Origin of the sequence: Rhodococcus sp. NPDC060084 (assembly GCF_042730335.1) — a bacterium.
Lineage (GTDB): Bacteria > Actinomycetota > Actinomycetes > Mycobacteriales > Mycobacteriaceae > Rhodococcus.
In genome coordinates this window covers 1-56,014 of the sequence record NZ_JBHWWX010000025.1, presented here as the reverse complement: position 1 = coordinate 56,014, position 56,014 = coordinate 1, and the positions used below count along the sequence as shown (strand labels likewise).

At 68.2% G+C, this 56,014-nt stretch carries 58 protein-coding genes and 1 pseudogene (1 of these 59 cut by a window edge); 15 read left to right on the top strand and 44 right to left on the bottom strand.

Annotated features, from left to right (window positions below):
• Window positions 1-29, top strand: partial view of a hypothetical protein gene (locus tag ACFWBU_RS14215; protein ID WP_296549454.1) — the 3' portion only. The gene continues 181 nt to the left of window position 1, outside the view; the window shows 29 of its 210 coding nt (coding positions 182-210); its start codon lies beyond the left edge, outside the window; it ends in the stop codon at window positions 27-29.
• An 88-nt stretch (window positions 30-117) separates the two neighbouring features.
• On the opposite strand, the gene ACFWBU_RS14210 is transcribed toward ACFWBU_RS14215, so the two are convergent.
• From ACFWBU_RS14210 to hemL, 7 genes are all read right to left on the bottom strand, one after another.
• Window positions 118-1,164: a MinD/ParA family protein gene (locus ACFWBU_RS14210; protein WP_378528550.1), complete on the bottom strand. Its 1,047-nt coding sequence runs from the start codon at window positions 1,162-1,164 to the stop codon at window positions 118-120.
• Between the two features lie 49 nt (window positions 1,165-1,213).
• Window positions 1,214-2,185 carry a c-type cytochrome biogenesis protein CcsB gene (gene ccsB / locus ACFWBU_RS14205; RefSeq protein ID WP_169651269.1) on the bottom strand — a complete coding sequence of 324 codons (972 nt, stop codon included), beginning with the start codon at window positions 2,183-2,185 and terminating at the stop codon, window positions 1,214-1,216.
• On the bottom strand, window positions 2,182-3,873 hold the full coding sequence (locus ACFWBU_RS14200) for a cytochrome c biogenesis protein ResB (RefSeq protein WP_378528549.1): 1,692 nt from the start codon (window positions 3,871-3,873) through the stop codon (window positions 2,182-2,184). Before ACFWBU_RS14200 ends, ccsB begins: the two co-directional genes overlap by 4 nt.
• The gene (locus tag ACFWBU_RS14195) at window positions 3,870-4,706 is read right to left on the bottom strand and encodes a cytochrome c biogenesis CcdA family protein (protein WP_378528551.1); all 837 of its coding nucleotides are present in this window, start codon (window positions 4,704-4,706) and stop codon (window positions 3,870-3,872) included. The genes ACFWBU_RS14200 and ACFWBU_RS14195 overlap by 4 nt, the downstream gene beginning before the upstream one ends.
• A gap of 33 nt (window positions 4,707-4,739) precedes the next feature.
• Window positions 4,740-5,342, bottom strand: a complete 603-nt coding sequence (locus tag ACFWBU_RS14190; RefSeq protein ID WP_169651270.1) for a TlpA disulfide reductase family protein — start codon at window positions 5,340-5,342, stop codon at window positions 4,740-4,742.
• Window positions 5,339-5,989: a histidine phosphatase family protein gene (locus ACFWBU_RS14185; protein WP_169619435.1), complete on the bottom strand. Its 651-nt coding sequence runs from the start codon at window positions 5,987-5,989 to the stop codon at window positions 5,339-5,341. The genes ACFWBU_RS14190 and ACFWBU_RS14185 overlap by 4 nt, the downstream gene beginning before the upstream one ends.
• A 67-nt stretch (window positions 5,990-6,056) precedes the next feature.
• Entirely contained in the window at window positions 6,057-7,382 is a 1,326-nt protein-coding gene (gene hemL, locus ACFWBU_RS14180) for a glutamate-1-semialdehyde 2,1-aminomutase (protein ID WP_169619433.1), read from the bottom strand.
• Between the two features lie 125 nt (window positions 7,383-7,507).
• Between hemL and ACFWBU_RS14175 the strand changes: the two genes are divergently transcribed.
• Entirely contained in the window at window positions 7,508-9,454 is a 1,947-nt protein-coding gene (locus ACFWBU_RS14175; RefSeq protein ID WP_378528548.1) for an acyl-CoA dehydrogenase, read from the top strand.
• Here the strand turns inward: ACFWBU_RS14175 and ACFWBU_RS14170 are convergent.
• The 9 genes from ACFWBU_RS14170 to ACFWBU_RS14130 all read right to left on the bottom strand — a co-directional run bounded on the left by ACFWBU_RS14170 (window position 9,436) and on the right by ACFWBU_RS14130 (window position 17,292).
• A complete protein-coding gene (locus ACFWBU_RS14170) occupies window positions 9,436-9,639 on the bottom strand; it encodes a cation transporter (protein ID WP_169619430.1) in 204 nt (67 codons plus the stop codon). The two genes, ACFWBU_RS14175 and ACFWBU_RS14170, sit on opposite strands and share 19 nt — an antisense overlap.
• Window positions 9,640-9,682: 43 nt before the next feature.
• The gene (locus ACFWBU_RS14165; protein ID WP_206036433.1) at window positions 9,683-10,174 is read right to left on the bottom strand and encodes a hypothetical protein; all 492 of its coding nucleotides are present in this window, start codon (window positions 10,172-10,174) and stop codon (window positions 9,683-9,685) included.
• 213 nt (window positions 10,175-10,387) lie between these two features.
• Window positions 10,388-10,921: a hypothetical protein gene (locus ACFWBU_RS14160; RefSeq protein WP_346765035.1), complete on the bottom strand. Its 534-nt coding sequence runs from the start codon at window positions 10,919-10,921 to the stop codon at window positions 10,388-10,390.
• The gene (hemB, locus tag ACFWBU_RS14155; RefSeq protein WP_169619428.1) at window positions 10,918-11,895 is read right to left on the bottom strand and encodes a porphobilinogen synthase; all 978 of its coding nucleotides are present in this window, start codon (window positions 11,893-11,895) and stop codon (window positions 10,918-10,920) included. Before hemB ends, ACFWBU_RS14160 begins: the two co-directional genes overlap by 4 nt.
• A 45-nt stretch (window positions 11,896-11,940) precedes the next feature.
• Window positions 11,941-13,506, bottom strand: a complete 1,566-nt coding sequence (locus ACFWBU_RS14150; protein ID WP_378528546.1) for a uroporphyrinogen-III synthase — start codon at window positions 13,504-13,506, stop codon at window positions 11,941-11,943.
• Between the two features lie 63 nt (window positions 13,507-13,569).
• A complete protein-coding gene (gene hemC / locus ACFWBU_RS14145; protein WP_169619424.1) occupies window positions 13,570-14,580 on the bottom strand; it encodes a hydroxymethylbilane synthase in 1,011 nt (336 codons plus the stop codon).
• Window positions 14,577-16,001 carry a glutamyl-tRNA reductase gene (locus ACFWBU_RS14140; protein ID WP_169619422.1) on the bottom strand — a complete coding sequence of 475 codons (1,425 nt, stop codon included), beginning with the start codon at window positions 15,999-16,001 and terminating at the stop codon, window positions 14,577-14,579. The genes hemC and ACFWBU_RS14140 overlap by 4 nt, the downstream gene beginning before the upstream one ends.
• Entirely contained in the window at window positions 15,998-16,843 is an 846-nt protein-coding gene (locus ACFWBU_RS14135) for a redox-sensing transcriptional repressor Rex (RefSeq protein ID WP_169651273.1), read from the bottom strand. Before ACFWBU_RS14135 ends, ACFWBU_RS14140 begins: the two co-directional genes overlap by 4 nt.
• A 158-nt stretch (window positions 16,844-17,001) precedes the next feature.
• Complete coding sequence (locus ACFWBU_RS14130) at window positions 17,002-17,292, bottom strand: glutaredoxin family protein (protein ID WP_169619418.1); 291 nt, start codon at window positions 17,290-17,292, stop codon at window positions 17,002-17,004.
• 207 nt (window positions 17,293-17,499) lie between these two features.
• On the opposite strand from ACFWBU_RS14130, the gene ACFWBU_RS14125 reads away from it, so the two are divergent.
• The gene (locus ACFWBU_RS14125) at window positions 17,500-18,453 is read left to right on the top strand and encodes an HAD family phosphatase (RefSeq protein ID WP_169619614.1); all 954 of its coding nucleotides are present in this window, start codon (window positions 17,500-17,502) and stop codon (window positions 18,451-18,453) included.
• Between the two features lie 33 nt (window positions 18,454-18,486).
• Here ACFWBU_RS14125 and ACFWBU_RS14120 read toward each other — a convergent pair whose 3' ends face one another.
• The 10 genes from ACFWBU_RS14120 to ACFWBU_RS14075 form a co-directional block, all read right to left on the bottom strand.
• Window positions 18,487-19,479 (bottom strand): lysophospholipid acyltransferase family protein, encoded by a 993-nt coding sequence (locus ACFWBU_RS14120; RefSeq protein ID WP_169619416.1) that lies wholly within the window; start codon window positions 19,477-19,479, stop codon window positions 18,487-18,489.
• Entirely contained in the window at window positions 19,476-20,549 is a 1,074-nt protein-coding gene (locus ACFWBU_RS14115; RefSeq protein ID WP_378528545.1) for an NAD-dependent epimerase/dehydratase family protein, read from the bottom strand. Before ACFWBU_RS14115 ends, ACFWBU_RS14120 begins: the two co-directional genes overlap by 4 nt.
• A gap of 193 nt (window positions 20,550-20,742) precedes the next feature.
• Window positions 20,743-20,844, bottom strand: coding sequence for a 30S ribosomal protein bS22 (locus ACFWBU_RS14110; RefSeq protein WP_003402602.1), 102 nt, complete (start codon window positions 20,842-20,844; stop codon window positions 20,743-20,745).
• A gap of 198 nt (window positions 20,845-21,042) precedes the next feature.
• Window positions 21,043-21,282, bottom strand: coding sequence for a helix-turn-helix domain-containing protein (locus tag ACFWBU_RS14105; protein WP_169619414.1), 240 nt, complete (start codon window positions 21,280-21,282; stop codon window positions 21,043-21,045).
• Between the two features lie 155 nt (window positions 21,283-21,437).
• Window positions 21,438-22,274, bottom strand: coding sequence for a pyrroline-5-carboxylate reductase (proC, locus tag ACFWBU_RS14100; protein WP_169619412.1), 837 nt, complete (start codon window positions 22,272-22,274; stop codon window positions 21,438-21,440).
• 79 nt (window positions 22,275-22,353) lie between these two features.
• Window positions 22,354-23,196, bottom strand: coding sequence for a thioesterase family protein (locus ACFWBU_RS14095; protein WP_378528544.1), 843 nt, complete (start codon window positions 23,194-23,196; stop codon window positions 22,354-22,356).
• Entirely contained in the window at window positions 23,193-23,885 is a 693-nt protein-coding gene (locus ACFWBU_RS14090; RefSeq protein ID WP_169619408.1) for a MerR family transcriptional regulator, read from the bottom strand. The genes ACFWBU_RS14095 and ACFWBU_RS14090 overlap by 4 nt, the downstream gene beginning before the upstream one ends.
• Window positions 23,886-23,977: 92 nt before the next feature.
• Window positions 23,978-24,934: a sugar phosphate isomerase/epimerase family protein gene (locus ACFWBU_RS14085; protein WP_378528543.1), complete on the bottom strand. Its 957-nt coding sequence runs from the start codon at window positions 24,932-24,934 to the stop codon at window positions 23,978-23,980.
• 7 nt (window positions 24,935-24,941) lie between these two features.
• Window positions 24,942-26,192, bottom strand: a complete 1,251-nt coding sequence (locus ACFWBU_RS14080) for a hypothetical protein (protein ID WP_169651276.1) — start codon at window positions 26,190-26,192, stop codon at window positions 24,942-24,944.
• A complete protein-coding gene (locus ACFWBU_RS14075) occupies window positions 26,189-27,142 on the bottom strand; it encodes a Ppx/GppA phosphatase family protein (RefSeq protein WP_169619402.1) in 954 nt (317 codons plus the stop codon). Before ACFWBU_RS14075 ends, ACFWBU_RS14080 begins: the two co-directional genes overlap by 4 nt.
• 45 nt (window positions 27,143-27,187) lie before the next feature.
• On the opposite strand from ACFWBU_RS14075, the gene ACFWBU_RS14070 reads away from it, so the two are divergent.
• Window positions 27,188-27,988 (top strand): hypothetical protein, encoded by an 801-nt coding sequence (locus ACFWBU_RS14070; RefSeq protein WP_169619612.1) that lies wholly within the window; start codon window positions 27,188-27,190, stop codon window positions 27,986-27,988.
• Between the two features lie 18 nt (window positions 27,989-28,006).
• On the opposite strand, the gene ACFWBU_RS14065 is transcribed toward ACFWBU_RS14070, so the two are convergent.
• From ACFWBU_RS14065 to ACFWBU_RS14055, 3 genes are all read right to left on the bottom strand, one after another.
• The gene (locus ACFWBU_RS14065; RefSeq protein WP_169619400.1) at window positions 28,007-28,696 is read right to left on the bottom strand and encodes a response regulator transcription factor; all 690 of its coding nucleotides are present in this window, start codon (window positions 28,694-28,696) and stop codon (window positions 28,007-28,009) included.
• A 58-nt stretch (window positions 28,697-28,754) separates the two neighbouring features.
• Window positions 28,755-29,933, bottom strand: coding sequence for a cell wall metabolism sensor histidine kinase WalK (locus ACFWBU_RS14060; RefSeq protein ID WP_296549448.1), 1,179 nt, complete (start codon window positions 29,931-29,933; stop codon window positions 28,755-28,757).
• Window positions 29,934-30,086: 153 nt separating this feature from the next.
• Window positions 30,087-30,836, bottom strand: coding sequence for a phosphoglyceromutase (locus ACFWBU_RS14055; protein ID WP_169619396.1), 750 nt, complete (start codon window positions 30,834-30,836; stop codon window positions 30,087-30,089).
• Window positions 30,837-30,977: 141 nt separating this feature from the next.
• Here ACFWBU_RS14055 and ACFWBU_RS14050 point away from each other — a divergent pair, with 141 nt between their 5' ends.
• Window positions 30,978-32,783, top strand: a complete 1,806-nt coding sequence (locus ACFWBU_RS14050; protein WP_378528542.1) for an FAD-dependent oxidoreductase — start codon at window positions 30,978-30,980, stop codon at window positions 32,781-32,783.
• Between the two features lie 76 nt (window positions 32,784-32,859).
• Here ACFWBU_RS14050 and ACFWBU_RS14045 read toward each other — a convergent pair whose 3' ends face one another.
• The 6 genes and pseudogenes from ACFWBU_RS14045 to ACFWBU_RS14020 form a co-directional block, all read right to left on the bottom strand.
• A complete protein-coding gene (locus ACFWBU_RS14045) occupies window positions 32,860-34,446 on the bottom strand; it encodes a 4-coumarate--CoA ligase family protein (RefSeq protein WP_169619392.1) in 1,587 nt (528 codons plus the stop codon).
• A gap of 211 nt (window positions 34,447-34,657) precedes the next feature.
• A pseudogene (locus tag ACFWBU_RS14040) lies at window positions 34,658-34,984 on the bottom strand (transglycosylase family protein); the annotation flags it as partial.
• 395 nt (window positions 34,985-35,379) lie between these two features.
• Window positions 35,380-35,910: a YbjN domain-containing protein gene (locus ACFWBU_RS14035; RefSeq protein ID WP_169619388.1), complete on the bottom strand. Its 531-nt coding sequence runs from the start codon at window positions 35,908-35,910 to the stop codon at window positions 35,380-35,382.
• Complete coding sequence (gene mshA, locus ACFWBU_RS14030) at window positions 35,907-37,241, bottom strand: D-inositol-3-phosphate glycosyltransferase (RefSeq protein ID WP_169651279.1); 1,335 nt, start codon at window positions 37,239-37,241, stop codon at window positions 35,907-35,909. The genes ACFWBU_RS14035 and mshA overlap by 4 nt, the downstream gene beginning before the upstream one ends.
• Window positions 37,242-37,323: 82 nt before the next feature.
• A complete protein-coding gene (locus ACFWBU_RS14025) occupies window positions 37,324-38,154 on the bottom strand; it encodes an alpha/beta fold hydrolase (RefSeq protein ID WP_378528541.1) in 831 nt (276 codons plus the stop codon).
• Between the two features lie 5 nt (window positions 38,155-38,159).
• Entirely contained in the window at window positions 38,160-39,341 is a 1,182-nt protein-coding gene (locus ACFWBU_RS14020) for an MFS transporter (RefSeq protein ID WP_240954848.1), read from the bottom strand.
• A gap of 127 nt (window positions 39,342-39,468) precedes the next feature.
• Here ACFWBU_RS14020 and ACFWBU_RS14015 point away from each other — a divergent pair, with 127 nt between their 5' ends.
• Complete coding sequence (locus ACFWBU_RS14015) at window positions 39,469-40,242, top strand: PIG-L family deacetylase (protein ID WP_378528540.1); 774 nt, start codon at window positions 39,469-39,471, stop codon at window positions 40,240-40,242.
• Window positions 40,243-40,278: 36 nt separating this feature from the next.
• Window positions 40,279-41,349, top strand: coding sequence for a tocopherol cyclase family protein (locus ACFWBU_RS14010; protein WP_378528539.1), 1,071 nt, complete (start codon window positions 40,279-40,281; stop codon window positions 41,347-41,349).
• Window positions 41,350-41,375: 26 nt separating this feature from the next.
• On the opposite strand, the gene ACFWBU_RS14005 is transcribed toward ACFWBU_RS14010, so the two are convergent.
• From ACFWBU_RS14005 to ACFWBU_RS13995, 3 genes are all read right to left on the bottom strand, one after another.
• Entirely contained in the window at window positions 41,376-42,686 is a 1,311-nt protein-coding gene (locus ACFWBU_RS14005) for an ROK family protein (RefSeq protein ID WP_296549443.1), read from the bottom strand.
• Between the two features lie 305 nt (window positions 42,687-42,991).
• Entirely contained in the window at window positions 42,992-43,645 is a 654-nt protein-coding gene (locus ACFWBU_RS14000; RefSeq protein ID WP_378528537.1) for a TetR/AcrR family transcriptional regulator, read from the bottom strand.
• 11 nt (window positions 43,646-43,656) lie between these two features.
• Window positions 43,657-44,850, bottom strand: a complete 1,194-nt coding sequence (locus ACFWBU_RS13995) for an epoxide hydrolase family protein (protein WP_378528536.1) — start codon at window positions 44,848-44,850, stop codon at window positions 43,657-43,659.
• Between the two features lie 116 nt (window positions 44,851-44,966).
• Here ACFWBU_RS13995 and ACFWBU_RS13990 point away from each other — a divergent pair, with 116 nt between their 5' ends.
• A complete protein-coding gene (locus tag ACFWBU_RS13990) occupies window positions 44,967-45,716 on the top strand; it encodes an SDR family NAD(P)-dependent oxidoreductase (RefSeq protein WP_169619372.1) in 750 nt (249 codons plus the stop codon).
• Between the two features lie 20 nt (window positions 45,717-45,736).
• Here ACFWBU_RS13990 and ACFWBU_RS13985 read toward each other — a convergent pair whose 3' ends face one another.
• Window positions 45,737-46,783: a UDP-N-acetylmuramate dehydrogenase gene (locus ACFWBU_RS13985; protein WP_296549651.1), complete on the bottom strand. Its 1,047-nt coding sequence runs from the start codon at window positions 46,781-46,783 to the stop codon at window positions 45,737-45,739.
• A gap of 71 nt (window positions 46,784-46,854) precedes the next feature.
• Between ACFWBU_RS13985 and ACFWBU_RS13980 the strand changes: the two genes are divergently transcribed.
• The 3 genes from ACFWBU_RS13980 to ACFWBU_RS13970 are packed head-to-tail and all read left to right on the top strand — an operon-like array spanning window position 46,855 to window position 48,714.
• Complete coding sequence (locus ACFWBU_RS13980) at window positions 46,855-47,364, top strand: DUF2505 domain-containing protein (protein ID WP_169619370.1); 510 nt, start codon at window positions 46,855-46,857, stop codon at window positions 47,362-47,364.
• 53 nt (window positions 47,365-47,417) lie between these two features.
• On the top strand, window positions 47,418-47,918 hold the full coding sequence (locus tag ACFWBU_RS13975; protein ID WP_378528535.1) for a DUF2505 domain-containing protein: 501 nt from the start codon (window positions 47,418-47,420) through the stop codon (window positions 47,916-47,918).
• A gap of 7 nt (window positions 47,919-47,925) precedes the next feature.
• Entirely contained in the window at window positions 47,926-48,714 is a 789-nt protein-coding gene (locus tag ACFWBU_RS13970) for a class I SAM-dependent methyltransferase (RefSeq protein ID WP_169651285.1), read from the top strand.
• 16 nt (window positions 48,715-48,730) lie between these two features.
• On the opposite strand, the gene ACFWBU_RS13965 is transcribed toward ACFWBU_RS13970, so the two are convergent.
• Window positions 48,731-49,348 carry a type IV toxin-antitoxin system AbiEi family antitoxin gene (locus tag ACFWBU_RS13965; RefSeq protein ID WP_169619364.1) on the bottom strand — a complete coding sequence of 206 codons (618 nt, stop codon included), beginning with the start codon at window positions 49,346-49,348 and terminating at the stop codon, window positions 48,731-48,733.
• Between the two features lie 103 nt (window positions 49,349-49,451).
• On the opposite strand from ACFWBU_RS13965, the gene ACFWBU_RS13960 reads away from it, so the two are divergent.
• Entirely contained in the window at window positions 49,452-50,204 is a 753-nt protein-coding gene (locus tag ACFWBU_RS13960; protein ID WP_169619362.1) for a DUF2993 domain-containing protein, read from the top strand.
• 7 nt (window positions 50,205-50,211) lie between these two features.
• On the opposite strand, the gene deoC is transcribed toward ACFWBU_RS13960, so the two are convergent.
• Entirely contained in the window at window positions 50,212-50,877 is a 666-nt protein-coding gene (gene deoC / locus ACFWBU_RS13955) for a deoxyribose-phosphate aldolase (RefSeq protein WP_169619360.1), read from the bottom strand.
• A gap of 64 nt (window positions 50,878-50,941) precedes the next feature.
• Here deoC and ACFWBU_RS13950 point away from each other — a divergent pair, with 64 nt between their 5' ends.
• The 3 genes from ACFWBU_RS13950 to purU are packed head-to-tail and all read left to right on the top strand — an operon-like array spanning window position 50,942 to window position 53,319.
• Window positions 50,942-51,478, top strand: coding sequence for a GNAT family N-acetyltransferase (locus tag ACFWBU_RS13950; protein WP_169651570.1), 537 nt, complete (start codon window positions 50,942-50,944; stop codon window positions 51,476-51,478).
• The gene (locus ACFWBU_RS13945; RefSeq protein ID WP_378528534.1) at window positions 51,475-52,374 is read left to right on the top strand and encodes a class I SAM-dependent methyltransferase; all 900 of its coding nucleotides are present in this window, start codon (window positions 51,475-51,477) and stop codon (window positions 52,372-52,374) included. The genes ACFWBU_RS13950 and ACFWBU_RS13945 overlap by 4 nt, the downstream gene beginning before the upstream one ends.
• A gap of 57 nt (window positions 52,375-52,431) precedes the next feature.
• Window positions 52,432-53,319 (top strand): formyltetrahydrofolate deformylase, encoded by an 888-nt coding sequence (gene purU, locus ACFWBU_RS13940; RefSeq protein ID WP_169619356.1) that lies wholly within the window; start codon window positions 52,432-52,434, stop codon window positions 53,317-53,319.
• Between the two features lie 45 nt (window positions 53,320-53,364).
• Here the strand turns inward: purU and ACFWBU_RS13935 are convergent, their stop codons facing one another.
• The 3 genes from ACFWBU_RS13935 to ACFWBU_RS13925 form a co-directional block, all read right to left on the bottom strand.
• A complete protein-coding gene (locus tag ACFWBU_RS13935) occupies window positions 53,365-54,405 on the bottom strand; it encodes an alpha/beta fold hydrolase (protein WP_378528533.1) in 1,041 nt (346 codons plus the stop codon).
• Between the two features lie 108 nt (window positions 54,406-54,513).
• Complete coding sequence (locus ACFWBU_RS13930) at window positions 54,514-55,461, bottom strand: diiron oxygenase (protein ID WP_378528532.1); 948 nt, start codon at window positions 55,459-55,461, stop codon at window positions 54,514-54,516.
• A 111-nt stretch (window positions 55,462-55,572) separates the two neighbouring features.
• A complete protein-coding gene (locus ACFWBU_RS13925; protein WP_169619351.1) occupies window positions 55,573-55,863 on the bottom strand; it encodes a DUF2516 family protein in 291 nt (96 codons plus the stop codon).
• Window positions 55,864-56,014: the final 151 nt, after the last annotated feature.

Sequence of the window (56,014 nt, the reverse complement as noted above, 5' to 3'; positions counted from 1 at the left end):
ACCCGGACAGTGGCGATACCGGGAAGTGAGGTTCCCGGTCGCCGGAACACCGGACGCACCGACGATCCTGCGAGATAGACCCCACGTCACGAACAACGACGTCACGAAGACACGCATTCACGGCTTTCGGCTGCGGCCGGAACCCGTTCCCGACTCGGCGAAACCGGCCGCGACGTCCGCGGCCAGGCCCAGCAATGCCCGCCGCGTGCCTTCCTGCAACCGGCCGAGATCGATCTCCGCGCCCTCTTCCAGATGCGGATCGAACGGCAGGACGTGCACCGCGCGGCAACGCTGCGCGAAATGTCCCACGAGCCGGTCGAGATCGACCTTTCCCGAGCGCGGCCGTACCGCATTGACCACCGCGAGGGATTGCGAGACGAGATCCCGGTATCCGTGCGCCTCGAGCCAGTCGAGCGTCGCCGATGCGCTCTGCGCGCCGTCCACCGACCCCGAACTGATGACGATCAGCGTGTCCGCGTTTCCCAGGATCGAGCGCATCGCCGAATGCATGAGTCCGGTTCCGCAATCCGTGAGAACGATGCTGTAGAAACGCTCGAGCACGGCGAGAGTGCGCTCGTAATCCTCCCCGCTGAACGCTTCCGAGACCGCCGGGTCGGTGTCCGACGCGAGCACTTCGAGGCGATGCGAGTTCTGCGACATGTACTCCCGGACGTCCGCGTAGGTATCGAGCCGCTGCTCGTCACGCAGGAGAGTCCGGACCGTTGCGGTGGTCTCGGCGGCGATCTTCTGGCTGAGGGTTCCCCGGTCCGGGTTCGCGTCGACAGCGACGACCCGGTCACCGCGAAGCGCCGCGAAGGTCGACCCGAGAGTGACCGTCGTGGTCGTTTTGCCGACCCCGCCCTTGAGACTCAGCAGCGCGATCCGGGAGCACCCGTGCGACGGCGTGCGCACTCTGTCGACGAGGTCGCGACGGCGTTGCTCCCGTGCGCTGTCACCGATGGTCAGCAGGCCACCGCTCGCGTGGAACACCGCACGACGCCATCCCCGGCGCGGCGGCGAGGCCACCGGGCGAACCAGGAGCGACGCGTCGAGGTCTCGCGCGGTCGGCTGTCCGGCCCCCGGTAGCTGCGTTCCGTCCCCCTGCGTTCCGTCCCCCTGCGTTCCGTCCCCCTGCGTTCCGTCCCCCTGCGTTCCGTCCCCCATCGCCTACTCCCCCCGCTGTTCGCCTGCGACGGCGCGACGATAGCAGGGGTCAGTTCAGTCCGGCGTACGAGTGCAGGCCCGAGACGACCATGTTGATGATGAACAGGTTGAACAGCATCGCGACGAAGCCCGCGACGTTGATCCAGGCCGCGCGGGTGTTGCGCCAGCCCGACGTGGCGCGTGCGTGGAGGTACGCGGCGTAGATGACCCAGGTGATGAACGAGACGGTTTCCTTCGGGTCCCAGCCCCAGAACCGGCCCCACGCCGCTTCGGCCCAGATCGCGCCGAGAATGATGCCGGCGCCGAACAACGGGAAACCGATGATCGTGGTGCGGTACGCGAGCCGGTCGAGGATCTGGGCATCGGGAAGACGCTGTGCCATCGCAGCGAAGAACCCGCTCGACGCTTCGCCCTTGGGGTAACGGATGCGCAGCAGGAACAGCAGGCTCGCGACACCCGAGACGAGGAAGATGCCGCTGCCGACACTGATGATCGTGACGTGGATGGGGAGCCAGAACGACCGCAGCGCGGGCACGACGGGCGCGGCGTCTGCGTAGAGCACGGTGGCCGCGAGGAACATGAGGATGAGCACCGGAACCAGCACGTACACCCACATGATGCGGTAGGACGGCTTGCGGAGCATCACCAGGCCGAAGACGATCGCCGCGGCGCACGCCATCGCCACGAACTCGTACATGTTGCCGAGTGGGAACCGTTCCGTGGCGAATCCGCGCAACACGATGGACGCGATCTGGAGAGCGGCGACGACCACGACCAGCGCGCGCCCCATGTTGCCCAGGCGCTGCGACAGCGTCCGGCCGTTCGTCTCGGTGACCCGGCCCGGTCCGTCGGCCGGAACGCTGCTGCCCGACGCGACGAGCACCCGCTCGCGCTCGGCGACAGCGTCGGCGCGGTGCGTCGCATATTCGGCGACCAGCAGGATCAGTGCCAGTACCAGCACCGCGAACGCCGACTCGAAGGCCCAGTCGCTGTACTGCGCGAGGGTGTCGTTGAGTGTCATGCCTTTTTCTCCTGTGCCGCCGGGGCGGAGGCGATGTCGTCGTGTGAAGTGCCGACGTGCGTGGGGGAATGTCCGAGAAGTCGCTCGACCAGATGGTCGAACTCGTCGCCCCACCCGGCCTGATCGGTGCGCGCGAGCCCACCGACCTCTACTACGGTTCGTCGTTTACCGTCTGTCACTGTACCGGCCGGATACACCCGAACCCATACCCTGCGTCGTTTCACGACGAGGGAGACCAGCAGACCCGCCATCATCGTGATCGCCGCGACCAGCACCCACTGCTGTGCCGGGTCGTGCGAGACCTGCAGGTTCACGAAGTCGACGGCACCGTCGAAACGCACCTGCGTGCCGTCCGCCAGCGTCACGCTCTCCCCCGGCATGAGGTTCACGCGGTCCTGCTTGACGAGGCGGCCCTGGTTGATCAGTTCCTTGTTGAGCGAGAACAACGACTGGGGACTGCCCGTGTCGAGGCCGGCTTCACCCTTGTAGACGTCGATCGCCACCGCGGGGTCGAGCATCGCGGGAAACACCGACGACAACAGCGTCCCGTGGAAGGAGGCCGTCGGGGCGAACAGACCCTCGATCGCGATCTGGTTCTTCCGGCGCTCGTCCTGCTCGGTGAACATGTCGCCGGGCGGGTCGAATCGCATCGCGCCGCTGCTGAGGAAGGTCGTCGCGTCCTCGGGCGCCCACTGCAGCGTCTCGGTGCGGGTCTCGCCGTTCGGCCAGGTGACGGTGAACGTGGGCGCGTAACCGTGTCCCTGCAGGTACACGCGGTCGCTGCCGACGCGCAGTGGGTGGTTGACCTTCAGTTGGGCGTCGCGCCAGGTGTCGGTCGCGAGGTCGTCGCCGTACTGGTACTCGATGTTCGACGTGAACATCTCGGCCTGGCCGGTGTCGAGGTAGTCGGCCGAGAAATCGTTGACGCGCAGGCACATCGGGTTCAGGCCCGTGCCGTCGAGGTTCACGCCGGCGATGAACGAGTCGAACGCCGCGGGTGACGTCGTGCAGAATTCTTCGCCGTTCGCGACCACGATGCGCTGCCCCTCGTAACCGAGCAACTTGCCGATCGCGACGGCAGCGAGCAACGCGACGAGCGAGATGTGGAAGACCAGGTTTCCCACTTCCCGCAGGTAGCCCTTCTCCGCCGAGAGGGTCAGCTCGCCGTCGTGAGCGCGAGGTCCGCCCTCCCGACGCTCGACCTTCCACCCACGCAACTGCCCGCGTACCCGGTCGAGCACCGCGTCGGGCGCGTCGTCCACGGTGGTCTCGACGTGGTGCGGCAGGCGCGCGAAGTTTCGGGGCGCAGGTACCGGCGGGGTGCGCAGCGCGCGGTAGTGCGCGACGCAGCGCGGCAGAATGCAGCCGACGAGAGAGACGAACAGCAGGACGTAGATCGCGGTGAACCAGAAGCTGCCGAACACGTCGAAGAGTTCGAGCCTGTCCATGAGCGGACCGAGGGTCGGACGGGCGCTGATGTACTCGTCGACCTTGCCCGCATTGAGACTGCGCTGCGGCAGCAGGGCGCCCGGGATCGCGGCGAGCGCGAGCAGGAACAACAGCACCAGCGCCGTGCGCATGGAGGTCAGGCCACGCCAGGTGTTGCGTACGAGAGCGAACGCCCTCCCGGCGGGGGTCTGCCGCGGCGGTCGCTGCGGGGCAGGAGCGGGCGTGTCTGTGGCGGTCATACTGGCAAGATCACTTCCGAGATGAAGGCGTCCCGAACCCAGGACACGAACAGGTCCCATGCCCCGGTGACGAGAGCGATTCCGACGACCATGAGCAGGACGCCGCCGACGATTTGCACGGTACGCGCGTGCGTACGCAACCAGCCCACGCCGCGCAGCGCTTTGGCGGAGCCGAGCGCGAGCACGATGAACGGCAGGCCGAGTCCGAGGCAGTAGGCCACGATGAGGGTCACTCCGCGCGCAGCGGTGGTGCCTTCGGTGCCGGCCGCGAGCGAGATGACGCCGGCCAGCGTGGGGCCGAGGCACGGGGTCCAGCCGAGTGCGAAGACCGCGCCCAGCAGCGGAGCACCGGCCAGGCTCGAGATGCGCCGGGGCTCGGGACGCGTATCGCGTTGCAGGGCCGGAATGAGCCCGATGAACACCAGTCCCATGACGATCGTGACGACGCCGCCGATGCGCATGAGCAGTTCTCTGTTGACGGCGAGCGCCGAGATCGCCCCGAAGACCGACGCTGTCGCGAGCACGAAGACGACGGTGAATCCCGCGACGAACAGCGCGGCCGCACCGGCGACGCGCAGACGGCCGTCGTCACGGACCTTGGTGGTGCGCGCTCCGGCCTGATCCGCGGTGACGGCCGGTGCCTCGGCGCCGACGACGCCCGCGAGATACGACAGGTATCCGGGGACGAGGGGAACAACACACGGGGAGGCGAACGAGACGAGGCCCGCAAGCATGCACGCGCCGACGGCGAGCAGCAGCGGACCGGAGAGCGCCGTGTTCTGGAAGGTGTCGCCGACTCCGGAGGCAAGCACCGCCTCCGCAGTCCCCGACATCAGCATTCCCGCGCCCGCTGCCCCGCTCACGATCTACCCCTCGTCCGCTTCGGCTGCGACGCGTTCCACGACCGGTTGCAGGTCGCTTGCGAGCAGTTCGGTGAGGAAGACGGCGGCGACCCGGTGGTCGCGGTCGAGGACCACGGTGGTGGGCACGACCGACGTCGGATAGTTGCGTCCGAGCGCCAGGAGCGACCGCATCGACGGGTCGTAGATCGACGGGTAGCCGACCTGCTGCGACACGACGAAGTCCTGCGCCTTGTCGCGCTGGTTGTCGCGGACGTTGATGCCCAGGAACTCGACTCCCAGATCCTTGGTCTGCTCGTAGACCTCTTCGAGATCGTCGGCCTCGCTACGGCAGGGTGCACACCACTGGCCCCAGACGTTGAGCACGACGACCTGTCCCGCGAAGTCCTCGAGGGAAATCGTGGCGCCCTCGTTCATGAGGTCGTCACCGGTCAGCTCACCGAGGGTGCCGCGCTCGGAAGGCGGATCGTAGAAGATGCGGGTCTGCCCACCGGGCGACACGAAGTCGAACGTACCGCCGGTCGCGACGGCATCGTCTCCGGTCGCACACGAGGTGAGCAGCCCGGCACTCAGCAGTACCGCGCACACCACCCCGAACACTTTTCTCATGCGCCGTGCACGTTCGGGTCGGAGGCACCGGCCGGCTCGGAGTAGACGAGGTCGACCAGGGTGTCGCCTTCGTAGACGAGCGAGGTGAGCGATGCGAGGCTGCACTGACGGTGGCGCGGGTCGTGCCACAGCCGCTCGCCCTCGAGGAAGCGGCGCAGCGTCCACACCGGGAGCTGGTGGCTCACGCAGACGGCCTCGTGACCGGCTGCGGCGACGCGCGCGGCGTTGACCGCGGCGAGCATGCGGTGCGCGATCTGCAGGTACGGCTCGCCCCACGACGGGGTGAACGGGTCGCGGAGTTTCCACCAGTGCCGGGGCCGGCCCAGCGCACCGTCGCCCACCGACACCTTGAGGCCCTCGAAGTCGTTGGCGGCTTCGATCAGGTTCTCGTCTGTGCGGATGGTGAGGCCGTGCTTCTCCGCGATGGGCGCGGCGGTCTGCTGTGCACGCTCGAGCGGCGAGGCGACGACGTGCGCGATGTCGTGGTCGGCGAGGGAAGCCGCAACGGCCCGGGCTTGCGCTTCACCGGTCGCCGACAGCTGGAATCCGGGGAGGCGGCCGTACAGGATGCCGTCGGGATTGTGCACCTCACCGTGCCGGAGCACGTGCACGATGGTGCGGGTCTCGGACGGGGCGGCTTCGGTCACGTGAGTATTCCTCGGGGTGATGGGCGGAGCGAACGGATCAGGACGGGCAGGTCGTCTACGGGGCAGGTCAGGGCGCGGTCGCGGCGGCGGCTGCGCGGGCCGCGTGCGGAAGGGCATCGGCGATCCGCGAGAACGCGGCGTCGTCGAGGGCGGCGGACACGAACCAGGTCTCGAATGCACTCGGCGGCGCGTACACGCCATGGTCGAGCAACGCGTGGAAGAAGGCGGGGAAACGCCAGGTCTGGGCAGCCTTGGCCTGGTCGTAATTCGTGACCGGGTCCTCGGTGAAGAAGACGCTGAGCATGGTGCCGGCGTTCTGGATCCGGTGCGGCACGCCCTCGGCGCTCAGGGACTCGCCGAGAAGGCGGCCGAGCGTCGCGGCATTGCGGTCGAGCGCGGCGTAGACCTCGGCGTCGGCGGCGCGCAGGCTCGCGAGCCCGGCGGCGACGGCCACGGGGTTACCGGACAGGGTGCCGGCCTGGTACACCGCACCCGCGGGGGCGAGGTGCGCCATCACGTCGGCGCGACCGCCGAACGCGGCGGCGGGCAACCCGCCGCTCATCACCTTGCCGAACGTCATCAGGTCACCGGCGACCCCGTCGATGCCGTACCAGCCCGTGGCACTCGCACGGAATCCGGTCATGACCTCGTCCATGATCAGCAGCGCGCCGTGCTCACGGGTGAGCGCCTTCAGTCCCTCGTTGAATCCGGGCACCGGCGGCACCGTGCCCATGTTTCCGGCGGCAGCCTCGGTGATGACCGCGGCGATCTCGCCGGGATTCGCCTCGAACGCCGCGCGTACGGCGTCGAGGTCGTTGTAGGGCACCACCAGCGTGTCGCCCGCCTGCGCCCCGGTCACACCCGGGGAGGTGGGCAGCCCGAACGTGGCGAGCCCCGATCCGGCATCCGCGAGCAACGCGTCCACGTGACCGTGATAACAGCCGGAGAACTTCACAATCTTGGACCGTCCGGTGAATCCACGCGCAAGACGTACCGCGCTCATGGTCGCTTCGGTGCCGGAGTTGACGAGCCGTACCTGCTCGACGGGAGCAATTCGAGCGACGATTTCTTCGGCGAGTTCGACCTCGCCGTCCGTGGGCGCGCCGAACGACAGGCCCGACGTAGCGGCCGTGCGGACCGCGTCGACGACGGCGGGATGCGCGTGCCCCAGAATCATCGGACCCCAGGAACACACCAGGTCGACGTAGGTATTTCCGTCCACATCGGTGAGCGTGCATCCCGAGCCCGAAGCGATGAAGCGGGGCGTGCCGCCGACCGATCCGAACGCCCGGACCGGAGAGTTCACACCCCCGGGAGTGACCTTCGATGCCCGTCGGAAGAGTGCGGCGGATCGGGTGTCGCGGTCGGGCGCAGCATCGGGAGTCGCAGTCACGACTTCCAGTGTCCCAGTTTCGCCGGATTTGCCAAAAAAGCAGTGCGCCAAACCTGGTGTGTTTCTTCTCCCGGACGGTAGGGAAAGGCTGCCTTTTCCGGGGCGGATCACCTTATGGTCGAGCCATGCCGACCACAGCCGAACACCTCCGCACCGCACTCGACGGCGCGTGGCACGACGCCCGCCACCGCGCCCGCACCGATCTGGCCGACCCCGCGTTCGCGCCGCATTACACGCCGGAACTCGAGGAGGCCCGCGCGATCACCCTGAAGCAGATGAAGATCCTCGCGGAGCGCGGCTACGCGGCGTCCGGTTTCTCCGTCGAGTCGGGCGGGACCGGCGACCCCGGCGGGGCGGTGGCGTCGATCGAGATGCTCGCGATGTCTGATCTGTCGCTGATGGTCAAAGCCGGGGTGCAGTGGGGACTGTTCGGCGGGGCGATCGAGAACCTCGGGACCGAGCGTCACCACAAGGAGTACATCCGGCCGCTGATCGACCTCGATCTGCTCGGATGCTTCGCGATGACGGAAACCGGGCACGGCAGCGATGTCCAGGCGCTGGAGACCACCGCCACGTACGACCCCGCAACCCAGGAATTCGTCGTCCACTCCCCCACTCCGTCGTCCCGGAAGGACTACATCGGCGGGGCGGCGCAGCACGCAAAGGTCGCGGCGGTGTTCGCACAGTTGGTCACCGGCGGCGAGTCGCACGGCGTGCACTGCTTCGTCGTTCCCATCCGCGACGAGGACGGCAACGACCTGCCCGGGGTGACCACCTCGGACTGCGGTCACAAGGGCGGACTGCCCGGCGTCGACAACGGCCGGATCATGTTCGACTCGGTGCGGATCCCCCGCGAGAACCTGCTCAACAAGTACTCGGATGTCGAACCGGACGGCACGTACGTGTCCGACATCGACAATCCGAGCCGCCGGTTCTTCACGATGGTCGGCACGCTGGTGCGCGGCCGCATCACGGTCGGTGGGTCCGCGGGCGCCGCGGCGCGGGTCGCACTGACCATCGCCACGCAGTACGCGGAGAAGCGCCGGCAGTTCGACGCGCCGGGCCGCGAGGCGGAGGTGCCGATCATGGACTACCTCGTCCACCAGCGCCGTCTGCTCCCGCTCATCGCGCGGTCATATGCACTGGGATTCGCGCAGAACGAGTTGCTCAGCACCATGAACCGTCTCCAGTCCATGTCGCTGGAGGACCTCGATCCCCAGGAGCAGCGCGAACTCGAGGGTCGTGCCGCAGGCCTGAAGGTGGCCCACACCTGGCACGCGTCACGAGCGATCCAGGAGTGCCGGGAAGCGTGCGGCGGCGCGGGCTACATGGCGGAGAACCGGCTCACCGCTCTGCGCGCCGACGTGGACGTGTTCACGACGTTCGAGGGTGACAACCATGTGCTCACCCAGCTCGTGGCGAAGGAACTGCTCACCTCCTACGCCGACGAGGTGCAGGGCATGAGCCCGGTGGATTGGATGCGCTTCGCCGCGACGACGATCTCCGATGTCGTGAAGAAGCGGACCGCTGCGCAGCAGATCATCCAGACCTTCCTCGACACCCGGCAGGACAACGAGGAGGACGGCAGCCTCTTCAACCGCGGTACGCAGCTGACGATGTTCGAGGACCGCGAGCAGTATCTGATCTCGACGGCGGCGCGACGCCTCCAAGCGGCCATGAACCGCGAGGAGAACGCGTTCGACGCGTTCAACTTCGTGCAGGACCATGTGCTGCACGCCGCCGAAGCGCATATCGACCGCGTGGTGCTGGAAGCGTTCGTCGCGGCGATCGACGACTGCAAGGACGAAACGGCGTGCGGCCTGCTCTCGGAGCTGTGCGACCTCTACGCGCTCACCGTGATCGACGGCGACAAGGCCTGGTTCATGGAGCATCGGCAGCTGTCGGTGGAGCGCGCCAAGGCCGTGGGGCGCGGCATCAACGAGCGTTGCCGCACCCTGCGTCCGTATGCCCTGACGCTCGCCGAAGGTCTCGGCGTGCCGGAGTACCTGCTCGGCTCGGCGATGCTCGACCGGGAAGGCGCGGTCGCTCCGCTTCAGGGCGCGAGCGCGTAACCCGCTTCGTCGACGGCGGCGGCGACCGCAGCTCTATCCGGTTCGCTGCCGCTGTCGACGACGAGCTGTCCGGTCTCGAGGTCGGCCTTCGCGGCGGTCACTCCGTCGAGCGCGCCGACTTCTTCTTCCACGGCGGCGACGCAGTGCCCGCAGGTCATGCCCTCGACGCGGTACGTGGTCTGCATGGTGGTGTGTTCCTTTCTCGGGGGGACGCCCGCAAATATACCCCTAGGGGGTACCTGCGGCACGAACGAGTTCCTCGAGTCGCGCCCGCAGTCCGTCCGCGTCCTTCGCCCAGGCCCGGACAAGTGCGCCGCCGCGCAGGCGCAGCCCGACCGCGGTGCGGCCCCGGGGCACGCCCGAGAGTTCGCCGAGGGTCCGGGCCGATTCCCACCGATCCGGCTTCCACGGGTCGGCCGACGGCGGCAGCACCGCCTCGATGTCGTCCACCGGCAGTTCTTCGGTGCCCTGGCGCAGCACGCTCGGAGTGAGCTCGACACTCACGTGCCGCCGGGCAGCGACGACCATCGGATAGACGAATCCGGCAAGCAGGAGCGCGATCACCGGCAGCGCGATCCAGTGGACGACCGGCCCGGTCGCGATCTCGACGACGAGCCCCACCGCGCACAGCACCGGACCGTAGGCCACCGTGCGCCGGCGGCCACCCGGTTCGTGGAACAGCGGCACGGTGATATCGCCGGTGGGAGATGTGCCGCTCAAGCGGTGAGTGCTCCGGGTATCACGATCAGCAGCGTGGTCACCAGGCCGAGCACGGCGATAAGGGCGATCAGGACCAGTTCGCGACGACGCCCATAGGGCCTCGGTTCCACCTGCATGACGTCCTCGAGGTCGACGGGAACGGCCGTGTCCGGCCGCGGATGCCAGCGCTCACCGTACTATCCCCGCACGCGGATCTGAACCCGGTGACGCGCTCTAATCCTGTGGAAGCCGGAGGAAGTACCGGTTCGAGTCCTTCCGGTGCATCAGAACGATGGCACCCACCGTGAGCACCGCTTGCACGATGCCCACGAAACCGAGTATCCAGCCGAGGGTGCCGCCGCCGACCCCCACACCGAACACTGTCGGCAGGGTCGACAGGGACATGAACACCCCGAGCAGGGTCAGCAGCATTCGGGCCCAGTTCTTGCCACGCCGCAACTGCCTGACCACGAGGTACAGGACACCGATGAGTGCCAGACCGAGCGCGGCGGTGAGCCCGACCACCACCGGCACCGCGGACTCCAACTGCTCGCTCGTGACGCCCTCGAACGCCGGATCCTGGGCCATCTCGGTCATGAGATCGACCAGTTCGGTACGCCTGGCCACCATGTCGACCAGGCTCGCGACGAGCGTCACGACAGCGAGGCCGAGTACTCCACACCACAGTTGGTACGCCGTTGTGACATCCGCAGGTACGGGCCGCTCGGACGGCGCGGCGGACACCGGCGGGGGTACGGGAAAGCTCACGACAGCCGGCCCGCGACCTCTGCGGCCCAGTAGGTGAGCACGATGTCTGCACCCGCACGGCGGATGCCGATCAACGATTCGAGGATCGCGGCGTCGCGGTCGATCCAGCCGTTCGCGGCCGCGGCGGAGATCATCGAATACTCACCCGAGATCTGGTAGGCGGCCACCGGCACCGGCGACCGGTCCGCGACTTCCCGAAGCACGTCGAGGTACGACATCGCCGGCTTGACCATGACCATGTCGGCGCCTTCGGCGAGGTCGAGATCCACCTCGTGCAGCGACTCGCGACGATTCGCCGGGTCCTGCTGGTAGGTCCGGCGATCGCCGTCGAGGGACGAGCCGACGGCCTCGCGGAACGGGCCGTAGAACGCGGACGCGTACTTCGCGGCGTAGGCGAGCTGGCCCACGTCCGTGTAGCCCGCGTCGTCGAGCGCCGCGCGGATCGCCGCGACCTGGCCGTCCATCATCCCGCTCGGCCCGAGCAGATGAGCGCCCGACTCCGCCTGAATCACGGCCATGTCGGCGTACCGCTCGAGCGTCGCGTCGTTGTCGACGACGCCCGAGTCGGTGAGCACTCCGCAATGCCCGTGGTCGGTGAACTCGTCGAGGCACGTGTCGGCCATCAGCACCGTCGAGTCGCCGAGTTCGCTGCGCAGCGACCTGAGAGCGCGATTGAGGACGCCGTTCTCGTCGGTCGCACCCGACCCTCGGGCGTCCTTGTCTTCGGCGCGAGGCACGCCGAAGAGCATCAGCCCGCCGACACCCGCCTCGACCGCGGCGGACGCCGCAGCGATCAGCGACTCGCCGGTGTGCTGGTACACACCCGGCATCGACGTGATCTCGCGAGGCTCCGATATTCCGTCGGCAACGAACATCGGCAACACGAGATGCCGCGGCTCGAGGGAGGTTTCGGCAACCAGCCGACGCATCGCCGGCGTACTGCGCAACCGGCGCGGACGAATCTCGGGAAACATTCGGACTACATCACCTTCCAGGAGAGACACCACGCCGTACGGGGATCAGCGGCGGGCGCGGGACTTCTTCCGCGGCGGAGGCAGCGCACCTTCGGCGCGCAACCGGGCCGCGTGCTCGGCCAGGGCCTCGACGAGCGGTCCCACCTGAGCGGTCTCGGGCTGCACGTCCACGCGCAGGCCGAACTCGATCGCGGTCTCGGCCGTCTTCGGTCCGATGCACGCAACGATGGTGCGCGCGTGCGGCTTTCCGGCAATACCCACGAGGTTGCGGACCGTGGACGACGAGGTGAAGCACACCGCGTCGAACCCGCCGGTCTTGATCATCTCGCGGGTCGACGCCGGCGGCGGCGCCGCCCGGACGGTCCGGTAGGCCGTGACGTCGTCGATCTCCCAGCCACGTTCACGCAGACCCTCGGCGAGCGTCTCGGTCGCGATGTCGGCCCGGGGCAACAGAACCCGGTTGACGGGATCGAACACGTCGTCGTACGGCGCGAACTCCGCGAGCAGGCCTTCGCTGGACTGCTCTCCGCTCGGAACCAGTTCGGGGATGATGCCGAACGAGCGCACCTTGTCGGCGGTGGCCTGACCGACACATGCGATCTTCACGCCCGAGAACGCACGAGCGTCGAGACCGAACGCCTCGAACTTCTCCCACACGGCGCGCACCGCGTTGGTGGAGGTGAACACCACCCACTGGTAGCGGCCGTCGACGAGACCCTTGACCGCGCGTTCCATCTGCGCCGGGCTGCGCGGTGGCTCGACCGCGATCGTCGGCACCTCCATCGGAATGGCGCCGTGGGTGACGAGACGATCGCTCATCTCCCCGGCCTGTTCCTTGGTGCGGGGCACCAGCACGGTCCAGCCGTACAGGGCGCGCGACTCCCACCACGACATCTTGTTGCGCTGCGAGACCACCTTGCCGACGGTCACGACGAGCGAGCCGACGAGTTCGGAACCCGCGTCGTTGAGCGTCGCGAGGGTCGCTTCGACGGTGCGCTGCTGACGCGTGGTGCCGCGCACCGTGATCGCAGCGGGAGTCTGGGGCGCGAGTCCGTGCTCGACGAGTGCGCTCGCGGTCTCGGCCAGATGCCCCGACGTGGCGTGCAGGACGAGCGGGCCCGGAGCCGCGGCCAGCGCGGCCCAGTCGACCTCGCCGCGCACGTCGACCTCGGTGTGACACGAGCCGAGGGCCATGCCCGCGTAGCTCGGCACCGACGATCCGGCGGGCAGGCCCGGCAGAACCTCGAAGACGACCTGCGTGCGGGCGACGGCATTGACCTCGGCGATTACCGAGTCGGTCGTGAGCGGATCGCCTGCGACCAGGCGCACGACGTCGCGTCCGGTCTTGGCTTCCGCGACGAGCGTCTTCGCCACCTCGGCGGGCTCGCCCAGGGCGGGCCGGACCTCGGCGACGGGCTCCCCCGTCTCGGGGTCGGTGCCGTGATCGGTCCCGACGAGCGCAACGACGCCCTTGTCGACATCGGGGTCGGTGAAAGCGATGGTGGCACCCGTGAGCACGTCGTGCGCGCGCACGGTGAGCAGTGCCGGATCGCCCGGTCCAGATCCCACGAACAGGATCCGTCCGGGAGTGTTCTTACGGACTCGGCTCATCGGTCATTCTCCAGTGCGGTCAAATCTGCGGTAAGGGAAAAAAGGGGGAACAACTCGGCCACGTCAATCATCCGCCGTGGCCTGTTCGGGCAGTATGCCGTCGGCGGTCATCAGGCCCCGGGCACCGAGTTCGAGCAGTTCGCGGGCCACCGCACGGCCGAGTTCCTCGGCACGCTCGGGGGCGCCGACCGCGCTCGCGCGCAGCACGTCCGAACCGTCGAGCGCGGCGGCACAGCCTCGCACCGACAGCTCCTCGAAGACGCGCCCGTCCTCGTCGATCGACTCGACGACCTCGGCGAGCGCCCCGACGGGAGCCGTGCAGCCGGCTTCCAGTTCGGCGAGCAACGACCGCTCCGCGACCACAGCGGCGCGACTGGCGGCGTCGTCGAGAGGCGCGACCAGCGCGATCGTCTCGGCATCGTCGGAGCGGCACTCCACCGCGAGAGCCCCCTGCGACGGTGCGGGCAGCATCTGTACCGGTTCGAGCGCCTCGGTGACCCGGTCGAGCCGGCCGATGCGCGACAGTCCGGCGCGCGCGATCACGATCGCGTCGAGTTCGCCGGAGTCGACCTTGCCGATGCGGGTGTCGATGTTGCCGCGCAGCGGCTCGAGCTCGAGGCCCAGTCCCAGCGCGGCGAGCTGGGCGCGACGGCGGGGCGCGGAGGTCCCGACCTTCGAGCCCCACGGCAGCTCACCGAGCACGAGACCGTCGCGGGCGACGAGCGCGTCGCGCGGATCTTCCCGCGGCGGCACTGCCGCGACGACGAGTTTCGGGTCCTGGAAGGTGGGCAGGTCCTTGTACGAGTGGACTGCGATGTCGACCTCGCCGTTGAGCAGCGCCTCACGGAGTTCGGCGGTGAACACGCCGACGCCGATCCGCTGGACGGGGCCCGGCGTGACGTCACCCTTCGTCGTGATGATGACGAGTTCCGCGGGATGCCCGGCGGCTACCAGCGCGTCGCGCACCGTTCCGGCTTGGGTGGTGGCGAGCACACTGCCGCGGGTGCCGATCCGCAAGGTGCGGCGCTGCCCGGGTGCGTCGATCCGGGTTGCCGAAGCGGCTTCGGTGCTCATGCCTTGCCGTCCTTTCGTGGGGCCTGCAGCTCAGTGGTGACCGCAGGGTCGAGTGCGGCGGACAGGTCCGTCGCCATGGTCGGGTCGGTCAGCGACCCAAGTTCTTTGGTCGGGGTGGCGACCGCGTCGACCGCGCCCGGACGCAGCTCGAACAGCTCGCGCAGAGCTTCCGCGTACTGGTCGCCGCCGGGGGTCGAGGCGAGTTGCTTCACCCGCACGGTCGGCGCGTGCAGCAGTTTGTCCACCACTCGCCGGACGGTGCGTGCGACCTCGTCACGCTGCGTGTCCTCGAGATCGGGCAGGCGGGATTCCAGACGCATCAGTTCGCCCTCGACGACCTCGGCCGCGCGCTGACGCAGTGCCGTGACCGTGGGGGTGACCTCGGCGAGCCGCTGCGCCGTGAGGTACTGCGACAGTTCCGACGCGACGATCGCGCGCGCGGCCTCCGCGTCGGAGGACGCGGCACCGGCGGCAGGATCGCGTTGCAGCGACTCCATGTCGAACACCGTCACGCCGGGCAGACCGGCCACGGCCGGTTCCACGTCGCGCGGCAGACCGAGATCGCAGATCGCCAGGGGACGCTCGCCGCGTCCTGGCTGTGCGAGCGCACGGTGCGCGTCGGCGAGGGTGACCACCGTTCCGACTGCGCCGGTGCAGGTCACGGCGACATCGACGCGCGACAGTGCGGAGGCGAGATCGTCGAACGCAACGACGTCGGCCTCGACGCCGTTGGCACGGGCGGTCTCGGCAAGTCGCTCGGCGCGCTCACGCGTGCGGTTGGCCAGCACGATCGTGCCGACGCCGGAACGGGTGAGGTGCGCGACGGCGAGGCCGCCCATCGCACCGGCACCGATCACCGCGGCGGTGCGGCCGCGCAGCCCGTCACCTCCGAGGAATGCCGAGGCCTTGTCGAGAGCCACCGACACCACCGAGGCGCCGGCGGAATCGATCCCGGTCTCGGAGTGCACCCGCTTGCCGACACGCAGCGCCTGCTGCGCGAGTTCGTGCAGGGTCCGGCCGGCGGCCTGCTGGGCATCGGCCGACGCGTATGCCGTGCGGATCTGCCCGAGGATCTGCTGTTCGCCGACCACCATCGAGTCGAGTCCGCTGGCCACGGAGAACAGGTGCTCGGCTGCGGCTTCGCTGTACCGGACGTAGGCGTGCTTCTGGAGTTCGGCCAGGTCGAGCCCCGAATGTTCGGCGAGCAACTCACCGACCGTCGACAGGGCGCCGTGGAACGCATCGACGACCGTGTACACCTCGACCCTGTTGCAGGTCGAGACGATCATGGCCTCGGAGATGCGGCCGGACGCCATCATCTTGTCGGTGAGCTTGGGGCGGTCGGTATCTGCGACCGCCACCTTCTCGAGAATCGAGACCGGAGCACTCCGGTGCGAAATCCCGACGAGGAGAACACTCACGGCGCGATCACCGATCCGTTTCTGGTCACGGCCGGACCCAGTGGGCCCGCCTTACCTGTTTGGGTTCGCCGAGCGGAACTCTGCGTGGACACTCGCGCGAGACCGGACGCCCGGGCGCCGTCTGCGGTTCTGACGAGTTCGTCGTGGCGGGTGCTGTTGAACGACAGCACCTGCATCTCCACGGCGAGGTCGACCCGGCGCACCTCGACGTGGTCGGGCACATCCAGTTCGATCGGGGCGAAGCTCAGCACGCTCCGGACGCCCGACCGCACCAGCAGGTCGCACACGTGCTGGGCGACGTCTTCGGGAGTCGCGACGACTGCGATGGTGGCACCGAGTTCGCGGGCGTCCTCTTCGAGCGCGTCGACATGCCGGACGATCAGATCGCCGACGCGGGTTCCGACGACCGCGGGATCGGCGTCGAACAGGCCCGCCATGGTGAACCCGCGGCGATCGAACCCCGGGTACCGGGCGAGCGCACGGCCCAGGTTGCCCACTCCGACCAGCACGACGCGGTGTCCGCGGTCGAGGCCGAGAGCGTTTTCGATACGCGATTGCAGGCGCAGGACGTCGTATCCGACTCCCCGCACGCCGTTCGGTCCGAGGAACGACAGATCCTTGCGCAGTTTGGCCGAACCGACCCCGGCGGCGGACGCGAGTTCCTCGCTCGACACGATCAGAGTGCCCGCTTCGACGAGCGCTCCGAGGACCCGCAGATAGGTCGCGAGACGCGTCACAGTAGCCTGGGGGATATCCCTCACCGGGACAACGGGAGCGGCACCCCCGCCGGAGTCGGCGGTACCGCGGGCGTCCTCGCCCTGCGGTGGGTGCAACTGCGTCACGTTGTGGCTCCTCGTCCGGCCTGTGGACACACGTCTGGCCTCACGGTGATCCGGGGATTTCGTTCACCCCACGGTAACCGCTTGTGAAGCCATGCACAAAGTTGCTCGAAGGCCCCCGAATGTGCTTCTCACCTGCGTCACGGCCGACGAGGGTCCGCTCAGCGGGCCAGATCGGCACGCAGTCGCGCCTCGTCCACCTCCCAATAACTGTGCTCCCGCCCGTCCAGCAGGACGACGGGCAGACGGTCGCCGAATTCGGCACGCAATTCGGGATCCCTTGCGGCAGCTTCGTCCACATCGATGCAGGTGACCTGCAGCCCGAACTCTTCACAGAGCTGCTCGAGCTGCCGGTGCGCCGGCTCGCACGCGGCGCACCCGGCACGGACCAGAAGCGTGACGTCGTGACGGAGTGCGGACGCGTCGGGGGCGCGGAAACGATCATCGGTCATGCATCCACTCTGCGCCATCGTCCGTCGAGATGAAGGTCACACCCTCACGACCGCGTTGTTCCTCCTCGGGTGCGCATCCTCGGGTGCGCGTCGCGTACGGGCTACGCTGGGCGCGGGTCACCCGTGATCAGGGACGGGTGGGAGGGCCCGGCCGTCGCGACACCGGAGGTGCGAGTGCCAGCAGGTTCGTTTCCCTACGTGTGGGGCATGGGCGAAACATGGGCGCGGATCATCAGGCCCGGCCGGCGGCTGCTGTCCCGAAAGTTCGGCCCGAGCGAAGAAGAGGTGCGCGCCAACCTCGCGGGCGCGGCGAGTGCCGATGCCGCTCTCGCGATGCAGGAGTCACGGACCGAGCCCGAACCCGATCTCGACGCCGCACCACCGGCTCGCGATCTCACCGCGGCCGCGTTCTTCGACGTCGACAACACCATGGTGCAGGGCGCGTCGATCATCCACTTCGCGCGCGGACTGGTCGCGCGCGACTACTTCCGGAAGTCGGACCTGTTCGAGTTCGCGTGGCAGCAGGTGAAGTTCCGCGTCACCGGCAAGGAGAATGCCCACGACGTCGCCATCGGCCGCGACAAGGCGTTGTCGTTCGTGCAGGGCCGCTCCACCGAGGAACTTCGGCAACTCGGCGAAGAGATCTACGACGAGATCATCGCCGACAAGATCTGGGCCGGCACCCGCGCGCTCGCGCAGATGCACCTCGACGCAGGTCAGCAGGTCTGGCTGGTCACCGCGACACCGGTCCAGCTCGCGGATGTCATCGCGAAACGGCTCGGTCTGACCGGTGCGCTCGGCACCGTCGCGGAAGCCGAGGACGGCAGGTTCACCGGCCGGCTCGTCGGCGACATCCTGCACGGTCTCGGCAAGGCGCACGCCGTGCGTGCGCTCGCCATCGGTGAAGGCCTCAACCTCAAACGGTGCACCGCGTACTCCGACAGCCACAACGACCTGCCGATGCTGTCGGTGGTGGGTACCGCTGTGGCGATCAACCCCGACCCCGATCTCCGGCAGGTCGCGCGGACGCGGGGATGGGAGATCCGGGATTTCCGGACGGGCCGCAAAGCCGCGAAGGTCGGGGTGCCCACCGCGCTGGGCCTCGGAGCGGCCGGCGGTGCGGTCGCCGTGATGGTCGGGCGTCGCCGCGACCGCAACTGACACTCGCACGACCGCGACGGGCCGGAGGAAGCTCTAACCGAGGAAGACGTTGCGGCGGCGCGTGAGCAGTTTGTAGAGCGTCTGCTGGATGGTTTCCCGAACGTGGTCGGTGACCTCGAACAGCACCATCGGGTCGTCGGCTGCCACTTCGTCGTACACATCGGTGTTGATCGGTGTGCCGAATTCGATGTACCACTTGGACGGCAGCGGAATGATCCCGAGCGGGCCGAGCGCCGGGAACAGCGGCGTGACGGGAAAATACGGCAGGCCCAGCAACCGCGCGAGGGACGACAGGTCTGCCAGGTTCGGGTAGATCTCCTCCGAACCCACGATCGAGCACGGCACGATCGGGGCGTGGGTCTTGAGCGCCGCCGACACGAATCCGCCGCGGCCGAACCGTTGCAGCTTGTAGCGCTCCTTGAACGGTTTCCCGAGACCCTTGTAGCCCTCCGGGAACACCGCGACCACCTGGTCCTCGCGCAGCAGCCGTTCGGCGTCGGGGTGGCACGCGAGGGTGTGGCCGGCTTTGCGTGCGACCGTCCCGACCAACGGCATGTCGAACGCGAGATCGGCGGCGAGCATCCGCAGCGGCCGTCCCGCGCGTTCCCGCACCGCGACCGAGGTCATGAGCGCGTCGAGAGGCAACGTCCCGGCGTGGTTGGCGACGACGAGCGCGCGCCCGTCGGTGGGGATGTTCTCGGCACCGCGCACCTCGACCCGGAACCACTTCTCGAACAGCGGACGCAGGACGGGCTGGACCACGTTGTCGGCGAAATGCGGGTCGAAGCCGAAATCGTCGACCTCGTAATCGCCGGTCATGCGCCGCCGCACGAATTCGGCCGTGCCGATGACCTGGGCGATGAGGGCATCGCGGAAGTCGTCGAGCAGTCCACCGGTATCGACGGACTGCTTCGCCTCGCTCTCCTTCCGCTCGGGAGGACCCGGCGTCACGGTGCGGTGCGTGCCTCCGCCCGCCGGACGACGCGAACCGGCGTGCAGCGGGATCACCTTGGCAACCTGTGTCATCGAACCTCCGTTCGCTCTCCCAGGGCGGACAGCACCATCGACTCGGCTTTGTCCACCCATTCGGTCTTCATCACCCGGGTGAGGCCGATGCCCCGCGCGAAGTCGTCGAGCGCGTCCCGCGTCGTCCATCGCGGCTCGAAGCCCAGTTCGGTACGCATGCGCGTGGTGTCGAGGCCACAACCGAAGTGGAAATAGTCGAGTTCTTCCTTCGTGAACGACTTCATCACCGAACCCATGAGCGCGTGCCCCGCGGTGCGGAACAGCGCGTAGGGCATCGGCACCGTCACGCCACCCGCCCGGCGGACGGCCTGCGACATCATGACGATGCCGTCGCCGGCGATGTTGTAGGTTCCGGACGGCCCCCTGCCGACGACGGCATGTTCGAGGGCGCCGAGGGCGTCTTCCTCGTGGAGAAGTTGCAGCCGCGCGTCGCGGCCGAGCACGCTGGGGACCAGCGGCGAGGTCAGATAGGTCGACACGGAACCGGGCAACCGGCTCCCGACGGTCGGGGCAAGTCGCAGGATCGTCGTCGCGATGTCGCTGCGGCGGCGGGCCAAGCCGCGCAGGTAGCCCTCGATTTCGATCATGTCCCGGGCGAAGGGCCCGGTGGGCCGGCGGCGGGCGCTCATCTCTTCCGTGAACTTCGCCGGGTCCTTGGCGCTCGAGCCGTAGACGACCGAGGACGACCGCAGCACGACCTTGCGCACCGACGGCGCTTTCTGGCACACGGCGAAGAGTTGCATGGCGCCGAGGATGTTCATGTCCTTCATCGCTGCGCGACTGCCGGACTTGGGAGCTTTGGCGACGGCCGACGCATGCACGACCGTGTCGACGTCCATGTTGCGGATAACTTTGCCGAGGAGCGGGTTCCGGATGTCGGCGAGGACGAATTCGGCGCGGCCCATCCGCCGGTGCATGTCTTTGGTGGGGGATTGCGTATCGACGGCGATCACGCGCTCGATTTCGGGATTCTGCGCCAGTCGTGTGACGAGGTAGCCGCCCAGGAACCTGCTCGCACCGGTGACGAGCACCACACGAGATTGTTCTGCTTCCCGCCCCTGCGAACTCACATCCACCCCTGCCTGTGACACCAGCGAGCTCTTACGCTGTCGCGGTCCTCACGGTATGCGGCCACAATACGGCGCGTTCGGCATGCGCGCATTACACCCGGGGCGATGCCGCCATCCGCGGCGCGGCGACCGGACGCGGATACAAGCGATGCCCGCCACCGTGAAGGGGGCGGGCATCGGCAAGCTCAGAGACTTACTTGCCGAGTTTGCGACGCTGCACGCGAGTGCGACGGAGCAACTTGCGGTGCTTCTTCTTGGACATGCGCTTGCGGCGCTTCTTGATCACAGAACCCATGTGGGCATCCCTCACGTTTCTTATAGCGTTCCTACGCACGCCGGTGACGTACGCCTGATGTATGTCGACGCTGGCCCTCGTTGAGTTCAGCGCCTCACGACACCGGCCGCCGGTACGACGAAAAGCAATCGTACCGGGGCGGGTACGCCTTGGTGAAACCGAGGTCCGCTCCGTGACGCGACTGCCTTCGACGATCCGTCACCCGACGTCGAAATACGATGTCTCCAGGTAGTCGTGAACCGCCTTCGCATGCACTCGGAACGAGCGTCCGACGCGCACCGCGGGTAGTTCACCACTGTGGACCAGCCTGTAGACGGTCATCTTCGACACCCGCATCAACGCCGCCACTTCGGCGACCGTCAGGAATTGGGTACCGGCGAGAACCGATTGTCCGTCTTGGGGTTGTTGCCCCTTCGACGGCGTGTTTCCTGTAGCCATTACACACCTCCGGCACGTCCGCGCCGCCGGCTTCCCCTCCGGCGGAACAGACACGCACGTGCTGTTTCGAGCTTAGCGTGACGAATGGTTCCTGTGCGACGATGACGACCGGTATTTTCCGGACTCCCGATCCGGTACACCCCATAATGAGGGGTTTACGCGGTGCCCGGCCCCGGTTCGGGCGCACTGCCGATCTGCTGCGAGCGGGCACGCGCGGCGTCGATCGCCTCGTAGAAGGCGTTGCGGACGCCCCCGCGTTCGAGTTCCCGGACAGCGGCCGCGGTGGTCCCGCCCGGTGAAGTGACCGCGGCACGCAGGTCCGCGGCGTTCTCCCCCGACTGCGCGAGCATGGCCGCCGAGCCCGTCATCGTCTGGACGACGAGTTCGGTGGCGACCGCGCGGGTGAGCCCGACCGCGACGCCCGCGTCGATCATGGCTTCGGCCACCAGGAAGAAGTAGGCGGGGCCCGAACCCGAGACAGCGGTGACGGCGTCGATCTGCGCTTCCGGCACCACCGACACGGTGCCCACCGTGGAGAGGAGTTCCCGGACGGTGTCGAGGTGCTGTGGCCGAGCGTGCCGGCCCGCGGCCAGAACGCTCGCGCCCTGCCCGACGAGCATCGGCGTATTCGGCATCACCCTGACGACGGGGAAGCCCGCCGGAAGCTTCTTCTCGTAGCGCGCCGTGGTGACACCGGCAGCGAGGGAGACCAGAATCTGTTCGTTCTCGCTGTCGAGGTCGGCCGACGACAACGCCGTGACCACCGCGTCGACGTCGTTGGGTTTGACGGCCACCACCACGACGTCCGCACCCTCGGCTGCGTCGGATGTGCTGTCGGTGACGCGGATCGAGTACTCCGCGGCCAGTTCCTGTGCACGTTCCGGGTACTTCTCGGCCACGACGAGATCCTTCGTCGCGAAGCCGTTGTGCAGCAGTCCGGAGATCAGGGCCTCGCCGATCTTTCCGCCACCGATCACAGCAATTCTCGTCATAGGTGACAGCCTGCCACGACGCGCTGCCCGTCCGGTATCGCAGGTCGTGTGTCGGCAACCACCGCCTTGCGGCGCTGCCTCAGCGCGGGATCATCGCCAGCTGACGCGACTGCACGACGACTGCGCCCGTGGAGTCGACCACGGTGTGGTCTTCCTCGAACCACTTGTTGCCCAGCACGCTGCTCTCCGCCGTCACCCGCAGCCATCCGGGGGCGGGCACGCGGCGCAGGTATGCGGTGAGCTGCACGGTGGGTGCCCAGCCGAACATGCCGCGGTTCATCGTGACGGGTGCGGAGATGTCGCCCGCCATGAGTGCGAACAGCACGGCGGTGTCGATATCGGTCTCGTCGTCCGGGCGGGGGCGCGTCCACATCGACACCGACGGCTCCCCCTCCGTCCCGGACAGAAAATGTGCGGTCGAGCCGTCGATATGCAGATTCGCGAGCCCGGCGAACTTGACGATCCGACCCATCGGATGGTCGGGGGTCACGGCCACCGCGTCCGCGACCGGCTCCACGGGCAGCGAACTCGTGCGGTTCGGCACGGTGTGGAGCGGCTCGCCGCCGTCCGGGACACCGAGGGTCACGCTCGCACGGACCGCCACCCGGCCTCCCTGCGCGAGTTCGACGTCGACGACCCCGACCTGCCGGCCGTTCTTGCGCAGGGTCGTGGTGAGGTCCACCTCGCCCGGATCGGGCGCGGAGACGAACGAGGCGCTGACGGCGAGCGGTTGCACGGCCGCATCCGCACCGGCAGCGAGAATTTCCCGGCGTGCAGCGGCGGCACACACCGCGAGCATGCAGCCACCGTGCACCTTCGGCCCGATGGTCCACAGGGGGTCGATATGCGCCTGCCAGGCGTTCTGGCCCGTCGCGGTGACGGTGACGAGGTCGCGGAAAGGATGGGAATGGGCCGTGCTCACGGGTTCTCCTCGGTGTTCGACTTGCCGGTGGTTCTACTCGGGGTCTCGTGCGGGGGCACGAAGAGTCCCGCCGCAAGGTGCTGATGGGCGAGACGGCGCATCGCCGTGAGGACCGGCTCGTACAGTGCGGTGCCGAGCACCGCGGCCTCGACGGTCTCGTGCGGGGAGCCCGTGGGCAGGGCTCCGACCTCGAAACGCGCGATCTCCCGGATGTGCTCGCCGTACGCGTCGATGCGGCGCCCGGACATCGGGAGCCCGGCGGCGTCGAGCGCCGCGAGCGCGTGTTCGAGCTGCGCGACGGCCGCGAACCGGGGGTCGTAGAGCTGACCGAGATGCTCGAGCACGCGCCTGGCGCGCGGATATTCGGGATCCTCGCCACGGGTAGGGCCGCCGGTGTTTCCGGGTTCTTCGTGGACGTACGGCGGGAGCGTGGCGATCGCCTTGCCGAGCGCCTCGAACAGGTCGTCTCCCGGATGGTCCGCGAGCGCGACGATCATCTTGATCCTGTCGAGCGGAAGACCCTGGGCGGCGAGGGCGCGGACGAGACCGAGTCGCCGGACGTGCCGGTCGTCGTACTGCGCCTGCGTCGCGCTGGTCACCCGGCCGGGCATGAGCAGCCCTTCGCGCAGGTAGTACTTCACCGTGGGGAGCGGCACGCGAGCGCGCGAGGCGAGTTCGGAGATGCGCACGGATCGACCCCTTTCACCCTCGGTCGATAATGGATACTACAGCTATCCAATCTCGGCAGACAGCAGTACCCGACTGCGGGTGGGATGTCGTGTCAGGCGTCGCCCTGCTGGTCGCCGGCGTCGGCGTCGTCCGACTGCGCGGGTAACCGGGCAACCTCCGTGAGGCGCAGATGCTCCGGACCCGAGGTCAGTGCGCGACGTGCCGGCCGGGCAAGGTGCCGGCGCGCGAACTCGAGGGACCGCGCGAGCATGGCCGAGCGTTCCGCCCGGGTGCGCGCACTCTGTGTGCTCACCTCGAGCACGACCTGTCCGGCGAAGTCGCTGTCCGCGAGTCGACGGCACATGTCCGCGCACGGCTGGGTGCCGTCCCCCGGGACGAGATGCTCGTCCACCGGCGATCCGCGGCCGTCCGCGAGGTGCAGGTGGGTCAGCCCGTCCCCCATCCGGTCGGCCAATGCCATCGGATCCATTCCGGCCGTCGCGGTGTGCGACAGATCGAGCGTGTAGTGCGGGAATCCGGTGTCCGTCGGATCGAGCGAAGGCCGGAAAGTGGACACCGCCCGGCCCAGTCCGCGGCGCCGGAGGCGTTCGGCTCCACGCTCACGACCGCCGAGCAGGACGTCGGCACGCATCGGGAACATGTTCTCTACCGCGACGGATACGTCACTGGTGTCCTCGAGCGCCGCGACCTGGTCCGGGAAACCGTCCGCGTATCGACGCTGCCAGCGGAACGGCGGATGGATCACCACCGTGGCCGCGCCGAGGATCTCCGCGGCCCGCACCGATCGCTCGAGCTTCGCAACCGGGTCGGCGCCCCAGACTCGCTGGGAGATGAGCAGGCACGGCGCATGCACCGCCAGGACCGGCACTCCGTACTTGCGCACCAGTCGCTCGACCGCACCGAGGTCCTGGCTGACGGGGTCGGCCCACACCATGAGTTCGACACCGTCGTATCCGAGGTCCGCCGCGAATCGGAAGGCCGCTTCCGTGTTCTCGGGGTACACGGAAGCGGTCGACAGCCCTACCCGTATGCCGTTCGCCGTCATCATCGGATCATCACCCGTTGGGCATCAGGAACAGGAGGGGTCCGAACGCAACGAACACGCCGACCGCCAGAGCGATGAGCTGGCTGGCGATGTCGTCGGTGCGGCGCAGAATCCGCACCAGCGCGACGAGACCCACGATCACCAGCAACGCCAGGCCGAATGCCACCCACGGCATCATGTCCCAGAGCTTCTCGAAACCCTTGAACAACAGTGCCCCTGCGGCGACCGCGGCAACGCTTTCGGTGATCAGCAGGGCCCATTGCTTGAGGCTGCTGCCGCCGGGCTCGTCGTCTGCACCGTCCTGTGGGGCGTCGTCCGTCCGGTCTTCCCGGGAGGTGCGGCCGCTCGTCTGCTCGTCCACGTCGGACGGGTTCGCCGGGGCGACCTTCCGGGGGGAGGCCTTTTCGGGGACGTCCTCGGTGTTCTTCCGGCGACGCTTGCCCCGTGCGGGAGTGTCGGCACCGTCGCCGGCCGCGGAGCCAGGCGCGCCCTTCCGCGCATCCCCGACCGGCTCGGCGAAGCCGTAGGTGTCGGTCGGGTCGTTCTCGTCCTCGGTGCCGGTGCCTTGCAGGTCGCTGGCGGGACCGGAGAGCAGTCGCGGCTCGGCGACGTCCCCGCCCCGCGGGGTAGGCACGGGCGCACTCTGGGTGTCCGGTGCCGAAATGCCCAGGTGTGCGCGGGCACGTCGAGGAAGTGCGGCAGGCCGGATCACTTCGGTGGGCGACTCGACCTTCGGTGCTTCCCTCACCGCGGCTGCCGACGGCGCCGAGCCGCGGGAGCCGGACGTCGCGCCTCGCGGAGCGGAGGTCGAACGGGAAGCGATGGTGGGCTTGGCTCCGAGGCCACTTTTGGGTGTTGCTGTCGGCGAGCCGAATTCGGGGCGCGCGGTCACGGTGGTCAGCTCCGTCGCCGACGGCGGTGCCGGGGTGACGAGTTCGGGGACCTCGACCTGGGGAGTGACCGGCACGACGGGCTCGACGCGCGGAGTTTCGGGAACGACGAATTCCACCCGGGGGACGGACGGCGCCACCGGCTCGACCTTCGGCACCTGTGGTGCCGCGTCGGCCGATCGTGTCCCGGCGGACGCGGAGTCGTCGGCCCGCGTGATGGGGATTTCGCCGGTCAGCTCGGCGACGGAGATTCCGCCGCTCGTGCCACGCCGACGGCGTCCACCACTGCGCGAGTTCACCTTCTGGCCGTTACGGGCCAGCAGTTCGGCAACGGAGACCTGCCCCGTGTCGTTTCTCCGATTCTCGGTCATCCGGCAGTCACCACCAGTTCGCCCCCCATGTCGGTATCGAGCTTCCGCAGAATCAGGCCTTCGCGCAATGCCCACGGGCAGATCTGCAATGTTTCCACGCCGAGTGCGCGCATGCTCGCCTCGGCGACCAGCGCTCCCGCGACGAGTTGCTGGGACCGGTCCGAGCTCACACCCTCGAGTTCGGCGCGGTCGGCCGTGGTCATCCGGGAGATGAATGCGATGAGCTGCCGGAGGCCGCTCGCGGTCAGTGTGCGCTGCACCCGCATACCCGCCGACGACGGCGCGGCCCCGGTGAGCCGCGCGAGCGTCCGGAAGGTCTTCGAGGTGCCGACGCACAGGTCGGGATCGCCGGCGTGGCGCAGGTGCTTGGTGGGCTGGACGAGTTCGGCGTCGAGCCAGTCACGGAGCGCGGCGATCCGCCGCTTGCCGGGCGGATCCTCGGGGAACCAGTCACGGGTGAGACGCCCGGCGCCCATCTGGAGCGAATACGCGACGTCCGGGTCCTCGTCCCCACCGAACGACAACTCGAGCGAACCGCCGCCGATGTCGAGGTTCAGGATGCGGCCGGCACTCCACCCGTACCAGCGCCGCACCGCGAGAAACGTCAGCCGCGCTTCTTGTTCGCCCGACAGCACGTCGAGAGAAACCCCGGCTTCGCGGCGCACGCGGTCCAGCACGTCGTCGGAGTTTCCGGCGTCGCGCACCGCCGAGGTGGCGAACGCCATGAGCTCGCCGCACCCCGAGGTCCGGGCGATGCTTGCGAATTCGGCGACCGTCTCCACCAGCCGATCGGCGCCCCGAGTGGTGATGTCGCCTGCGTCGTCCATGTTCTCCGACAACTGCAGTGTCGCCTTGGTAGAACTCATAGGTGTGGGATGGCCGCCACGATGGGCGTCCACCACAAGTAGGTGAACGGTATTGCTTCCGACGTCGAGTACCCCTAAGCGCACATCAACACGTTACTGGGTCTACCGTCGAGACCTGTGACAGCAGGTATGCCCGGCGCCCCACGCAAGCTCGATCCGGCCCCGGAGGTTCCCCTCGATTTCCCGCGGGAGTGGGTCGAGTTCTACGACCCCGACAACGACGAGCACCTCATCGCAGCAGACATGACCTGGCTGCTGTCCCGGTGGACGTGCGTCTTCGGCACACCTGCCTGCCAGGGCATCATCGCCGAGCGCCCGGACGACGGGTGCTGCTCGCACGGCGCGTTCATGTCCGACGAGGACGACCGCGTCAAGCTGGAGAAGGCAGTGAAACATCTCACGCCCGACGACTGGCAGTTCATGGACAAAGGGCTCGGCAAGAAGGGCTTCCTCGAAGAGGACGAACTCGAGGACGAACCCGCGCTCCGGACTCGCCGGTACAAGGGCGCGTGCATCTTCCTCAACCGGCCCGGGTTCGAGGGCGGGGTCGGCTGCGCGTTGCACAAGATGGCCCTGCGGCGCGGTATCGAACCGCTCGAGATGAAGCCGGACGTGTGCTGGCAGCTCCCGATCCGGCGCACCCAGGACTGGATCGAGCGTCCCGACGGAACCGACATCCTGCGGACGGTCATCACCGAGTACGACCGGCGAGGCTGGGGCGAGGGTGGGCACGACCTCGACTGGTACTGCTCCGGCTCCCCCGACGCCCACGTCGGCGAACGTCCGGTGTGGCAGTCCTATGCGCCCGAGCTCACCGAACTCCTCGGTGCGGCCGTCTACGACGAGCTGGCACGTCTGTGCCGGCGACGTCAGGGTCTGGGACTCGTCGCAGTCCACCCCGCGACGACAGCCGCGCACAACCACTCCTGACGGCGTGCGGGGTGCTCGTCACTCCTCGAGCTTGTAGCCGAGTCCGCGAACCGTGAGCAGATGCTGGGGTCGCGCAGGGTCGGCTTCGATCTTCGACCGCAGACGTTTGACGTGGACGTCGAGTGTCTTGGTGTCGCCCACGTAGTCGGCGCCCCACACGCGGTCGATGAGCTGCCCTCGGGTGAGCACTCTGCCCGAGTTCCGCAACAGGTATTCGAGGAGGTCGAATTCCTTGAGCGGCAACGATATCGGCTCGCCGTTGACCTGCACGACGTGGCGGTCGACGTCCATGCGCACCGGTCCTGCCTCGAGCACCCCGTCGGGTTGTCCGCTCTCGACCTCGGCCTCGGCGCCCCGCCGCAGGACCGCTCTGATCCGGGCGATCAACTCGCGGGCCGAGTACGGCTTGGTGACGTAGTCGTCGGCTCCGAGTTCGAGACCGACAACCTTGTCGATTTCGCTGTCGCGAGCGGTCACCATGATCACCGGGACACCGGAGCGACTGCGCAATTGCTTGCACACGTCCGTGCCACTCATGCCGGGCAGCATCAGATCCAGCAGGACGATGTCCGCCCCCGCGCGATCGAACTCCGCGAGCGCGGAGGGCCCGTCGCCCACGATCGTCGCCTCGAATCCTTCCTTGCGCAGCAGGAAGGCGAGTGGATCCGCCAGCGATTCCTCGTCCTCGACGATCAGCACACGCGTCACTGCCTGGTCCTCCGTACGTTCCGTGGGAGCCACCCGGGTCTCCGGGTCGCGTTGTCCGTCACCGGCCGACTCCGCTTTCGCGGTCCGCCATCGAATTGTCGTCGACGTCCCCCTCCACGTGGGCGGGGATGAGCAGGGTGAAGGTCGATCCCGTTCCGGGCTTGCTCCACAGGGTGATCTCGCCGTTGTGGTTCGCGGCGACGTGCTTGACGATCGCGAGACCCAGACCGGTGCCGCCTGTCGCGCGCGACCGGGCCTTGTCGACGCGGAAGAATCGTTCGAACACGCGCTCCTGGTAGTCCTTCTCGATGCCGATTCCGCGGTCGGTGACCGCGATGGCGACCTTCCCGTCGCGCAGTGAACGGCTCACCGACACGGGTGAGCCCGGCGGCGAGTAGGCGATCGCGTTCGCGATGAGATTGGTCAGCGCGGTGACGAGGAGCGTCCGGTCGCCGAGCACCTCGAATCCGGAGGGCTTGTCGGTGGTGATCTCGATGTCGGCGTTCTCCGCGGTCAGACGGGTGCGCGCGAGGGACTCCTCGATGACCGTGTCGACGTCGACGACTTCGAGATCCGGGAGTTTCTCGGCGCCCTGAAGCTTGGAGAGGGCGATCAGTTCGGTGACCAGGTTGCCGAGGCGGACAGCCTCGCTCTGCACCCGCCGACCGAAATGCCGGACGCTGTCCGGGTCGTCGGCAGATTCGAGCAGAGCCTCGGCCAGCAGTCCCATCGCCCCGACCGGCGTCTTCAACTCGTGGCTCACGTTGGCGACGAAGTCTCGGCGGGTTGCTTCCATACGCACGTGCTCGGAGTCGTCGTATGCGTAGAGGACGACGAACCTGGGGTCGTCGTCGAGGAGTATTCGTGCCACGCAGCGCACTGCGATGTGGTCGCGGCCGTGGGGCGTCTTGGGACCGAGGTCGAGTTCGAGAGGCTCACCCGTCTGGAGGACCCGGGTGGCGACCGCCCATGCGCGATCTTCGACGAGACGGTTGCGGACGAGCCCGAGCTCTTCTGCGCGGGGGTTGAACAGGATCACGTCATGGAATTTGTCCACGACGGCGATACCGGTCGCGGACCCGTAGACCACGCGATCGAGAACATCCGCCATGGTGGGACCCGCGTCGTCGCGCTCGGCGGCGCGGCGTCGCCGGGTCGATTGCGACACCGCCAGCGCGAGAACGGCGCCGAGGACCGCGGCAACGATTGCCAGCAGGACCGCCTGCGTAACACTCACGATGAGAATCGTAGTAACACCGGCACGGCGGACGACACCGGGTCGACGACGTTCACTGCACGTCACGCCCTTTTTTGCGGGCATTGTCCGGTTGTTCATCCACCGTTTGCCGTGCCCGCACGAGACGTGTCGCGCGCGGGCACGGCGACGGCACTACTTCTTCGCGCCCTGGTTGGCGACTGCCGCGGCGCCGGCAGCGGCAGCCTCGGGGTCGAGGTAGGTTCCGCCCGGGTTGAGGGGGCGGAGGTTCTCGTCCAGGTCGTAACGGAGCGGGATGCCGGTGGGGATGTTCAGGCCCGCGATGTCCTGATCGGAAATACCGTCGAGGTGCTTGACGAGCGCACGCAGCGAGTTGCCGTGCGCGGTGACCAGCACCGTCTTTCCGGCGAGCAGGTCCTGCGAGATCGTCGACTCCCAGTACGGGATGAACCGCTCGACGACGTCCTTCAGGCACTCGGTCAGCGGAACCTCGTCGAGATTCGCGTACCGGACATCGGTGTCCTGGCTGTACTTCGAGCCCGGCTCGATCGGCGGCGGCGGCGTGTCGTAGCTGCGGCGCCACAGCATGAACTGCTCTTCACCGAACTCGTCCTTGATCTCGGACTTGTTCTTGCCCTGCAGCGCGCCGTAGTGACGCTCGTTGAGTCGCCAGTCCCGGACGACGGGGATCCAGTGCCGGTCGGCGGCGTCGAGGGCGAAGTTCGCGGTGCTGATCGCACGGCGCAGCAGCGACGTGTAGACGATGTCGGGCAGGACACCCTGTTCCGCGAGCAGCGCGCCGGCGCGCTTGCCCTCGGCGACGCCCTTGTCGGTGAGGTGCACGTCCACCCAGCCGGTGAAGAGGTTCATCGCGTTCCATTCGCTCTCGCCGTGGCGGAGCAGAACCAGTGTTCCGATACTCATGGTCCAATCCTGACACGGTGCGACGTCGATTTCGCCCACGGGAGGGCCAATCATCGGCCATATTTGACAACGTGCGTTGCCAATGTCGTCACGGGAACGCACCGCACGGCTGTCGCCGTCGTCGCCGAACTGGGGGGTTCCATGTCCGACGCACGCCTGTCCCGTCGCTCCGTCCTCACCGCCTTGGGTGCGCTCGGCGCCGCCGCCGCGCTGCCACCCGCTGCCGGGGCCGGTCCGCCGGGGGCGGGGGCGCCCCACCCGGTGCGGAGGGCGCCCGCGGTCCATTCGACCGGCCGTCGCGTCGCGATCCTCGGCGGCGGAATGGCCGGACTCACGGCCGCCCACGAACTCGTCGAGCGCGGATTCGACGTCACCGTCTACGAGCCGACGGCACTCGGCGGCAAGGCACGCAGCATCCCGTCCCCCGGCACCGGCAGTGGCGGCCGCCTCGACTTACCGGGAGAGCACGGGTTCCGGTTCTTCCCCGGCTTCTATCAGCACATCCCGGAGACGATGCGGCGAATCCCGTTTCCCGGCAACCCGAACGGAGTGTTCGACAACCTGGTGTCGGGCCCGGCCTTCCGGATGTCGATGCCCGGAGGCCCGGACCTCACCGCACCGGCTTCGATCAGCCCGCTGCGACTCGACGTCTACGATCTCGACTCACTGCAGCAGTCGCTCGGTGCCGCGTTCTCCCTCGGCGGTGCCATCCCCCCACACGAACTCGCGGTGTTCGCACGCAAACTGGTGATGTTCCTGACCAGTTGCCTCGAACGCCGCAACGACGAGTGGGAACACCAGACGTGGTCGCAGACCCTGGAAGCAGACGGCAAGTCGCAGGGCTACCGCGACATCCTCGTCTCCGCGCTGACGCGGCAACTCGTCGCGGCCCGTCCGCAGACGGTGTCGACCCGCACGATCGGCATCATGGGCCAGGCGTTCGTCTGGAACGCGCTGGGGACCGTACCGTCTTACGGGCACCTCGACCGCCTGCTCTCTGCACCGACGAACGAAGCCTGGATCGACCCGTGGGCAGCGCTCCTGCGCGAGCGCGGGGTGAAATTCGAAATGGGCTGGCGTGCAGAGCAGTTCGACCTCGCGGGCGGCAGGGTCACCGCGGCCCGGGTTGCGCACTCCTCGGGGAATCGTGCCGTTGCCGACGCCGACTGGTTCGTCGCGGCGATGCCCGTCGAGCGCGCGGTGCCGCTGTGGTCTCCGGCCGTCCTCGACGCCGATCCCCGGCTCGAACTCATGCGCCACCTCACGACGGACTGGATGGTCGGTATCCAGTACTTCCTGCGTGCACCCACCCGGATCGCGCAGGGACACGTGGCCTATCTCGGCACCCCGTGGGCACTCACCTCGATCAGCCAGGCACAGTTCTGGCGAGGGGATTTCGCCGCGCGGTACGGCGACGGGAGCGCCCACGACTGCCTGTCCGTCGACATCTCCGACTGGGACACTCCCGGAATCCTCTACGGGAAAACCGCCAAGGAGTGCACCCCCGACGAGATCGCCCGCGAGACGTGGGTGCAGATGCAGCGCTGCCTCAACGATGTCGGCGAACCCGTGCTGCGCGACGACGACCTCGTCTCGTGGTTCCTCGATCCGGGGGTCCACTGGAACGCCGCGAGCGGACACAACACCAACGACACGCCGTTGCTCATCAACACCGCCGGCTCGTGGAAGAACAGGCCGGACGCCCACACGGCGATTCCCAACCTGTTCCTCGCCGGCGACTACGTGCGGACGGACATCGACCTGGCCACCATGGAATCAGCGAACGAGTCCGCGCGTGCCGCCGTCTCGGCCCTGCTCGTCGCCTCGGGATCCACGGCGCAACCGCCCGCCATGCACCGCCTGCACGAACCTCCGGAACTCGAGCCGTTCCGTCGCGTCGATGCGGACCGCTTTCACGCCGGGTTGCCGCACATCCTCGCAGGGTGACGAAGGTCCCCGGACAGGGCCCGGACGCAGCGACGAGGGGTCGCACGCGCGTCCGGACCCTGTCCCGTTCCGGTTCCTACGCGGACGGGACGCGCAGATCCTTACGGAGAATCTTGCCCGCGGCAGATTTCGGCACCACGTCGATGAACTGCACCTGCCGGACCTTCTTGTGCGGAGACACGCGCTCGGCGACGAACTCGATCACGTCCTGCTCCGTGAGAGACGAATCGGGCTGCCGCACAACGAACGCCTTCGGAATCTCTTCGCCCTCGTCGTCGGTGACACCGATCACGGCAGCATCCGCGATCTGCGGATGGGTCAGCAGCAACGCCTCGAGCTCGGCGGGCGGCACCTGATAGCCCTTGTACTTGATGAGTTCTTTCAGCCGATCGACGATCCTGACGGCCCCCTGCGCATCCACGGTCGCGATGTCCCCGGTGTGCAGGTACCCGTCCGCATCGAGAGTCTCGGCGGTCGCCTCGTCGTTCTTCAGGTATCCGGCCATGATGTTGGGGCCCTTGCACCACAGTTCGCCAGGCTCGGAGACTCCTTCGCCGGTGGGGTACTCGACTTCCTCACCGGTCACGGGATCGACGATCTTGCATTCCATGTTGGCGACCGCCGGCCCGACAGAATCCAGTTCGGTCTCGTTGTCCGAGAACGGGATTGCGTGCGACACCGGACTCATCTCGGACATTCCGTAACCCTGCCGGACGTTGCAGCCGAGCCGCGCCGCGACCGCACCGCCCAGCGCCTTGTCGAGCGGCGCCGCGCCGGAGAACACGGTGTGGATACTCGAGAGGTCGTACTGGTCCACCAGCGGATGCTTCGCGAGCGCCACCGCGACCGGCGGGGCGATGAACACGTAGGTGCATTTGCGGTCGGCGATGAGACCGAGGAACTCGACCAGGTCGAATTTCGGCATCGTCACCAGCGCTGCCCGATTCGACAAGGCCGCATTGAGGAGCACAGTCATGCCGTAGATATGGAAGAACGGCAGCACCGCCAGCACCCTGTCCTGCGGTCCGATCCCCATGCGCGGATTGATCTGGCACACATTGGCGACCAGGTTGCGGTGTGTCAGCATGACGCCCTTGGGGCGGCCGGTGGTGCCGGAGGAATACGGCAGCACAGCAAGATGCGTCGCCGGATCGAAGCTCACGTCGGGAGCCGCAGCGCGCTCGGCGAGCAGGTCCCTGAGCGACGGATGCCCCTCTGCGCCATCGAGAACGATGAGCATGTCGTCGGGGATTCCCACAGCCTTCGCCGCTTCCGCTGCCTGCGGCAGGAGCGGCGAGACCGTCACGAGAGCCTTGGCCTCGGAGTCTTCGAGTTGCTTGACGATGTCCGCGGCGGTGTACAGCGCGTTGATCGTAGTGGCGGTGGCACCGGCACGCAGGATGCCGTGGAATACGGAGGCAAACGCCGGAACGTTGGGTGAGAGCAGGCCCACGACGTCTCCGACCGCGATACCCCGGGCGGCGAGCGCACCGGCGATCCCGTCGACCTGACCGATGAGGGTGCGATAGTCGGTCACGTCCCCGGACGGGCCGTCGATCAGCGCGGGCCGATCGAGATCGGCCTCGTCGATGGACCCGAAGAGGAAGTCGTAGACGCTGAGGTCGGGTATCTCGACGTCGGGAAAAGGGCTGCGGAAACTCATGTGTTCTCCTCCGAGCGGATCTCGAGGGCACGCAGGTGCCGTACCGTCGGGGCAACGATACCGCACGACTGTGAGAGACCTCACAGCAGAATCGTGGCCCTGATCACCGGAAGACACCGAGCCTGAAAAAGGACGAAAAGCCCTGCACGCGAACTATTTCGCGTGCAGGGCTCGTCACTAGCTGGGTTGTGCGCTCTCGATCCGAGGATCAGAGGTACTGGCCGCAGACCGGCCATGCGCCCGGACCCTGGCCCGCGAGCACGTTCTCCGCGATGCGGATCTGCTCCTCACGAGACGCGTTGTGCGCGTAGCCCGTACCGCCGTAGGCCTCCCAGGTGCTCTGCGAGAACTGCAGACCGCCGTAGTAGCCGTTTCCGGTGTTGATCGCCCAGTTTCCGCCGCTCTCGCACTGCGCGACGGCATCCCAGTTACCGGACGCTGCGTTCGCCGTTCCGGTACCCAAGGCGAAGGGGGTGGCGACGAGTGCTGCGGTGGCGGCAACGGTACCGAGGGTGCGCTTGATGTCGAACTTTGCCATGTGAAATGAATCCTCTCGTGGCGTTGCTCGCGAGACGGCATATGCCGGGCAATCCGGTCGGTCGGTGCCGCTCCGGTGATCGCGTGTCTCGCTCTGCCCTGAGCTTGTGAATCCGAACAACCCGCGGGGCAGAAAGCTGCGGCGGGGCCGGTGCGTAACGCCCGTTGATTTCGGGCCTACAACGACGGTAAGCGCTCATCACGGAGCGGTCACGTCGCAGTTTTCTTGCACGGACGTTCAGGAAATTCGGACACAGGAAGGTAACTTCCCAGGTCGAGCGGAAAATGCGCGGCCCGAGGAATCGGGTTCACGCCGCCGTTATGTGTGCAGCGTCACATAAAGGACCACCGCATGCCTCGCAAATCGGGCGCGGATCACGGCTCGGTGGAGTCGGTTCAGGCCTCGTTGTTGCGCGATGCGGGGTCGAAAGGAGTACCGGTCTGCTCCTCGATCAGGTGCCGGAACGGCTCCAGATTGCGCAACGGTTCACCGCGCGAGACGCGCCACTCCCACTCCCGCTTGATCGACGAGACGAAACCGAGACCCACGATGATGTTGAAGTCGTAATCCGCGGCTTCGAGGACCTGGCCGAGTACCGCGTCGAGTTCCTCGGGGGTCACGGCGTGCTCGGCGATCCGCCCGACGAGGTAGATGTCGCCCGCTTTGTCGAGCGTGTACGCCACCCCGTAGAGGCGGCGGTTCCGGCGCAGCAGATACCGGAAGACTTCTTCGAAGTTCTCGTCGGGCTTGCGGCAGACGAACGCCTCGACGCGCACACCGTGGTTGCCCGCCGACAGCAGAACCGTGGTCTTGAGTTTGTTCTCGCCCGGCAGGTCGACGACGACGTGACCACCTTCTTTCCGGGAGAACTCGATTTCCCGGTCCCGCAAGGTGGATTCGATGCGTTCGATCAACTGCTCGGTCATGCCTTGACTCCCCCGGTGCGCCGCAACTTCCACAGCCCGCGCTGCCGTCGCAGTGCGTGCTCGCTCGTCCCGAACGCCCGGTTTCGTCTCATGCCTGCCTTCCGGTAGCTGTCGATCAATCCTTCTGCCGTGTGTTCCCAGGAAAAGCCCTCGGCATGCTTCGGCGCTGCGGCCGCGAGAGTTCGCAACCGCCCGGGGTCGCTCACGAGCGACCGTAGGGCCGCCGCCCAGTCGTCGGTGCGGTGCCCGTCGACGAGCACACCGGTCTGCCCGTCGCGGACCGCGACGCCGAGTCCGCCCACGTTCGCCGCGAGCACCGGAACGCCGCATGCCTGCGCTTCGATGGCCACGAGACCGAAAGATTCCGAATAGCTCGGCACCGCAACGAGATCGGAAGCGCGATATACCTGCGCGAGGCGGTCGGCCGGCTGGGGTGGCAGAAAGGTGACACGCGAGGCGATGCCCAGTTCGGAGGCCAGCTCGATCAGCGCATCAGGACGTTCCAGCCCGGTACCGGACGGTCCGCCGACGACGAGCACCCTCAGCGGAAGATCCGGGGCGTCGGCGACGGCACGCGCGGCCGCCCGAAGAAGCACATCCGGCGCCTTGAGCGGCTGGATGCGTCCGACGAAGGTCACGACGGTCTCACGGGGATCGAGCCCGAGTTCCGCGCGCGCCGCGTCGCGGTCGCCGGGGCGGTAGCGCGACAGGTCGGCCCCCGGAGCCACCACGTCGATGCGCGACGGGTCGGCCCCGTAGATCCGCACGAGCTGGGCCGCTTCGTCGGCGGTGTTCGCGACCATGCGGTCGGCTTCGGCGACGACCTGTTGTTCGCCGATCTGGCGGGCGGCGGGCTCCGGGGTGTCGCCGGCGGCGAGCGACGCATTCTTGACCGCTGCCAGGGTGTGCGCGGTGTGGACCAGCGGCACGCCCCACCGGTCGCGCGCGAGCCAGCCCACCTGACCGGAGAGCCAGTAGTGGGAGTGGACCAGGTCGTAGTACCCCTGCGGGTGACGCGCTTCCTCGCGGAGCACTCCCGCCGCGAACGCGCACAGCTGGGTGGGCAGGTCGTGTTTGTCGAGGCCCTCGAACGGCCCCGCCGCGATGTTGCGGACCAGGACGCCCGGCGCGGCCTGCTGCACGGCAGGATCCGACGACGACGTGGCCCGGGTGAAGATCTCCACCTCGATACCGCGACGTGCGAGCTGGATCGCGGTCTGCAAGACGTATACGTTCATGCCTCCCGCGTCCCCTGTGCCGGGCTGCGCCAGCGGGGAGGTGTGAACCGAGATCACGGCCACACGTTGCGGACGGCTGGGCTGGGAGGTCACCCCTCCATACTGCCCTGCGGCGGATCGAGGCGAGCAGCGACCTCGTGCACGAGCGGCGTCGGCGCCCCTCCGGGCACTGCCGCTATCGGGACTGTGCGAACCGCGTCACCTCGTCGACGAACCGGTCCGGATCCTCGACGAACGGTCCGTGGCCGACTCCGTCCCAGATGGAGGTGGTCCCGCGCGGCACCAGCGAGACGACGTGGTGCGCGGCCGAGACGTCGACCACCGAGTCGTCCGAACCGTGGAGCACGAGCACCGGCACCTCGAGCTCCGACAGCAGGTCGTCGTTGCTCACGGTCCGGGCGAACAGTGCGGAGCGAACGCGCGGCGGGGTACTCAGACTCGCGCCGAGCAGGGCTTGCGACGCGACTCCCGTGCCTTCGGCCGCACCGGTCAGGGCGTTCCCGAACGAGCCCAGCGCGCTCACTGCGTCGCGCGGGTCCTCCGACATCGCACCCGGGATCGCGGCACGCATCGAGGGACCGACCCGCCCGCCCTTCTCGCCGCGGCCGAGGCTAGTGACCGCGCCGACCAGGATGACGGCGGCGACGGCGGCGGAACCGTGCGCAGCGAGATAGTCGCAGATCACGAGGCCGCCGTAGGACCAGCCGAGCAGGACGGCGGGGGTGTGCTCGGACACGCCCTCCGCAGCGAACACAGCATCGACGTCTCCGGCCCAGGCCTTGCTGTCGTCGTAGCCGCGCTCGGGTGCCCCCGAGTATCCGTGGCCGCGAAGGTCCACGGCGATCACCCGGAAGTTCCGGGCGAGCGCGTCGAGGACGCCGTCCCCCCAGCATGTCGAGGACTGCGCCCAGCCGTGCAGGAGCACGAGGGGTGGCGCATCGGCGGGGCCGAACGCGCGGTACACGAGTGGGGTGCCGTCGGCGCTGACGACTTCGCGGACTGTCATGCGCGTCACTGTATCCGGGACCGCAGATGGATCCCCGTGGCGCAGGCCACAGCGATCAGACCTGCGGCGATACCGACTCCGAACCCCGCGGTGACGCCGACGTGATCGATGACCTGGCCGACTGCCGCCGACCCCAGGGCCACACCGACGCCGAGGCCCGCCACGGTCCACGTGATGCTCTCCGTGAGCTGACGCGCGGGCACGATCTGCTGAGTCAGGGAGGTGGCGACGATCATGGCCGGCGAGATCGCGCAGCCCGCCATCAGATAGAGCACCGCGAGGACGGGAACCGTGCCGGCGAGCAGCAGCGGCCACAGCAGGACGGACAGCGCCGCCGTCGCGATGAGCAACTGCCGTGCCGGCGCGGAATGCGCCACCCGAGACCCGAAGACCAGGCCGCTCAGGGCCGAGCCCGTCGCGAACAGCGCGATCACGAAGGTCGCGGCGCCGGGCGCGTCCCGCTCGGCGGTGAACGCGACCGCAACGACGTCGATCACAGCGAAGACCACACCGATCGCGACCATCATCGCGATGATCGCCAGCAACGCGGGCAAGCGGAGCAGCTTGACGCCGGGCGAGTCCGAGCGGTGGCGATGCACGGGCGGTTCGGTCTTTCGCAGCCCCGCGAGGGTGAAGGTTCCGACGAGCAGCAGGATCGCGGCGAGCAGCGGGCCGGCTTCGGGAAACACCGCCACTCCGAGCCCCACCGACAGCACCGGGCCGACGATGAAACACACCTCGTCGATCACCGCTTCGAGCGCGAACGCCGTCCGGAGCCGGGCCGTACCGCCGTACAACTCGGTCCATCGTGCGCGGACCATCGCGCCGATCGTAGGCATCAGGCCGGCGGGGAGCGCACACACGAACAGCAACGCGACGGGAGCCTCGAGGCGCACGCCCGCGAGCATTGCGACGATCGCCGTGGCGCTGACGACCGCGGCAGCGGGCAGTACCCGGCGTTGCCCGTGCCGGTCCACGGCCCGCGACACCAGCGGTGTGAACAACGCGTACGACAAGGCGAACACCGCGGACAACGCGCCGCCGAGTCCGTAGTTGCCTCGCAGCTGCGAGAACATGGTGACGATTCCGATTCCGACCATTGCGATCGGCAACCGCGCCACGAATCCGGCCGCGCAGAACGCCACCGATCCCGGCGCGGTGAACAACTCGCGGTACGAGCCGCCCAGCCTCTGTGACACGTGTGCTCTCGTTCTCTTCTCTGATGGGATGTCGATATGCCCGACCCTCGCCGTCCCGGGTCGCTTCCGGCCCGGGTAACCCCACGGAACAGTTATCCGTGCCAGCATTCACGGTATGGGCGTCCTCTTATGCTTTCACGCGCACCCCGACGACGAGGTGTTCACCACAGGCGGTGCGATGCGGCTGGCGGCCGACGCGGGGCACCGGGTCGTACTCGTCGTTGCCACCGACGGTGCACAAGGCGAGCACCCGGACGGGCTGCTCGCCCCGGGAGAGAGCCTCGCCGACCGACGGATCCGCGAAGTCGAACGTTCCGCCGAGGCCCTCGGAGTGTCGCGGCTGGTCACTTTCGGGTACGCGGACTCGGGGATGGCGGGCACACCGGCCAACGATGCCCCTGGCGCGTTCGCTCGCGTCGACGTCGAGGAGGCGGCTGCGCGCCTCGCAGCCGTGATCGAGGAGGAGCATGCCGACGTGGTGACGATCTACGACCCGAACGGGGGGTACGGGCACCCCGATCACATTCAGGTACACCGCGTCGGTGTGCGGGCGGAGGCACAGACCGGGCATCACGCCGTGTACGAGTCCTCCATGAACCGTGACCACCTGAAGCGGCTGTTCGCGGCGATCCCCGACATGGCGGAGGGCGCGCGGCCGCCGGACCTCGACGCATTCGGCCTGCCGGAGAGTGAACTGACCACCGCGGTCGACGTGTCCGCAGCGATCGCCGCCAAACGTGCGGCGATGCACGCACACGAGTCGCAGATCGGCGATTTCGGCCCCATGCTGGGTATGAGCGACGAAGAGTTGAGGGCCGCGTTCGGCACCGAATGGTTCCGGCTGCGGGGGACTCCGCCCGGTCTCCACGAAACTTCGCTTCCACTCTAGAGATACGACGTGCCGTACCGACGAGAAGGAGAACCGATGGAACATCGAGGACGCCGAGCGACGCGTGAGAGCAACAACAGGTCGCTGCTCGAGCGCTATCGTGCGACCGGCGCAGATCTTCCGTTCGGCAACCCGCTCGTCGCGCACGGCGTCGCGATGGAGGGCTACTTCTGGCGGTTCACACAGCCCGACACCGGGCGGGTGATCATCGCACTGTGCGGCGTCAACCGCTCCGACGACGGGCATTGGGCAACTCTGGGTTTCGCCGCGCATCCCAACGGATTCCTGCGTACGACTACGCATCCCGAAGCAGCAGCGGACGTGGCGCAACTGGGAGCGACAGCAGGATCGGCATTCCGTGGTGACCCCGACCGTGTCCTGATGGACCTCGGTGAGGACGGTCGACTCGACGTCCGGATCGTCCCCACCCTCCCCTGGCCCCGGCGCCGATTCGGCGGGTCGAGCGTGTTCCAGACGGTTCCGGCATTGAATCAGTATTGGCATCCGTGGCTTCTCGGGGCCCGCGCCGAAGGGTACGCGGTACTCGGGGACGAGAAGTGGGACCTCGACGGCGCACAGGTCTACGGCGAAAAGAACTGGGGTAAAGGCGGTTTCCCCGAATCGTGGTGGTGGGGACAGGCGCAGGGATTCGCCGATCCCGAGGCGTGTGTGGCGTTCGCCGGCGGCCAGGTGCATTCCGGCCCCCTGCGTACCGAGGTGACCGCCGTCGTCGTGGCGCTGCCGGGCGGACCGGTGGTGCGACTGGGCAATCCCGTGACCTCGCCCGTGCGGGCCACCGTCACGGACGAGACCTGGTCGCTACAGGGACGGAACCGCCGGTGGAGTATCGAGATCGAGGCGGCCTCACCCATCGGATCGGCCCACGTACTCCCGGTTCCGCTGCCCGCCGAGCGGCGCAACGTACCCGGGGCGATCGAACATCTCGCGGGATCGATGAGTGTCACCGTGCGTGAGCGCGGGAAGACGGTATGGTCCGGCGAGTCTCGGCTTGCCGCACTCGAGCACGGCGGTCTCGACCGGGCCCGAGCCGAACTGGACCGGCGGGGAGCGGACTCCGCCGCCACGGACGGACCCCCCTTGCTCTGACGGGCCGTGTGCGAACCGGGTTCGGGTTACCCCGCCGCTCGTCGCATGGCGGCGAGCGGGTCGGAGTACAGCGAACTCAGCGACACCACCCCGGCTGCGTGCGCCTGCACCCGGTTTCCGAACCCCGTGATGCGGATGTCCTTGCGGGGCAGGGTCGACGACCGAGCGAATGCATCGGCGACGTGCGGCACCGCGGCCGGGTACTCGGTGAACGCCTGACCACCGAGGATCACGCGGTCCGGGTTGAACAGATCCCGGAGCATTCCGACGGTGCGCCCGAGGACGGTGGCCCGCTCGACGAGCAGATCGTGGGCGGGCGCCGACCCTGCCCGCGCGAGGCGATACACGGCCTGGACGGTCGTCTCGTCGCCGTCGCCGAGAATCCCGTCGGCGCGCGCCCGTTGTGCGACCGCGTGGTCGCTCACCGTCGCCTCGAGGCAGCCGGTGGCATTGCAGGCGCACGACGCGGACGAGCCGGTGGGCAAGTGCGATATCGACCCGGGCCCACCGGCCGGCGTGTGCACCTTGCCGTCGAAAGTGAGGGCGACGCCGGCCGTTTCCCGTGCGTAGAAGTACAGGCTCGTGCCCTTGAGGTCGGCGGCGTCGCGGTCGCGGGTCAGAAGAAGTTCCGAGGCCGCCATCGCCTCGACGTGTGCGGCGACGGACACCGGCAGACCGAACCCACCCCCGACAACCGCACCGACCCGCGCACCGGACCATCCCAGGCGAGGGTGGTCGGCGAGCCCGGTCACCGAATCGACGCGGCCTCCCAGCGCGACGCCGACCCACAGGGGCGTCCGACGGTGCCAGCGGGCCGCAAAAGCTCTGGCGCTGGCGGTGATCGACGCGAGCGCGAGGTTCTGGTCACCGGTCGGGGTCGGCACCTCGACGGCCCCGATGATGCGCCCGCGCAGATCGCTCGCGACGATGCCCGTGGTCACGGCACCGATGTGGATGCCGACGGTGAGATACCGCTCGTGATCGACCTCGACCGGCACCCGGGGGCGGCCGATCGCACCGGACTCGACGAGGTCGGCGCGTTCGCGGAGCAGGCCCGCGGCGAGGAGCGCCGAGACCTGGCGGTTGACGGTGGCGATGCTCGACCCGGTGACCTTCGCGATGATGTCGCGGGAGATCGGGCCGCGCTGGGCGGCGACCCGGAAGACCGAGGCGCCCGTACCGTCGGCGATCTTGAGATCGGGTGGAACGATCCTGACCTGCTGCGAGGTACGAATCGTAGTGCGGCTGCGGGCCGGTGCGACGGTGCGCGAACCGCTACGTGGTGCGGAAGGGCGCGGAGAGAGAAGTGCGGACGGGGAGAGAGTGGGAGCGCTCACGGCTGTTCCTTGCTGCTGGCCCCGGGCGTGATCGGCATCCGGGAAGGGCGAAAGACGAAGGTCGACGCACCGAATACCGACGACGTGTGGCCACGTCCGGTGAAGAGATCCGTGAGAACGGGATCAGGATCGGCGCGGAGTTACTTTCCGCAGCAGCGACAACAGAGTTCGCGCGCCAGAGGCAGCCGTGATCCCAACGCGGCGGTCACGTATGTGACGCGCGGAGTGGAGGTAGGGCCGACCGACATGGGGTCGAACTTATCGCCCGAACCGGCGGGTGTCCAGTTGTAGGCAGGCCGAACGGTTCACGACGCGCGGCGGGCGTCGTGGGTTTCGTCCGAGACCGGAGCGAGGAGCAACGCCTCCCACGCGTCGACGAGCGCCGTCAACTCGGTCCGTGTCGGGGGAAGCCCGCGCCGGTCGTAATGCGCGAGACGTCCGAGGATGCTGCCGTACACCAGGTCCAGTCGCTGGGTCCCGATGTCGTCCGGAAGGTGCCCGATCGATGTCCGGAGAGCGAGATCCGCATCCCTTCCGGTCGCCCCCGCGCACGGATGCGCGCCGGGTATGTCGCACCAGAACCGGTCGCTGTGCATCAGCCGGTCGAGCAGGGCGACGTAACGGTTGTTACGGCCGATCGTGCCGGCGAGCGGCTTCACGATCGCCCACAACGCATCCCGCGTCGACAACCGGCCCTTCTCCGCGAGCATCTCCGCGAGCAGCGCGGCGCGCTCGGAGTCCACCGAAGGAAGTCGGTGGGTGAACACCGCCAGCAACAGCCCTTCCTTCGTGCCGAAGTAGTATCCGATCGCCGACGAGTTGTGCTGGCCGGCGGCCTTACGGATGTCCGCGAGGGTGACCCCGTCGTAACCACGACGCGCGAAGAGTCGTTCGGCGGCCTCTACGAGCCGGATACGGGTCTGCTCCCCCGAGCTGTAACGCCCCCGAGTGGTCGTCATGGGCGCTCACATTAGCGCCGACCCGCCGTCTTCGCAGGTCGGACGCGGGTGGAGGTCAGCGACCGGAAGAACTCACGCATATCCGCCGCCAGCCGGTCGGGTTGTTCGAGGGCGGCGAAGTGGCCGCCGTCGTCGACGTCGACCCATCGGACGATGGTGTTCTCCGTCTCGGAGAAACGGCGGACGCCGACGTCGCCGGCGAACACTATCGCCGCGGTCGGGACGCCGGAGTTCGGCTTGGCTTCACCCCAGCCCCCGTCCCCGGCCTGCGCGTAACCGACATACGCGGCGCTTCCCGCTGTACCGGTGAGCCAGTACAACATCACGTTCGTGATCAGCCACTCCTTGGACACCACCTCCTCCGGAAGTGCCTCACGGGGCCAGGTCCATTCGCGAAACTTCTCGATGATCCAGGCGAGTTGCCCTACCGGCGAGTCGACGAGCCCGTACGCAAGGGTCTGAGGACGTGTTGCCTGGATGGTGTAGTAGCCGGACTGCTCGGTCATGAACTCCTGAACCGCCGCGACCCGGCGCAGTTCGAGGTCGGTCAGACCGGCGAGGTCGTTGTCGTCCTGCACAACGGGGTACGGCCCCGGGCCACCGTTCGTATGGACGCCGATGACCCGGTCCGGTGCCACCCTTCCGACTTCCGGGGACACGTCGGCGCCGAGGTCTCCGCCGTGCGTTCCGAACCGTTCGTAGCCGAGCCGTGTCATGAGTTCGACCCACGTCCGCGCGATGCGGTCCGTAGTCCAGCCACCCTCGGAGGTCGGGCCGGAGAATCCGAATCCGGGGAGCGCCGGAACGACCAGATGGAAAGCATCCTCGGGGTCCGCAGGGTCCGTCAGGAGGGGCGCGAGTCCGACGAATTCGAGCACCGATCCCGGCCACCCGTGAGTGAGCAGCAGGGGTGTCGCATTCTCGTGCCGGGACCGGAAGTGGAGAAACCAGATCCGTTGGCCGTCGATCTCGGTGGTGAACTGTGGAAGCGCATTGATCTTCGCTTCCGCTGCGCGCCAGTCGTATTCGTTGCGCCAATAGCGAACGAGCTCGGCGAGGTAACTCACGGGAACCCCCGTCGACCAGTCGTCGCCCGGCAACGCTGTGGGCAGGCGCGCCCGATCGAGGCGAGAACGGAGGTCGTCGAGGGCGCTGTGGGGAATGTCGATGCGGAACGGGGCGACACTCGTGGTGGAAGTAGTCATGACAAGAGCCTGACCCCTATTCCGGACGATTCCGGTCCTCGTTGCCGCTACCTCCCGAAACCGGCCGTTCCCTGTCCGGCGACCTGCACGACTCGCACGACATTACGATCGGAGCCATGACCATCTCCCCCGATTCCCGCATCGCCGTCGTCACCGGAGCATCCTCCGGCATCGGCGAGGCCACCGCACGCACTCTCGCCGCCCAGGGGTTCCACGTCGTGGTCGGAGCACGCCGACTCGACCGGCTCGAGCGACTCGCCGACGAAATCGGTGGCACCGCACTCGAACTGGACGTCACCGACGAGGATTCCGTCGATGCCTTCACGACCGTCATTCCCCGTGTCGACGTCCTGATCAACAACGCGGGCGGCGCGAAGGGACTCGCGACGGTCGCCGAAGCCGACGAGGACGACTGGCGCTGGATGTGGGAGACCAACGTCCTCGGCACGCTGCGGGTCACCAAGGCGCTCATCCCCAAGCTCATCGCCTCCGGCGACGGGCTCATCGTCACCATCACCTCGGTTGCGGCGCTGGAGGCGTACGACAACGGCTCGGGGTACACCACCGCGAAACACGCGCAGGCCGTACTGCACCGGACGCTGCGCGGCGAACTGCTCGGCTTGCCCGTGCGCCTGACCGAGATCGCGCCCGGCGCCGTCGAGACGGAGTTTTCCTTGGTGCGTTTCGAGGGCGACCAGGAGCGTGCCGACAAGGTGTACGAGGGGATCACCCCCCTCGTCGCTCAGGACATCGCCGAGATCATCGGCTTCGTGGCGTCACGGCCGTCGCACGTCAATCTCGATCAGATCGTCGTCAAGCCACGTGACCAGGCGAGCGCAGGACGTTTTCACCGCACCACGGAGTAGTCCGGCGGACCGAGTCCGCTTCAGATCTCACAGCCGACGGTGACGGGTTCGGGGTGCAGGCGCACTCCGAACACGTCCTCGACGCGATCACGGATCTGCCGCGCGAGCGCCAGGAGATCCGCGGTCGTCGCGTCGCCCCGATTGGTCAGCGCGAGAGTGTGTTTCGTGGATAAGCTCGCGGGCGCCTCCGGCCCGGGAAATCCCTTCGCGAATCCCGCGCGCTCGATGAGCCACGCCGCCGACAGCTTCGTGCCCCCGTCCGCGGGGTACTGCGGAATACGAACGTCCGGTCCGACGCGAGAAGCGATCGCCTCGAGCACTCCGCCGAGGCGCTCGTCCGGCACGACCGGATTGGTGAAGAACGACCCGGCACTCCACGTGTCGTGGTCGGCCGGATCGAGCACCATGCCCTTGCCGCGCCGCAACCCCAGCACGTGGTCGCGGACCTGTGCCGTGGGTCTGCGTTCACCTTGCTCAGCGCCGAGCGCGACCGAGAGTTCGCGGTACCCGAGCGGTGCACTCATCCCGTCGGCGCGCACGTCGAGTTCGATTTCCAGGACGACGGCGTGGTCCGAGTGCTTGAGAATGCTCGTCCGGTAGCCGAGTCCCAGAGCGGCGGGCTCGACCCACCCGGTCTCACCCGTGCGACGGTCGAGCAGCCGCACCCGGCGCAGGAGCGACCCGACCTCCACGCCGTAGGCACCGACGTTCTGCACCGGTGTCGCACCTGCGGATCCGGGAATCCCCGACAGGCACTCGAGCCCGCCCACTCCGGCGGTCACGGCCGCCTCGACCACGGCGTCCCATACAGCCCCGGCGTCCGCGCGCACCACCGACTCGGTCACGGTGATCTCACCGGTCGCGATGCGCACCACGACACCGTCGAAGCCGTCGTCACCGATCACCAGGTTGGAGCCACCGGCAAGCAGCAGAACAGGCACCTTCTGCTCGTCGAGGAGGCGGATCACCTCCACCAGCACGTCCGTGGAGGTGCATTCGACGAGGTACTCGGCGGGCCCTCCGAGACGCAGCGTCGTCAAGGTGGACAGCGGTACATGTTCGGAAATCACGGCCCCCGCGTCGGCGAGCCGTGCCCTGAGTCGTGGATCGAGCACCTGCAAACGGTAGCGTGCCCCGCATGGGCAGCCCTATCGACCACTCTGTGACCTACTCGTTCTCGCCGGCAGCGGTGCACGCGGCGTTCGTCGACCCGCAGTACTGGCACACCCGATTGACGGAGGTGGGCGGGCCCGGCGCAGCAGTGGAGTCGGTCGAGACCGGCGACGGCACCATCGACCTCACGCTGCAGCAGGCCATTCCGGCCGAGCAACTGCCGAGCGTCGTGACGAGCATCCGGCCGGGCGACCTCGTGATCCACCGCCAGGAGTCGTGGGGTCCGCTCACCGGTGACCGCGCGCAGGGCACGTTCTCCGCACGGGTCGACGGCATGCCCGGACACGTGGAGGGCACCTTCACCCTCCAGGGCGACGGCAACGAGTCGATGGTCGTGATCGAGGGCCGGGTCGAGGTGAAGATCCCTTTCCTGGGCTCCAAGATCGAAGGTCTCATCGTCGACGAACTCGTCGGCCTGTTCACCGCGGAACAGACCTTCACCGCGTCGTGGCTCGAAGGCGACCGCTCTGCCTGACGGTCCGACCACGATTTCGTCGTAGCCTGGGCCGGGCGGTACCCTGACCTGCCGTGTCCCGGCGTATCGACTACTCTGCCCGCTTCCCGTATCCACCGGAGCGGGTCTACGGGGCGCTCGCCGACCGCGACCACTGGGAAGCGCGCACCCGCGAGATGCGCAAATACTCCGAGAATCACGTCGAGGAATTCACGGTTTCCGAGAGCGGCATCCACGTCGTGCTGCACCATGTCATCCCGCGTGCCGATCTTCCCGATCTTGCCCGGACCGTCATGAAAAAAGACATGGTGATCACCCGGACGGAAAGCTACGGCCCGTTCGGCGAGTGCTCTTCGGGACGCTACGAAGCGTCCGTGCCGGCCGGCCCCGGGCGACTGACCGGCACGATGGACCTCTTCGGTCACGAGGACGGGACCACCCTGCGCACCACGTCCGAAGCAAAAGTCCATCTGCCGCTCGTCGGCGGAAAACTCGAAGACCTGATCTTGACCAATCTCGTCGAGGTGTTCGCCGTCGAAGCGGCGATCACCACCGACTGGCTCGGCCGGCAGTAGCCCGGGGGTGCGCGGACAGCGCCCGGTCGGTGTCGTCACTCGCGGCACCACCGGGATCAACAGATTGCGGCGCAGCGACCGCTGGGCGATGCACGACCCCACCGTTGTGGGCGCGCTCGCGGAGGCAGCCCATCCCCTGGTGGTCGATCTGGGTTACGGCGCGATGCCGGTCACCACGCTGGAGTTCGCGGCCCGTCTCCGGACGGTGCGCCCCGATGTGCGCATGGTGGGCCTCGAAATCGATCCCGACCGGGTGGTACCTGGGCGCGACGGGGTGGAGTTCGCGCGTGGCGGGTTCGAACTCGCGGGACTACGCCCGAACCTCGTGCGCGCATTCAACGTGCTTCGGCAGTATCCGGAAGATGCGGTGGATTCGGCCTGGGCACAGTTACGAGCCGGACTTGCCCCCGGCGGGCTGCTCATCGACGGAACCTGCGACGAACTCGGCCGCCGTTGCGCGTGGGTCCTGCTCGACGAGGACGGTCCGCTCTCGCTGACCCTGGCATGGAGTCCCTTCCATGTGTCCACGCCGTCGGATGTCGCCGAACGACTCCCGAAGGCCTTGATCCACAGGAACATCCAGGGTGAAGGCATCCACGAGTTGTTGCAGGCAGCGGATCGGGCATGGGCCACGGCCGCTCCGTACGCATCCTTCGGCCCTCGGGTTCGGTGGCGCGCGACGCTCGAGCATCTCCGCGAGCAAGGGGTGCCGGTGCAGGCGCAGCGCCGTCGCATGCGCGATTGTGTGCTGTCGGTGCCGTGGAGTGTCGTCGCCCCCGCGATGGCCCCGGTGTAAGCGAGACTGCTGCCGGTCAGCCGGCGGACAGCAATGCGAGTGCGATGCGATCGGCCACGGTGGCGGGCTCCCCTGCGACCGCGGCGTGCAGTTCGTCGGAGTCGACACGCCCGAGTGTGATCGCGTCTCCCACGAGTTCGTCGAGCACCTCCTGCGACACGCCACCGGCAGCGAGGTCCACAGCGGTCCGCGCGGGTGTCGTGACGCGGAAACATCCGACGACTTCGCAGTCCCGGTCCGACAGCACCCGATGGTGCAGCGCCAGCCGATTGCTCGGGACCGTGCGCTGATCCAGCGTGGACAGGTGCAGGAAGCGTGGCTGCAGGTGCCCCATGCCGTGCAGGTCGGCGGCGCTCTGGTGTGAGACGACCGCGGCGCCTTCGTACCAGGCACACCACCGTGCGAATTCGTCGAACTTCGTCTGCGGACTGTCGCTCATCCGAAACAGGTCGGTGTCGATCCGGATCCACAGACCCGCTTCGATGCGGGGCCGGAAGCCGTCGGTACCGATACCGTTCCCGGTAGCCTGACGCGCGGTGAAATACCCGGCCTGAGCCACGGCGAGCTGCCGCAACAGGCTGTCGGGATCGACCTGCCCGGATGCGCCGCTCTCTGAATCCGCCCACCCTGTCATGGCCGCCAGCCTACCGAACTCATGTGGTGTAGCTCACAGATTCGGGCCAACGAGTGTGCATGTGCTCATAGCTTCCTCAGACTTGTGCTGAACAATCTCGACCATGACGCAAAGGAACCGCACCCGACTCGTCACGATCGCCGTCGTTCTCGTCGCCGCCCTCGTCGCGGTACTCGTGGGCGCCGAGGTCTACGTCCGCAATCGCGCCACGACCTGCCTGGCTCAGTCGTTCGAGAGTGAACTCGGTACCGGTGTGGACGTGGACCTGAGCTGGAAACCTGTCCTGTTGCAGCTCGTCGACAAGCAGGTTCCGTCCGTCACCCTCGACAGCGACGACACCGCGTTCGGCCCCGCCGAGGAGATGCAGGTGCACGCGGTCGTCCGGAACGTGGACCTGCGAGACTCCGCGGAGGGTGCCGGCACCATCGGAAGCTCCAGCGCCGAGGTCACCTGGCCCACCAGCGGCATCCTCGCGACCGTGCAAGCGCAGTCGGTGGGCGGACTGGTCAGCGATGTCACCGCCGATCCCGCCGCCGGGACGCTGACGTTCGTCGTCGGCGGGGACGGTCTCGCCGAATTCACGGTGCGGCCCACCGTGACCGACGGAGCGGTCGCCGTCCAGACGGTCGACGCCTCGGTTCTCGGCTTCGGGTTGCCGACCTCGCTCGTGGACGGGATCGTGGAGATCCTGACCTCGGGGCTGCAGCAGTACCCGCTCGGGATGAAGGCGACCGCCGTGTCCGTCACCGACGCCGGCGTCGAACTCACCCTCGAGGGCGGCAGTTACGTGCTCCCGGAGAACCCGGAAGGAGCACAGCAGCAGCAGGACCAGGGTTCGTGCGGCGTGCTCGTGTGACAGGCGGTCAGTCGGGCAAGCCGTCGAGGACGGCCCGGCTCCCCGAGAGCCCCAGGCGCGTCGCGCCCGCTTCGATCATGCGGACGGCGGCGTCCGCCGTGCGGATTCCGCCGCTCGCCTTGATACCGAGACGGCCACCGACCGTCTCCGCCATCAGCCGCACAGCATGCTCGGTGGCACCACCGGCGGGGTGGAAACCCGTCGAGGTCTTCACGAAGTTCGCCCCGGCATTCGCGGCCGCGCGGCACACCTCGACGATCGCCTCGTCCGACAACGCAGCGGATTCGATGATCACCTTGAGCACTGGATCGAACCCGATCGCCTCGCGCACGGTGAGAATGTCCGCGAGAACGGCGTTGTAGTCCCCTGCCACAGCCGCGCCGATGTCGATCACCATGTCGACCTCGCGGGCCCCTTCCTCCACCGCGAGGCGGGCTTCCGCCCCTTTGATCAGCGAGTGGTGCTTGCCCGAGGGGAAACCGGCGACGGTCGCGATCACCAGGCCCTCGGCACGGAGCGGAAGCATCGAGGGCGACACGCACACCGCGTACACGCCGAGTTCCCGGGCTTCGTCGACGAGGGCGCGCACCGCCTGCGACGACGCCTCCGGAGCCAGCAGGGTGTGGTCGATCATCGCGGCGACCCGCGAGCGGGTGAGCGTGGTGTCGGACATGACGCCAGCTTTCCACACCGCAAAAGAGGTTGCCGGTCACGCGCGGTGCGGCCAGACTTGCGGGGTGATCATTCGCCGGGAACTGCCGTCGGACTCGGGTGCTGTGTACGAGGTTCATCGCCGGGCCTTCGCCGCCGTCACCCCGCCCGGCCTCGTCCCGGTCGAGCCCGGCCTCGTCGACACCCTCCGCACCGGGCCCCACTGGCTGCCCCCGTTCTCACTGGTGTGCGAGCACGCGACGAACGGCATCGTCGGTCACGTCTGTGCGACCCGCGGCGATGTCGGCGGGTATCCGGCCCTCGCGCTGGGGCCGATCGGGGTACTCCCCGACATGGCAAGGTTCGGGATCGGTTCGGCTCTGATGCACGCTGTGCTCGGTGCTGCCGACGCGCTCGACGAGTCGATCGTCGTGTTGCTCGGCCACCTCGACTACTACCCGCGGTTCGGGTTCGTGCCCGCGGCGGATCTCGGGATCACCCCCGACGTTCCGGAATGGGCGTCGCACCTGCAGGCGCGCCCGCTCACCGGCTACCGGCCGGAGATGACGGGCGAGTTCCGGTATCCGTCCGCGTTCTACGAACTCGGCGGGGCAGGGTCGTGAACACCGAGGAGAATCGTCCACCCGATACCGGGGCGAACCACCCGGATGGCAGCGGAGTCGCCGAGACCGCGCGCACGTTCGATGCCGCGAGCACCGACTTCGAGATACTCACGCCCACCTTGTGGGGACCGGCCGGCCAGGCGCTCGTCTTCCAGCTCGGAGTCGGTGCCGGGGACACCGTCCTCGACGCCTGTTGCGGCGCCGGCGCGTCGGCTGTTCCCGCCGCGATGGCGGTCGGGCCCACCGGGCGGGTACACGGTGTCGACCTCTCCGACGACCTGCTCGAGCGCGGCCGCCTGGTCGCCGAGACCCGCGCCCTGACCAACATCGATTTCGTGTGCGCCGACGTCACCCTGTGGGAAGCGCCCTCCGACGTACCGGAAGCCGGTTACGACGCCCTCGCGATCTCCTACGGAGTGTTCTTCCTCCCGGATATGGACGCCGCGTTCTCACGGCTCGTGGGCCTGGTTCGGCCCGGTGGACGCGTGGGGGTCACGGTATGGCGGGCGGACGCGATGAGCGACCTGCGGGACGCGGTCTTCGAGGTCGCCGCCCGGCACTCCCCCGAGTTCGCCGAGCGCGCGCCGCAATACGACCGCTCACCGCTGCGCCGCATCGACACCTCGACCGCACTCGAGACGTGGCTCGCCGCCGCCGGTACCCACTCGGTCGAGGTCCGGACGTTGTCCAACCTGATCCCGGCGACCGAGGACCTGTGCTGGGCGCTCGTCGCGGGCACCGGATGGCGGATGGCATTGTCCGGATTGGATGCGGGGCAGGTGGACTCGGTGAAGCAGGACCTGGCCGAGACGATCACCGCGCGGGGTATACACACCGTCGACGCCACTACTCTCGTCGGCACCGCGACCGTCCGGCGCCCTCCGCCGCCGATGTGAGGCCGAAGGACCCCGTCCGCGGAAAACGGATTCGGGGCACCTGAGAGAATCGGATCCATGACGCTTGCTTCCTCGACCGACAACCGCCGCTACGTCCTGACCTTGGGCTGCCCGGACACAACCGGGATCGTCGCCCGGATTTCGACCTTCCTCGCGGACGTCGGCGGTTCGATCATGGAAGCGGCGTACCACGCCGACCAGGACAGTGGCTGGTTCTTCACACGCCAGGCTGTGCGCGCCTCGTCGATCCCGTTCTCGATCGAGGAACTGCGCGCCCAATTCGCCGCGGTCGCCGAGGCCATCGGCCCGGAAACCGAATGGACACTCTCGGACACCGGCAAGCGCAAGCGTGTCGTGCTTCTCGTCAGCAAGGAAGCGCACTGTCTGCACGACATCCTGGGCAGGGTCGCGGCCGGCGAACTCGAAGCCGATGTGTGCGCGGTCATCGGGAATCATCCGGAACTCGAGTCCGTCGCGCGTCGGCACGGCATCGATTTCCATTACGTGTCGTTCCCGAAGGACCCCGCCGAGCGGGGACCGGCGTTCGAACAGGTACGCAAACTCGTCGACGCCCACGATCCGCACGCGGTGGTGCTCGCTCGCTTCATGCAGGTGCTGCCGCAGTCGCTGTGCGAGCACTGGGCGGGTCGCGCGATCAACATCCACCACAGCTTTCTTCCGTCGTTCATCGGCGCTCGCCCGTACCACCAGGCGTTCACTCGCGGCGTGAAGCTGATCGGGGCGACCTGCCACTACGTGACCGCCGAACTCGACGCCGGGCCGATCATCGAGCAGGACGTCATCCGGGTCAGCCACAGCGACAGCGTCAACGACATGGTGCGCCAGGGCCGCGACGTCGAGAAGCTCGTGCTCGCCCGCGGATTGCGCTGGCACCTCGAGGATCGAGTTCTGGTGCACGACAGCAAGACCGTGGTCTTCAGCTGATTCCGGCCGTCCCGGCGCTCGCTTCCGCCCCTCGGCGCCGGCCGCTCAGCCGACGAGCGCCTGCGCCTTCCCCACGAGATGCAGCAGTTCGTCGTTGACGCGGTCGATCGCCTCGACCGAACTCATGTGGCCCACACCGTCGAGCACGACCAGCCGCTCGAGGTTGCCTGCTTCTTCGAGTACGGCGGCGAGTCGCCGGGCATGGACGGGCGGGGTGAGGCGATCGGCGGTGCCCACGAGGACGGTGGTCGGCACCGTGAGGTTCTGCAGGCCCTCGTGGATGTCGAGTGCACTGAGTGCGTGTCCCCAGCCGCCGCGGGTGCGCGGCGGGCAGCCGAGCACGATCTGCTGGCAGAAGGCCACTTCCGCGCCGCTCGCGTTCGGCGACAGCGCGATGTAGCGCAGCGCCCGGGTGGTCATGGACGATTCGACGAGCGGAACGGTCGCACCCATCACGCGCCGGGCGACCGGCACGGGCACCTTGGGAAAGCGCTGGGGTAGCGGCACGATCGCCGAATCTGCGACGAGATTGTCGGTGCCGGTGCTGGCCAGCAGTACACCGGCGACGCGACGGTCGACCTGGTCGGGATACTTCTCGGCCCACGCGATGATGCTCATGCCGCCCATGCTGTGGCCCGCGAGGATCGCTGTGCGCCCGGCCGGCACGGTGGCGTCGAGCACCGAGTTGAGGTCGTCGGCGAGCACGTCCGCTCCGAGCGGCCGTGCGCCCGCGTCGCTGTTGCCGTGGCCGCGCTGATCGTAGACAACCACGCGGTAGTTCTCCGCGAAGGCGTTGATCTGCGGAGTCCAGTACGCCGCGTTGCACGTCCAGCCGTGGCAGAAGACCAGGGTCTGCGCCTCGGGGTCCCCGTAGGCCAGTACATTCAGGCGTGCCCCGTCGTCGGTCTGGACCTCGATCGTGTCCGGCTCGAGGGACGGGGGCGAGAGAAGCGCGTGCGGCGAGACGTCTTCCGCGCGGACGACGGTGCGTCGCCGCCGCCGTGAGGCGGCCGCCCCTGCCGCGACTCCGACGGCGAGTGCCACTCCGGCTGCAATCGGCCACGTCGTACGGGACGGCTTCTTCACTGATCGTTCTCCTGTTGTGTTGTCGTGCGGGTGCGGTGGTGTACCGGGCGCCAGAGGACCGTGTCCCAAAGGACGTGTCTAGGGGACTGTGTCTCAGAGGACTGTGTCTCAGAGGACGTGGGCCTTGCGCAGCAGAAGTGTCGACGGGCCGCCGACCAGACCCACCTCGTCGAGGAACTCGATCGTGCGGCGGGTCCCGAGCCTCAGTCTGTCCTGGTAGTGGGTGTTCTCCCGCGCTGCGGCTTTCGCCTCGGCGACGTCCAGTCCTGCTGCGGCGTACACGCGGTCGTTCACCAGGCTGGTGACGACGAAGTAGGCGCTCACACCGAGATGGAGACGGATCCACGCGCGCTCGAGCCGTGTGGCACGCCCCGCTCGGCGCCGTGTCTCCTCGCGGGCGTAACGAATGTGCCTCGACTCCTCGACGACGTGGATGTGGCTGACCGTGCGGGTGAGTGGCTGGACCCGTTCGTCCCGCATGAAGTCGCGCTGCATCATGTCGAGGATTTCCTCGGCGAACAGGGTGCCACCGTAGGCGAGGGCGCCGTTGGCCACCGCTTTGAAGATGCGCCCGCCTTCCCGGATCCAGCGCTTGGGCCGGTACGAGGGCACGCCGAACCGCTGTGCCGACCGCGCGAACATCACGGAGTGCCGGCATTCGTCGGCGATCTCGGTGAGCCCGAACTGGACGTACGGCGTGGACGGGTCGCGGCGGTAGAGATCGCGTACGAGCATCTGCATGAGGATCATCTCGAACCAGATGCCCGTACCGGCGATGCTCGCCGCTTCGTGGTTGGTGAGGGTGATGCGCTGTTCCTCGGTCATGCGTTCCCACAGGTCGGTGCCGTAGAGGCTGCACCATTCGGGGGTCATGCCGTATCTGCCCTCGAGCATGGGGGCGTCCCAGTCGATCTCGAGCGCCGGATCGTAGGACAGTCGCGCGGACGACTCGAGAAGCCGCTGCGCGGTCTCCTGCCGTTCGGCGTCGTGCGTGTTGTCGCTCGTCGCGGCAGCGGCGTGGGTGTCGCGTGCTCGGTTCGTGCGGGTGAGAGTCATGGCCGACCGCCTCGTCTCGGAGATTTACCCGTTACTCGAAGTGTCATTATCTGGATCACACTTGTCAAGGCACGAGCGGTCCTGAGCGACCGGGAGCGGTGACCGAGCGGGCTACCAGCGGCGGCGCTGAACCTCTTCGACGCGCGGCCGTACATCCACGAGGTACACGCACACCGCGACGACCGCGATGATGCCGAGCAGGCCGACAGCGCCGAACAGGATCAGCACCAGCAATGCTGCGACCAGGATGCCGAGCCATACGGGCTTGGTGAGCTTGTCGACGGCGGGAAATGCTTCCTTGGGCTGGCGAACAGCATGGAAGAGCGCGAACCCGGCTCCCGCGATCGCGATGACCTGCAGTACGAGGATGATCAAACCGGCGAGAGAATCGACATTCGTCACTCCCCCAGTCTACGAGAACCGGCTCCCGCGCGGTGAGGCGCGGGGGCCGGGCGGGACGGGCCGGCCGGGAGGAGCCGCGGGGCGTGCGCGGCGCGGCCGTGGTGGGGGGCGGCGTGGCGGCGGGGCGAGCAGGGGCCGGGGGCGTATAAAC

Excerpts from the sequence above, each read along its gene's own strand:
- ACFWBU_RS14210 (WP_378528550.1), bottom strand. The coding sequence starts at position 1,164 with ATGGGGGACGGAACGCAGGGGGACGGAACGCAGGGGGACGGAACGCAG.
- ccsB (WP_169651269.1), bottom strand. The coding sequence starts at position 2,185 with ATGACACTCAACGACACCCTCGCGCAGTACAGCGACTGGGCCTTCGAG.
- ACFWBU_RS14200 (WP_378528549.1), bottom strand. The coding sequence starts at position 3,873 with ATGACCGCCACAGACACGCCCGCTCCTGCCCCGCAGCGACCGCCGCGG.
- ACFWBU_RS14195 (WP_378528551.1), bottom strand. The coding sequence starts at position 4,706 with ATGTCGGGGACTGCGGAGGCGGTGCTTGCCTCCGGAGTCGGCGACACC.
- ACFWBU_RS14190 (WP_169651270.1), bottom strand. The coding sequence starts at position 5,342 with ATGAGAAAAGTGTTCGGGGTGGTGTGCGCGGTACTGCTGAGTGCCGGG.
- ACFWBU_RS14175 (WP_378528548.1), top strand. The coding sequence starts at position 7,508 with ATGCCGACCACAGCCGAACACCTCCGCACCGCACTCGACGGCGCGTGG.
- ACFWBU_RS14170 (WP_169619430.1), bottom strand. The coding sequence starts at position 9,639 with ATGCAGACCACGTACCGCGTCGAGGGCATGACCTGCGGGCACTGCGTC.
- hemB (WP_169619428.1), bottom strand. The coding sequence starts at position 11,895 with ATGTTTCCCGAGATTCGTCCGCGCCGGTTGCGCAGTACGCCGGCGATG.
- ACFWBU_RS14150 (WP_378528546.1), bottom strand. The coding sequence starts at position 13,506 with ATGAGCCGAGTCCGTAAGAACACTCCCGGACGGATCCTGTTCGTGGGA.
- hemC (WP_169619424.1), bottom strand. The coding sequence starts at position 14,580 with ATGAGCACCGAAGCCGCTTCGGCAACCCGGATCGACGCACCCGGGCAG.
- ACFWBU_RS14130 (WP_169619418.1), bottom strand. The coding sequence starts at position 17,292 with ATGACCGATGATCGTTTCCGCGCCCCCGACGCGTCCGCACTCCGTCAC.
- ACFWBU_RS14125 (WP_169619614.1), top strand. The coding sequence starts at position 17,500 with ATGGGCGAAACATGGGCGCGGATCATCAGGCCCGGCCGGCGGCTGCTG.
- ACFWBU_RS14120 (WP_169619416.1), bottom strand. The coding sequence starts at position 19,479 with ATGACACAGGTTGCCAAGGTGATCCCGCTGCACGCCGGTTCGCGTCGT.
- ACFWBU_RS14110 (WP_003402602.1), bottom strand. The coding sequence starts at position 20,844 with ATGGGTTCTGTGATCAAGAAGCGCCGCAAGCGCATGTCCAAGAAGAAG.
- ACFWBU_RS14105 (WP_169619414.1), bottom strand. The coding sequence starts at position 21,282 with ATGGCTACAGGAAACACGCCGTCGAAGGGGCAACAACCCCAAGACGGA.
- proC (WP_169619412.1), bottom strand. The coding sequence starts at position 22,274 with ATGACGAGAATTGCTGTGATCGGTGGCGGAAAGATCGGCGAGGCCCTG.
- ACFWBU_RS14085 (WP_378528543.1), bottom strand. The coding sequence starts at position 24,934 with ATGATGACGGCGAACGGCATACGGGTAGGGCTGTCGACCGCTTCCGTG.
- ACFWBU_RS14080 (WP_169651276.1), bottom strand. The coding sequence starts at position 26,192 with ATGACCGAGAATCGGAGAAACGACACGGGGCAGGTCTCCGTTGCCGAA.
- ACFWBU_RS14070 (WP_169619612.1), top strand. The coding sequence starts at position 27,188 with ATGCCCGGCGCCCCACGCAAGCTCGATCCGGCCCCGGAGGTTCCCCTC.
- ACFWBU_RS14055 (WP_169619396.1), bottom strand. The coding sequence starts at position 30,836 with ATGAGTATCGGAACACTGGTTCTGCTCCGCCACGGCGAGAGCGAATGG.
- ACFWBU_RS14050 (WP_378528542.1), top strand. The coding sequence starts at position 30,978 with ATGTCCGACGCACGCCTGTCCCGTCGCTCCGTCCTCACCGCCTTGGGT.
- ACFWBU_RS14045 (WP_169619392.1), bottom strand. The coding sequence starts at position 34,446 with ATGAGTTTCCGCAGCCCTTTTCCCGACGTCGAGATACCCGACCTCAGC.
- ACFWBU_RS14035 (WP_169619388.1), bottom strand. The coding sequence starts at position 35,910 with ATGACCGAGCAGTTGATCGAACGCATCGAATCCACCTTGCGGGACCGG.
- ACFWBU_RS14025 (WP_378528541.1), bottom strand. The coding sequence starts at position 38,154 with ATGACAGTCCGCGAAGTCGTCAGCGCCGACGGCACCCCACTCGTGTAC.
- ACFWBU_RS14015 (WP_378528540.1), top strand. The coding sequence starts at position 39,469 with ATGGGCGTCCTCTTATGCTTTCACGCGCACCCCGACGACGAGGTGTTC.
- ACFWBU_RS14010 (WP_378528539.1), top strand. The coding sequence starts at position 40,279 with ATGGAACATCGAGGACGCCGAGCGACGCGTGAGAGCAACAACAGGTCG.
- ACFWBU_RS14000 (WP_378528537.1), bottom strand. The coding sequence starts at position 43,645 with ATGACGACCACTCGGGGGCGTTACAGCTCGGGGGAGCAGACCCGTATC.
- ACFWBU_RS13995 (WP_378528536.1), bottom strand. The coding sequence starts at position 44,850 with ATGACTACTTCCACCACGAGTGTCGCCCCGTTCCGCATCGACATTCCC.
- ACFWBU_RS13990 (WP_169619372.1), top strand. The coding sequence starts at position 44,967 with ATGACCATCTCCCCCGATTCCCGCATCGCCGTCGTCACCGGAGCATCC.
- ACFWBU_RS13980 (WP_169619370.1), top strand. The coding sequence starts at position 46,855 with ATGGGCAGCCCTATCGACCACTCTGTGACCTACTCGTTCTCGCCGGCA.
- ACFWBU_RS13965 (WP_169619364.1), bottom strand. The coding sequence starts at position 49,348 with ATGACAGGGTGGGCGGATTCAGAGAGCGGCGCATCCGGGCAGGTCGAT.
- ACFWBU_RS13960 (WP_169619362.1), top strand. The coding sequence starts at position 49,452 with ATGACGCAAAGGAACCGCACCCGACTCGTCACGATCGCCGTCGTTCTC.
- deoC (WP_169619360.1), bottom strand. The coding sequence starts at position 50,877 with ATGTCCGACACCACGCTCACCCGCTCGCGGGTCGCCGCGATGATCGAC.
- purU (WP_169619356.1), top strand. The coding sequence starts at position 52,432 with ATGACGCTTGCTTCCTCGACCGACAACCGCCGCTACGTCCTGACCTTG.
- ACFWBU_RS13930 (WP_378528532.1), bottom strand. The coding sequence starts at position 55,461 with ATGACTCTCACCCGCACGAACCGAGCACGCGACACCCACGCCGCTGCC.